This window comes from Shinella sp. GW821-FHT10F02 (assembly GCF_058809275.1).
The window spans coordinates 1-57,252 of the sequence record NZ_JBXASL010000005.1 but is presented as its reverse complement, the minus strand read 5'-3'; the positions used below and the strand labels follow the sequence as shown (position 1 = coordinate 57,252).

Annotated in this window: 52 protein-coding genes (1 of these 52 only partly in view); 26 read left to right on the top strand and 26 right to left on the bottom strand. The window is 64.7% G+C overall.

Features of this window, described 5'->3' with window-relative positions:
• From AC1RWL_RS16480 to AC1RWL_RS16440, 9 genes are all read left to right on the top strand, one after another.
• Positions 1-590, top strand: partial view of an aldo/keto reductase gene (locus tag AC1RWL_RS16480; RefSeq protein ID WP_493095589.1) — the 3' portion only. 430 nt of this gene lie to the left of the window's left edge; the window shows 590 of its 1,020 coding nt (coding positions 431-1,020); the start codon falls outside the window, past its left edge; the stop codon is at positions 588-590.
• Between the two features lie 27 nt (positions 591-617).
• Positions 618-1,064 (top strand): RbsD/FucU family protein, encoded by a 447-nt coding sequence (locus tag AC1RWL_RS16475; RefSeq protein WP_493095590.1) that lies wholly within the window; start codon positions 618-620, stop codon positions 1,062-1,064.
• Between the two features lie 209 nt (positions 1,065-1,273).
• Positions 1,274-2,260 carry an ABC transporter substrate-binding protein gene (locus tag AC1RWL_RS16470; protein ID WP_493095591.1) on the top strand — a complete coding sequence of 329 codons (987 nt, stop codon included), beginning with the start codon at positions 1,274-1,276 and terminating at the stop codon, positions 2,258-2,260.
• A gap of 88 nt (positions 2,261-2,348) precedes the next feature.
• Positions 2,349-3,902 (top strand): sugar ABC transporter ATP-binding protein, encoded by a 1,554-nt coding sequence (locus tag AC1RWL_RS16465; protein ID WP_493095592.1) that lies wholly within the window; start codon positions 2,349-2,351, stop codon positions 3,900-3,902.
• 87 nt (positions 3,903-3,989) lie between these two features.
• Complete coding sequence (locus tag AC1RWL_RS16460) at positions 3,990-4,964, top strand: ABC transporter permease (RefSeq protein WP_256120439.1); 975 nt, start codon at positions 3,990-3,992, stop codon at positions 4,962-4,964.
• 1 nt (position 4,965) lies between these two features.
• Positions 4,966-5,982, top strand: a complete 1,017-nt coding sequence (locus AC1RWL_RS16455; protein ID WP_493095593.1) for a zinc-binding alcohol dehydrogenase family protein — start codon at positions 4,966-4,968, stop codon at positions 5,980-5,982.
• 197 nt (positions 5,983-6,179) lie between these two features.
• Entirely contained in the window at positions 6,180-7,469 is a 1,290-nt protein-coding gene (gene phaZ / locus AC1RWL_RS16450) for a polyhydroxyalkanoate depolymerase (protein ID WP_256120437.1), read from the top strand.
• Positions 7,470-7,597: 128 nt separating this feature from the next.
• Positions 7,598-8,035, top strand: a complete 438-nt coding sequence (locus AC1RWL_RS16445) for a DUF2852 domain-containing protein (protein ID WP_493095594.1) — start codon at positions 7,598-7,600, stop codon at positions 8,033-8,035.
• A gap of 185 nt (positions 8,036-8,220) precedes the next feature.
• The gene (locus AC1RWL_RS16440; RefSeq protein WP_435268946.1) at positions 8,221-8,982 is read left to right on the top strand and encodes a M48 family metallopeptidase; all 762 of its coding nucleotides are present in this window, start codon (positions 8,221-8,223) and stop codon (positions 8,980-8,982) included.
• 13 nt (positions 8,983-8,995) lie between these two features.
• Here the strand turns inward: AC1RWL_RS16440 and AC1RWL_RS16435 are convergent, their stop codons facing one another.
• Positions 8,996-9,190 carry a YqaE/Pmp3 family membrane protein gene (locus AC1RWL_RS16435; RefSeq protein ID WP_256120434.1) on the bottom strand — a complete coding sequence of 65 codons (195 nt, stop codon included), beginning with the start codon at positions 9,188-9,190 and terminating at the stop codon, positions 8,996-8,998.
• 141 nt (positions 9,191-9,331) lie between these two features.
• Here AC1RWL_RS16435 and AC1RWL_RS16430 point away from each other — a divergent pair, with 141 nt between their 5' ends.
• From AC1RWL_RS16430 to AC1RWL_RS16410, 5 genes are read left to right on the top strand one after another with little or no spacing between them, the layout of a single operon-like run.
• A complete protein-coding gene (locus AC1RWL_RS16430) occupies positions 9,332-10,006 on the top strand; it encodes a phosphoribosylanthranilate isomerase (protein WP_256120433.1) in 675 nt (224 codons plus the stop codon).
• Entirely contained in the window at positions 10,003-11,223 is a 1,221-nt protein-coding gene (gene trpB, locus AC1RWL_RS16425) for a tryptophan synthase subunit beta (RefSeq protein ID WP_435268945.1), read from the top strand. The genes AC1RWL_RS16430 and trpB overlap by 4 nt, the downstream gene beginning before the upstream one ends.
• A 1-nt stretch (position 11,224) precedes the next feature.
• Positions 11,225-12,064 carry a tryptophan synthase subunit alpha gene (trpA, locus tag AC1RWL_RS16420; RefSeq protein WP_435268944.1) on the top strand — a complete coding sequence of 280 codons (840 nt, stop codon included), beginning with the start codon at positions 11,225-11,227 and terminating at the stop codon, positions 12,062-12,064.
• A gap of 39 nt (positions 12,065-12,103) precedes the next feature.
• Entirely contained in the window at positions 12,104-13,015 is a 912-nt protein-coding gene (gene accD / locus AC1RWL_RS16415) for an acetyl-CoA carboxylase, carboxyltransferase subunit beta (protein WP_439618628.1), read from the top strand.
• 24 nt (positions 13,016-13,039) lie between these two features.
• Positions 13,040-14,383: a bifunctional folylpolyglutamate synthase/dihydrofolate synthase gene (locus tag AC1RWL_RS16410; RefSeq protein ID WP_493095595.1), complete on the top strand. Its 1,344-nt coding sequence runs from the start codon at positions 13,040-13,042 to the stop codon at positions 14,381-14,383.
• A 70-nt stretch (positions 14,384-14,453) separates the two neighbouring features.
• Here the strand turns inward: AC1RWL_RS16410 and trxA are convergent, their stop codons facing one another.
• From trxA to AC1RWL_RS16350, 12 genes are all read right to left on the bottom strand, one after another.
• A complete protein-coding gene (trxA, locus tag AC1RWL_RS16405) occupies positions 14,454-14,774 on the bottom strand; it encodes a thioredoxin (protein WP_160861395.1) in 321 nt (106 codons plus the stop codon).
• Positions 14,775-14,881: 107 nt separating this feature from the next.
• Positions 14,882-18,433: a double-strand break repair helicase AddA gene (addA, locus tag AC1RWL_RS16400; protein WP_493095596.1), complete on the bottom strand. Its 3,552-nt coding sequence runs from the start codon at positions 18,431-18,433 to the stop codon at positions 14,882-14,884.
• Complete coding sequence (gene addB / locus AC1RWL_RS16395) at positions 18,426-21,611, bottom strand: double-strand break repair protein AddB (RefSeq protein ID WP_493095597.1); 3,186 nt, start codon at positions 21,609-21,611, stop codon at positions 18,426-18,428. The genes addA and addB overlap by 8 nt, the downstream gene beginning before the upstream one ends.
• A complete protein-coding gene (locus AC1RWL_RS16390; RefSeq protein ID WP_493095598.1) occupies positions 21,608-22,342 on the bottom strand; it encodes a nucleotidyltransferase family protein in 735 nt (244 codons plus the stop codon). Before AC1RWL_RS16390 ends, addB begins: the two co-directional genes overlap by 4 nt.
• 13 nt (positions 22,343-22,355) lie before the next feature.
• Positions 22,356-23,852, bottom strand: a complete 1,497-nt coding sequence (gene tsaE / locus AC1RWL_RS16385) for a tRNA (adenosine(37)-N6)-threonylcarbamoyltransferase complex ATPase subunit type 1 TsaE (protein WP_493095599.1) — start codon at positions 23,850-23,852, stop codon at positions 22,356-22,358.
• A 4-nt stretch (positions 23,853-23,856) separates the two neighbouring features.
• On the bottom strand, positions 23,857-26,403 hold the full coding sequence (locus AC1RWL_RS16380; protein WP_493095630.1) for a sensor histidine kinase: 2,547 nt from the start codon (positions 26,401-26,403) through the stop codon (positions 23,857-23,859).
• Between the two features lie 201 nt (positions 26,404-26,604).
• Positions 26,605-28,005 (bottom strand): adenosylhomocysteinase, encoded by a 1,401-nt coding sequence (gene ahcY, locus AC1RWL_RS16375; RefSeq protein ID WP_256120423.1) that lies wholly within the window; start codon positions 28,003-28,005, stop codon positions 26,605-26,607.
• 167 nt (positions 28,006-28,172) lie between these two features.
• Positions 28,173-28,445: an HPr family phosphocarrier protein gene (locus AC1RWL_RS16370; RefSeq protein WP_256120422.1), complete on the bottom strand. Its 273-nt coding sequence runs from the start codon at positions 28,443-28,445 to the stop codon at positions 28,173-28,175.
• Positions 28,446-28,460: 15 nt separating this feature from the next.
• Complete coding sequence (locus tag AC1RWL_RS16365) at positions 28,461-28,862, bottom strand: PTS sugar transporter subunit IIA (protein WP_256120421.1); 402 nt, start codon at positions 28,860-28,862, stop codon at positions 28,461-28,463.
• A 149-nt stretch (positions 28,863-29,011) separates the two neighbouring features.
• Entirely contained in the window at positions 29,012-29,467 is a 456-nt protein-coding gene (locus AC1RWL_RS16360) for an HPr kinase/phosphorylase (protein WP_493095600.1), read from the bottom strand.
• Positions 29,464-31,194, bottom strand: a complete 1,731-nt coding sequence (locus tag AC1RWL_RS16355; protein ID WP_493095631.1) for a stimulus-sensing domain-containing protein — start codon at positions 31,192-31,194, stop codon at positions 29,464-29,466. The genes AC1RWL_RS16360 and AC1RWL_RS16355 overlap by 4 nt, the downstream gene beginning before the upstream one ends.
• Positions 31,195-31,343: 149 nt before the next feature.
• A complete protein-coding gene (locus tag AC1RWL_RS16350; protein WP_256120419.1) occupies positions 31,344-32,075 on the bottom strand; it encodes a response regulator transcription factor in 732 nt (243 codons plus the stop codon).
• A 313-nt stretch (positions 32,076-32,388) separates the two neighbouring features.
• Here AC1RWL_RS16350 and AC1RWL_RS16345 point away from each other — a divergent pair, with 313 nt between their 5' ends.
• The 4 genes from AC1RWL_RS16345 (at position 32,389) to AC1RWL_RS16330 (ending at position 35,810) form a co-directional block, all read left to right on the top strand.
• Positions 32,389-33,999, top strand: a complete 1,611-nt coding sequence (locus tag AC1RWL_RS16345; protein WP_493095601.1) for a phosphoenolpyruvate carboxykinase — start codon at positions 32,389-32,391, stop codon at positions 33,997-33,999.
• 114 nt (positions 34,000-34,113) lie between these two features.
• A complete protein-coding gene (arfB, locus tag AC1RWL_RS16340) occupies positions 34,114-34,548 on the top strand; it encodes an alternative ribosome rescue aminoacyl-tRNA hydrolase ArfB (protein WP_256120417.1) in 435 nt (144 codons plus the stop codon).
• A gap of 107 nt (positions 34,549-34,655) precedes the next feature.
• Positions 34,656-35,168 carry a peptidoglycan-binding protein LysM gene (lysM, locus tag AC1RWL_RS16335; RefSeq protein ID WP_256120416.1) on the top strand — a complete coding sequence of 171 codons (513 nt, stop codon included), beginning with the start codon at positions 34,656-34,658 and terminating at the stop codon, positions 35,166-35,168.
• Between the two features lie 24 nt (positions 35,169-35,192).
• Entirely contained in the window at positions 35,193-35,810 is a 618-nt protein-coding gene (locus AC1RWL_RS16330; RefSeq protein ID WP_493095602.1) for an alpha-ketoglutarate-dependent dioxygenase AlkB family protein, read from the top strand.
• Positions 35,811-35,816: 6 nt separating this feature from the next.
• Here AC1RWL_RS16330 and coaA read toward each other — a convergent pair whose 3' ends face one another.
• The 8 genes from coaA to AC1RWL_RS16290 form a co-directional block, all read right to left on the bottom strand.
• Positions 35,817-36,812: a type I pantothenate kinase gene (coaA, locus tag AC1RWL_RS16325; protein WP_256120414.1), complete on the bottom strand. Its 996-nt coding sequence runs from the start codon at positions 36,810-36,812 to the stop codon at positions 35,817-35,819.
• A complete protein-coding gene (locus AC1RWL_RS16320; RefSeq protein WP_493095603.1) occupies positions 36,812-37,132 on the bottom strand; it encodes a phosphoribosyl-ATP diphosphatase in 321 nt (106 codons plus the stop codon). The genes coaA and AC1RWL_RS16320 overlap by 1 nt, the downstream gene beginning before the upstream one ends.
• A 10-nt stretch (positions 37,133-37,142) precedes the next feature.
• Entirely contained in the window at positions 37,143-37,919 is a 777-nt protein-coding gene (gene hisF, locus AC1RWL_RS16315; RefSeq protein ID WP_493095604.1) for an imidazole glycerol phosphate synthase subunit HisF, read from the bottom strand.
• On the bottom strand, positions 37,916-38,650 hold the full coding sequence (hisA, locus tag AC1RWL_RS16310; protein WP_493095605.1) for a 1-(5-phosphoribosyl)-5-[(5-phosphoribosylamino)methylideneamino]imidazole-4-carboxamide isomerase: 735 nt from the start codon (positions 38,648-38,650) through the stop codon (positions 37,916-37,918). The genes hisF and hisA overlap by 4 nt, the downstream gene beginning before the upstream one ends.
• A gap of 1 nt (position 38,651) precedes the next feature.
• The gene (hisH, locus tag AC1RWL_RS16305; RefSeq protein ID WP_493095606.1) at positions 38,652-39,293 is read right to left on the bottom strand and encodes an imidazole glycerol phosphate synthase subunit HisH; all 642 of its coding nucleotides are present in this window, start codon (positions 39,291-39,293) and stop codon (positions 38,652-38,654) included.
• 1 nt (position 39,294) lies between these two features.
• Positions 39,295-39,765, bottom strand: a complete 471-nt coding sequence (locus AC1RWL_RS16300) for a DUF2628 domain-containing protein (protein ID WP_493095607.1) — start codon at positions 39,763-39,765, stop codon at positions 39,295-39,297.
• 24 nt (positions 39,766-39,789) lie between these two features.
• Complete coding sequence (hisB, locus tag AC1RWL_RS16295) at positions 39,790-40,383, bottom strand: imidazoleglycerol-phosphate dehydratase HisB (protein WP_327505932.1); 594 nt, start codon at positions 40,381-40,383, stop codon at positions 39,790-39,792.
• Positions 40,384-40,540: 157 nt separating this feature from the next.
• Positions 40,541-40,669 (bottom strand): hypothetical protein, encoded by a 129-nt coding sequence (locus AC1RWL_RS16290; protein ID WP_439626212.1) that lies wholly within the window; start codon positions 40,667-40,669, stop codon positions 40,541-40,543.
• A gap of 227 nt (positions 40,670-40,896) precedes the next feature.
• On the opposite strand from AC1RWL_RS16290, the gene hslV reads away from it, so the two are divergent.
• From hslV to AC1RWL_RS16265, 5 genes are all read left to right on the top strand, one after another.
• Positions 40,897-41,454 carry an ATP-dependent protease subunit HslV gene (gene hslV / locus AC1RWL_RS16285; RefSeq protein ID WP_256120406.1) on the top strand — a complete coding sequence of 186 codons (558 nt, stop codon included), beginning with the start codon at positions 40,897-40,899 and terminating at the stop codon, positions 41,452-41,454.
• Positions 41,444-41,986: a GNAT family N-acetyltransferase gene (locus AC1RWL_RS16280; protein WP_493095608.1), complete on the top strand. Its 543-nt coding sequence runs from the start codon at positions 41,444-41,446 to the stop codon at positions 41,984-41,986. The genes hslV and AC1RWL_RS16280 overlap by 11 nt, the downstream gene beginning before the upstream one ends.
• Positions 41,983-43,293, top strand: a complete 1,311-nt coding sequence (gene hslU / locus AC1RWL_RS16275; protein WP_493095609.1) for an ATP-dependent protease ATPase subunit HslU — start codon at positions 41,983-41,985, stop codon at positions 43,291-43,293. The genes AC1RWL_RS16280 and hslU overlap by 4 nt, the downstream gene beginning before the upstream one ends.
• 193 nt (positions 43,294-43,486) lie before the next feature.
• Positions 43,487-44,422 (top strand): DUF1402 family protein, encoded by a 936-nt coding sequence (locus AC1RWL_RS16270; protein WP_493095632.1) that lies wholly within the window; start codon positions 43,487-43,489, stop codon positions 44,420-44,422.
• 56 nt (positions 44,423-44,478) lie between these two features.
• Positions 44,479-45,888, top strand: coding sequence for a cytochrome P450 (locus tag AC1RWL_RS16265; protein ID WP_493095610.1), 1,410 nt, complete (start codon positions 44,479-44,481; stop codon positions 45,886-45,888).
• Here the strand turns inward: AC1RWL_RS16265 and AC1RWL_RS16260 are convergent.
• Positions 45,833-46,390, bottom strand: a complete 558-nt coding sequence (locus tag AC1RWL_RS16260; protein ID WP_493158405.1) for a hypothetical protein — start codon at positions 46,388-46,390, stop codon at positions 45,833-45,835. The two genes, AC1RWL_RS16265 and AC1RWL_RS16260, sit on opposite strands and share 56 nt — an antisense overlap.
• Positions 46,391-46,507: 117 nt before the next feature.
• On the opposite strand from AC1RWL_RS16260, the gene AC1RWL_RS16255 reads away from it, so the two are divergent.
• Entirely contained in the window at positions 46,508-48,511 is a 2,004-nt protein-coding gene (locus AC1RWL_RS16255; protein ID WP_493095611.1) for a hydantoinase/oxoprolinase N-terminal domain-containing protein, read from the top strand.
• A 138-nt stretch (positions 48,512-48,649) separates the two neighbouring features.
• Positions 48,650-50,809: a malate synthase G gene (locus AC1RWL_RS16250; protein WP_493095612.1), complete on the top strand. Its 2,160-nt coding sequence runs from the start codon at positions 48,650-48,652 to the stop codon at positions 50,807-50,809.
• A gap of 76 nt (positions 50,810-50,885) precedes the next feature.
• Here AC1RWL_RS16250 and AC1RWL_RS16245 read toward each other — a convergent pair whose 3' ends face one another.
• Positions 50,886-51,545: a L,D-transpeptidase gene (locus tag AC1RWL_RS16245; RefSeq protein ID WP_256120399.1), complete on the bottom strand. Its 660-nt coding sequence runs from the start codon at positions 51,543-51,545 to the stop codon at positions 50,886-50,888.
• Between the two features lie 386 nt (positions 51,546-51,931).
• Between AC1RWL_RS16245 and AC1RWL_RS16240 the strand changes: the two genes are divergently transcribed.
• Positions 51,932-52,462: an MmcB family DNA repair protein gene (locus AC1RWL_RS16240; RefSeq protein ID WP_493095613.1), complete on the top strand. Its 531-nt coding sequence runs from the start codon at positions 51,932-51,934 to the stop codon at positions 52,460-52,462.
• Between the two features lie 4 nt (positions 52,463-52,466).
• On the opposite strand, the gene AC1RWL_RS16235 is transcribed toward AC1RWL_RS16240, so the two are convergent.
• The 3 genes from AC1RWL_RS16235 to hrpB all read right to left on the bottom strand — a co-directional run bounded on the left by AC1RWL_RS16235 (position 52,467) and on the right by hrpB (position 56,913).
• Complete coding sequence (locus AC1RWL_RS16235; protein ID WP_493095614.1) at positions 52,467-53,039, bottom strand: ActR/PrrA/RegA family redox response regulator transcription factor; 573 nt, start codon at positions 53,037-53,039, stop codon at positions 52,467-52,469.
• A 76-nt stretch (positions 53,040-53,115) separates the two neighbouring features.
• The gene (locus AC1RWL_RS16230) at positions 53,116-54,417 is read right to left on the bottom strand and encodes an ActS/PrrB/RegB family redox-sensitive histidine kinase (RefSeq protein WP_493095615.1); all 1,302 of its coding nucleotides are present in this window, start codon (positions 54,415-54,417) and stop codon (positions 53,116-53,118) included.
• Positions 54,418-54,444: 27 nt separating this feature from the next.
• Positions 54,445-56,913, bottom strand: a complete 2,469-nt coding sequence (gene hrpB, locus AC1RWL_RS16225; RefSeq protein WP_493095616.1) for an ATP-dependent helicase HrpB — start codon at positions 56,911-56,913, stop codon at positions 54,445-54,447.
• Positions 56,914-57,252 lie beyond the last annotated feature (339 nt).

Below are 57,252 nucleotides of genomic sequence, written 5' to 3'. Positions count from 1 at the left end.
ATACCCACGGTGCCGAACGCAACGCCTTTCACCTGCGCCAGCTTCTCGACTCCGGCTTGAAGGCGCTGGGCGAGCTCAAATCCGCCGGCGCCATCAAGGCCTTCGGGCTCGGCGTCAACGAGGTGCCGGTCTGCCTGGACGTGCTGCGGCATGCCGATCTCGACTGCATCCTGCTCGCCGGTCGTTATACGCTGCTCGACCGTTCCGCGTCGGCGGAGCTTCTGCCGCTCTGCGAACAGAAGGGCACGTCGCTGGTGGTGGGTGGCGTGTTCAATTCCGGCATCCTGGCCACGGGTCCGGTCGAAGGCGCGCATTTCGACTATATGCCGGCAACGCCGGAGGTGGCGGGCAAGGTGCGCGCGATGATGGAGATCGCGCGCGGGCAGCATGTGCCGCTCGCCGCACCGGCGCTGAAATTTCCGCTGGAGCATCCCGCCGTCGCTTGCGTGCTTCTGGGCACGGCGAAGCCGGAGAGCCTTCATCGCAATATGGCGCTCGCGCGCATGACGTTCTCGAAAGACATTTATCCGGCTTTCGAGCCGCATATACTCGTTGCGCCGGAACTGGGAGACGACGCCGTCCGGCAATGATTTCGATCTGGGAGGATCGGCAGAACCATGTTGAAGGGTATTCATCCGCTGCTCGGGCCGGACCTGCTGCACGCGATCAGGACCATGGGCCATGGCGACGACATCGTCATTGCGGACGCGAATTTTCCGTCGAGTTTTCTCGGTCCCGAGGTGATCCGGGCGGATGGCGTCGATGCGGTGTCGATCACCGAGGCCATTCTGGCCCACATGCCGCTCGATACCTTCGTGCCCGAGGCCGCCTGGCGCATGGAGGTCGTCGGTGATCCGGCGGCGGTGCCGGAGATCTGCGTCACCTTCCAGGATCTCGTTCGTCGATTGGCCGGCGACTTCACGGTGCATGCCGTCGAGCGCTTCGCCTTCTACGAGATGGCGAAGAAGGCCGCCTATATTGTCGCCACGACGGAGTTCCGGCTTTATGGCAATATCATTCTGAAGAAGGGTGTCGTGCACCCGCATGAGGTCTACCGGGTCTGAACACCTGCGGCCACCGTTTGGGAGGACGGATGGCGATGACTGGAATGCCTGAAAGGACACGGTTTTTTGCAAGGTATTGCTTGCTTGCCAAGGAGGGCAGGCGGGTATAGCGTGAAGCAATACTGTTTTTTATCGATAAAAGATCGAGTTGTCCGCTTCCTGCGACGCGATCGCATAAGCAACAGGGAGCACTAGAGAGGAGAAATCTGATGAGCATTGTAAGATCGCTTCTGTCTCGCCGCGCCTTTACGGCGCTGGCGGGTGCCGCAGTCCTCGCCACCATGGCCCCTGCCGCGTCCTTCGCGCAGGAAGTCACCATCCCGATCATCGTCAAGGACACCACGTCCTTCTACTGGCAGATCGTGCTTGCGGGCGCGCGCGCCGCCGGTAAGGATCTCGGCGTCAACGTGCCGGAGCTCGGCGCGCAGTCGGAATCCGACATCAACGGCCAGATCAGCATCCTCGAAAACGCCGTTGCGGGCGGCCCGGCCGCCGTCGTCATCTCGCCGACGGAGTTCAAGGCGCTCGGCAAGCCGGTCGACGAAGCGGCGAAGTCCGTTCCGATCATCGGCATCGATTCCGGCGCGGATTCCAAGGCGTTCACCTCGTTCCTGACGACGGACAACGTGCAGGGCGGCCGCATCGCCGCCGATGGCCTTGCCGCGGCGGTCAAGGCCGCGACCGGCAAGGAAGAGGGCGAGATCGCCATCATCACCAGCCTGCCGGGCGTCGGCTCGCTCGACCAGCGCCGCGAAGGGTTCCTGGATCAGATCAAGACCAAATATCCAGGTCTCACCGTCGTTGCCGATAAATATGCGGATGGCCAGGCGACCACCGGCCTCAACATGATGACCGACCTCATCACCGCCAACCCGAACCTCGTCGGCGTCTTCGCCTCCAACCTCATCATGGCGCAGGGCGTCGGCCAGGCGATCGCGGAAAACAAGCTCGGCGACAAGATCAAGGTCATCGGCTTCGACTCGGATGAAAAGACCGTCGGCTTCCTCAAGGAAGGCGTGCTCGCTGGCCTCGTCGTGCAGGATCCGTACCGCATGGGCTATGACGGCGTGAAGACGGCGCTCGCCGTTTCCAAGGGCGAGAAGGTTGAAACCTTCGTCGATACCGGCGCCAACCTGGTTACCAAGGAAAACATGGCCGATCCGAAGATCGATGCCCTGCTGAACCCGAAGATCTGATCGGTTTCACGCATCGCGTTTGACGATCTCCCGCCCGGGCCGCATGATCCGGGCGGGACGCTTTCCACGCAGTCGGGAGGAGACAGCGATGAGCAGCCTTGAAGAGCTTAGCCATCGGCACGAAGACGAGGCGAAACTCGCCGAATCCGAAACGGTGCCGCGCGGCGCGCCGATCCTCGAACTGCGCGGGCTTCAAAAGAAATACGGCCTCGTCGAAGCGCTGAAGCCGGCGACGGTGACGTTCCTGGCGGGCGAAATCCACGCCATCGTCGGCGAGAACGGTGCCGGCAAATCGACGCTGATAAAGCTTCTGACCGGGGTTATCCGGCGCACGGCCGGTGAGGTGTTCTGGTGCGGCAAGCCCGTGCAGCTCGCGACACCGACCGAAGCCATCAAGCGCGGCATCAACGCGGTGCATCAGGAGGTCGTGCTCTGCGCGCACCTCTCCGTCGCGGCCAACATGTTTCTCGGCGACGAGATGGATCGCTACGGCCTGATGCGCAAGGGCGCCATGGAGCGCGCGGCGCAGGCCGTGCTCGACGATCTCGGCTTCCTGCTGCCGGCAGGCGCCCAACTCGGCAGCCTCACCATCGGCCAGCAGCAGCTCGTCGCCACCGCCAAGGCGGCCATGCGTGGCATCCGCTTCCTCATCTTCGACGAGCCGACCGCCTATCTGACGCGCCAGGAATCCGCCCAGCTCTTCCGGCTCATTCGCCGGCTACGCGATCAGGGCGTGACGATCGTCTATATCAGTCACCGCATGGAGGAAGTCTTCGAGCTCGCCGACCGCGTCTCGGTCCTGCGCGACGGCACCCATGTCGGCACGCGCCTTATCAGCGAGACCAACGACAACGAGCTGATCGCGCTGATGATCAACCGCACGATCGAGCAGATCTACCACAAGGAAAAAGTGCCGATCGGCAAGGCCATCGTCGAGACGAAGGGGCTTTCGGGACCCGGCTTCGAGGATGTGTCTCTGACGGTGCGTTCCGGCGAAATCGTCGGTCTTTATGGGTTGATTGGTGCCGGGCGCAGCGAATTCGCGCTCGGCCTCTATGGTCGCCAGCCGCTTTCCGCCGGCGAAGTTTTCTGGGATGGCAAGAAGGTCGACATCCGCAATGAACGCGACGCCATGGAGCTCGGCATTGCGCTGGCGCCGGAAAGCCGGCGCGACCAGGGCCTCTGCCTCAACCTGCCGATCGGCCTCAACATCAACCTGCCGATCTTCAAGCGGTTGAGCTCGGGTCTCGTGATCCGCAAGGGCGACGAGGCGGCGAATGCCGACCAGCAGATCCGCAACCTCAGCATCAAGACGCCGTCACGCCGCGTGCTCGCCTCCGCCATGTCCGGCGGCAACCAGCAGAAAATCGTCATCGGTAAATGGCTGAGCCATGGCGCCCGGCTGTTCATCTTCGATGAGCCGACGGTCGGCGTCGATGTCGGCACCAAGGCGGAAATCTACCGCCTGTTCGGCGAGCTCCTGAAAAAGGGCGCCGGCATCATCCTGATCTCGTCCTACCTGCCGGAGGTCTATGAACTTTCCGACCGGCTGCATGTCTTCCGCGGCGGCCGGCTCGTCGCCAGCCATGACCACCGGGCGGCCTCGCACGAGGACGTCCTGACCCAGGCCATCGGCATTTAGAGCAATACCAGCAAAAGTGCGAAGCGGTTTTGCGTCCGGGATTGCGTGAAAACATGCAGTGCCGCCGCGCCATAAAGGAGAAGAAACATGAGCGTGGAGACGACGACGGAAAGCGCACCGGCACCGAAGAAGGGCACGAACATCCTGCTCGGCCTGACGCTGCTCGGCCTGCTTCTTTTCCTCTGGCTGCTGCTAGGCCTGTCGACCAATGCCTTCTGGTCGCCGAACAATATCAGCAACCTGCTGCGCCAGGGCGCCATGACGGCGATCCTCGCGGTCGGCCAGACCTTCGTGATCATCACCGCCGGCATCGACCTCTCGGTCGGCGCCATCGTCGGCTTCACCAGCGTCATCGTCGCCTGGCTGCTCCAGGCGGGCGTGCCGCTCTGGGCGGCCATCATCCTGACGCTGCTGATGGGCGTTGCGATCGGCGCCTTCCATGGTTTCGGCATCGTGCGCATGGGCCTGCCGCCCTTCATCATCACGCTCGCCACGCTCACCTCGCTGCGCGGCATTGGCCTGCTCATCACCAACGGCTCGACGATCTCGATCAACCATGAAGGCTTCACCAACTTCTCGCGCACCGATTTCCTTGGCGTGCCGAGCCTGTTCTGGATGGTCATCCTGGTGGCGATCCCGGCCTTCGTCTTCCTGCACCTCTCGCGCTGGGGCCGTTATCTCTTCGCGGTCGGCTCGAATGCCGAGGCGGCGCGGCTTTCCGGCGTCAATGTCAACCGCACGATCTACCTCGCCTATATCCTGTCTGCCACCTGCGCCGCCTTCGTCGGCCTGTTGCTCGCCTCGCGCATCGGCATCGGCAATGCCACGCAGGCGGAAGGCTGGGAGTTGCAGGCGATCGCCTCCTCGGTCATCGGCGGCACCAGCCTGTTCGGCGCGGTCGGTTCGGTGCACGGTCCGCTGCTCGGCGCCTTCATCCTGGCGACCATCAACAACGGCGCGAACCTCCTGAACGTCAACTCGTTCTGGCAGCGCATCATCACCGGCCTGCTGATCATCGTCATCGTCTATTTCGACCAGCTGCGCCGTCGCGGAAGCCGTTGAGATGAAAGCCATCGTTTGCATCGAGCCCGGCCGCCTGGAGGCGGTCGAGCGTCAGAATCCGGCTACGCTTCCGGAAGGATGGGTGCGTCTCGCGGTCAGCCATGTCGGCATCTGCGGCACCGACTACCATATTTTCGAGGGTAAACACCCGTTCCTCGAATACCCGCGGGTGATGGGCCACGAGGTTTCCGCCACCGTCGTCGATCCCGGCACGAGCGCGTTTGCCGTGGGCGCCCCCGTCGTCGTCAACCCGTATTTGTCCTGCGGCACCTGTGTGGCCTGCCGGCAGGGCAAGCCGAACTGCTGCATGGCGATCCGCGTCCTCGGTGTGCACACGGATGGCGCCTTCTGCGAGGAGATCGTGCTGCCGGCGGACAATCTTTATCCGGCTGACGGCCTTTCCCTGGAAGCGGCCGCGACAGTCGAATTCCTGGCGATTGGCGCCCACGCGGTCCGTCGTTCGCAGGCGCCGGCCGGGTCTCGGGCGCTGGTCATCGGCGCCGGCCCGATCGGCCTCGGCACCGCGCTTTTTTCGCGTATCGCCGGCCACGCGGTGACGCTGATGGACACATCCGCCGAACGCCTCGCCATCGCGGCCGAGCGTTTTGGTTTTATCAGCGGCATTCTGGCGGGAGAGACAGCCACCGAGGCGGTATCCACGGCGACCGGTGGCGACGGCTTCGATGTCGTCTTCGATGCGACGGGGTATGCAAAGTCGATGGAGGCGGCGTTCGCCTATGTCGCCCATGGCGGCGCCCTGGTGCTGGTCAGCGTGGTCAAGGACGAGATCCGTTTTTCCGATCCGGAATTCCACAAGCGGGAGATGACGCTGGTCGGCAGCCGCAATGCCACGCGCGCCGATTTCGAGCATGTCATGGCAAATATCCGCGCCGGTGAGGTGCCGGTCGAAGCGCTCGTCACGCACCGCACCACGCTCGACCGTGTGCCCGTGGACCTCGCCCGCTGGGCGACGGAAAAGTCGGGTCTCATCAAGGCCGTTGTGCGCGTTGCAGCATAGGGCGGCGTGATCTCGTACCCGCTGGATTTGTTCATGTCCGCGAAAGGTCTGCGGCCTACCATGCTTTTGGACCGGTCGGTTCCGGTCTGTTGCTCCGCAGCGAAAACGTGTTAGTCTTTCGCACCTGCGGAAACCGGGATGATCCGGACGAGGCGGCCATTCCGGCCTGCACTGTCCAAGACGGGGTGTCGCGTTCAATGTATTATCAGCTCTATGAAATGAACCATGCGATGATGGCGCCCTGGCGCGCCGTCGCGGACCAGATGCGGATGGCCTTCCGCAACCCGCTCAATCCGGTCTCGCACACCTATTTCGGCCGCACCATGGCCGCGGGCTTCGAGGTCCTCGAACGCTCCACCCGGCGCTACGGCAAGCCTGAGTTCGACCTCCCGACCACGCTCATCGACGGCAAGACCATTTCTGTGCATGAGAAGGTCGTCTGGAAGCAGCCCTTCTGCAATCTTGTGCATTTCGAGCGCTGTTTGCCGGCCGGCCACCGCCGCGATCCGAAAGTGTTGATCGTCGCGCCGATGTCCGGCCACTATGCGACGCTGCTACGCGGCACCGTCGAAGCGCTGCTGCCGCATGCGGAAGTGCACATCACCGATTGGATCGACGCGCGCATGGTGCCGCTCTCCGATGGCACCTTCGATCTCGACGATTATATCGACTACGTCATCCAGATGCTGCATGCGCTAGGGCCGGATACCCATGTCATCGCCGTCTGCCAGCCGGCCGTGCCGGTGCTGGCCGCCGTCGCGGTCATGGAAGCCGATGACGATCCGCTGTCGCCCTCGACCATGACGCTGATGGGCGGGCCGATCGACACGCGCATCAACCCGACCGCCGTCAACAAGCTCGCGGAAGAAAAGCCGATCGACTGGTTCCGCGACAATGTCATCATGCCGGTGCCGTGGCCGCAGCCGGGCTTCATGCGCATGGTCTATCCGGGCTTCCTGCAATTGTCCGGTTTCATGTCGATGAACCTCGACCGCCACGTCGTCGCCCACAAGGAGTTCTTCGCCCATCTCGTGAAGAACGACGGCGATGCGGCCGAAAAGCACCGCGATTTCTACGACGAGTACCTGGCAGTCATGGACCTGACGGCGGAATTCTATCTCCAGACGGTCGAGACCGTGTTCATGAAACACGCTCTGCCGAAGGGCGAGATGATGCACCGCACGCGTCCCGTCGATACGACGGCGATCCGCAAGGTGGCGCTGCTCACCGTCGAAGGCGAGAACGACGACATTTCCGGCGTCGGCCAGACCCAGGCGGCGCAGACCATCTGCACCAACATCCCGGACGACATGCGCATGCACTACATGCAGCCGGATGTCGGCCATTACGGTGTCTTCAACGGCTCGCGTTTCCGCAAGGAAATCGCCCCGCGCATCCTGTCCTTCATCGCCGAGCATGCCCGCAGCGAGAAGGCAAAGCAGGTGCCGCGCGTCATCAAGGGTGGAAAATCGGGCGCTGCCGCCTGATTTTCTGGGCCGCTTTCAGGCACTTGCCAGAATTTGCCGGGCATTGTCTTGAACGCGATCCGTGCTCTGCCCACATCGGAATCATCGGAAACCAGGGTGGTTTCCGCCGATCGTGAGGAAGATTGCACATGAACCAGTCAGCGCTTATCCGTCCGGACTGGACGCCTGCGACCATCGCCCTGATGGTGCTCGGCTTCGTGGTGTTCTGGCCCCTCGGCCTAGCCATGCTTGCCTACATCATCTTCGGCGATCGCCTGAAATCCTTCAAGAAAGACGCCAACGAAACGGTTGACGGCCTGTTCGCCTCCTGCCGCAGCAAATGGGGTGGCCGCCGCGGCAGTTCCTCGTTCCGCAGTGCCACCGGCAACGTCGCCTTCGACGACTGGCGCGATGCCGAACTGTCGCGCCTCGATGAAGAGCGCCGCAAGCTCGACGAAATGCGCGAAGAGTTCGATTCCTATGTCCGCGAGCTTCGCCGCGCCAAGGACCAGGAAGAGTTCGACCGCTTCATGCGCGAACGCCGCGCCTCCGGCCACGGCGACGTCCCGGGCTTCCCGGCGACGTGAGGTGCTGCCTCACCCTTCGTCATCCTCGGGCTTGACCCGAGGATCCACGCGGCACCCACGGCATGGATGGTCGGGTCAAGCCCGACCATGACGAAAGAGGGGGAGTGGATTCCCGACCGGCGCCTTGTGCGCCGGTTTTTCGTTGAGGCGTTTCAGTCAGGCCCGAATCGGCTATGAAAGGTGCCATGTTCTCCTCGCTTCGCAAGCCCCGCAAGGCCCTGAAGACGCCGCCTCCGCCGGAGACGCGCGAACTCGACGTCAATGGCCGGCGCCTGCCGCTGACCATCCGGCGCGACCTGCGCGCGACCCGGCTGACGCTGCGCATCGAGCCCGGCGGCCGCGCGCTGCGCATGACGGTGCCGAATGGTGTGCCGGAGCGCGATATCCGCGATTTCCTCGATCGTCATCAGGGCTGGCTGATGACGAAGCTCGCCAAGTTCCGCTCGACCAACGAACTGGCTGACGGCGGCTATGTCATGATCCGCGGCGTCTCGCACCGCATCGAGGCGACGGGCCGGCTGCGCGGCCTGACGGAGGCCCTGATAATCGAGGACGAGGCCGTGCTGCGCGTCGGTGGCATGGAAGAAAGCATTCCACGCCGCATCAGCGATTTTCTGAAGAAGGAAGCGCGGCTGGAGTTGGACCGTTTGGTCGCCGTTCACGCCGGCCGCGTCGGCAAGCGGGTCAAGTCGCTGACGCTGCGCGACACGCGCAGCCGCTGGGGCTCCTGCTCGGTGGATGGCGCGCTCAGTTTTTCCTGGCGCATCGCCATGGCGCCGCCGCATGTGATCGATTATCTCGCCGCCCACGAAGTGGCGCATCTGCGCGAGATGAACCACAGCCCGGCCTTCTGGACGCTCTGCGAGCAGCTCTGCCCCGGCATGGAAGACGCCAAGCGCTGGCTGAAGCGCAATGGCAGCCTGCTGCACGCGGTGGACTTCGGCTGACGCTATTCAAAAGTCAGCGGCGGTCAGCGAGCGCGTCGCGGATTTTCTTGTCGGTATTGTACTGCCCGAGCGCATAGACGGCCCAGATGGCGGCCGGCAGCCAGCCGATCAGCGTGATCTGCAAAATGAGGCAGATAATGCCCGCGATCGGCCGCCCGATGGTGAAAAACACGAGGAAGGGCAGAAGGATGGCGATGATGAGCCGCATGGAGGTCTCCGGTCGATGTCTTTTGTGAATATGGGTCCGCCTGGCGCCCATGCAAGGGTGCCGGTTCGGTTGCCGGTTTCGGGCGATCCACCGCCGTCTTTCGGCTCGACTCTTCTGGAAAATCGTGCGACTTCCCTCCCCATGAAACTCGACATTAAAATCTGCGGACTGAAGACCGAGGAGGCCGTCGACAAGGCCGTTTCGCTCGGTGCCAGCCATATCGGCTTCATCTTCTTTCCCAAGAGCCCGCGCAACATCGAGCCGTCGGATGCCGGGCGTCTGGCAGACCGCGTGCGCGGCCGCGTGAAAATCGTCGCCGTCACGGTCAATGCCGACAATGACACGCTCGACGAGATCGTCGACCAGCTGTCGCCGGACATTCTCCAGCTGCACGGCAGCGAAACCCCGGAACGCGTGCTGAACGTCAAGGCGGTCTATGGACTGCCGGTGATGAAGGCCTTGTCGGTGCGCGATGCGGACGATCTGAAGAAGGTCGAGCCCTATATCGGCATTGCCGATCGCTTCCTGTTCGACGCCAAGCCGCCGGCGGGCTCCGAGCTTCCGGGCGGCAATGGCGTGTCCTTCGACTGGACGCTGATGCATTTGCTTGACGGAAGCGTCGATTACATGCTTTCCGGTGGGTTGAACAAGGATAACCTCGCCGAGGCCATCGAGCTCACCGGCGCGCCGGGCATCGATGCCAGTTCCGGGCTCGAAAGCGCCCCGGGCGTCAAGGATCTCGGCCTGATCGAAGCGTTTTTTGAAGCGGCACGAAAAGCGGAACGCGAGACCGCCGTCGCAGGGAGAGGCAAGTGAACCAGTCACCCAACCTGAATTCGTACCGGGAAGGTCCGGACGAGGACGGCCGTTTCGGCATTTTCGGCGGTCGTTTCGTTGCCGAAACCCTGATGCCGCTGATCCTCGAGCTTCAGGAGGAATGGGACAAGGCGAAGACCGATCCCGCCTTCCAGGCCGAACTCAAGCATCTCGGCACGCATTATATCGGCCGCCCGAGCCCGCTTTATTTCGCCGAACGGCTGACGGAGCATCTCGGCGGCGCGAAGATCTATTTCAAGCGCGAGGAGCTGAACCACACCGGCTCGCACAAGATCAACAATTGCATCGGCCAGATCCTGCTCGCCAAGCGCATGGGCAAGACGCGCATCATCGCGGAAACCGGTGCCGGCCAGCACGGCGTGGCCTCCGCCACCGTCGCCGCGCGCTTCGGCTTCCCCTGCGTCGTTTACATGGGCGCGACGGACGTCGAGCGTCAGGCGCCGAACGTTTTCCGCATGAAGCTGCTCGGTGCGGAGGTTCGCCCCGTCACCGCCGGCAGCGGCACGCTGAAGGACGCCATGAACGAGGCGCTGCGTGACTGGGTCACCAATGTCGAGGACACCTATTACCTGATCGGCACCGCCGCCGGCCCGCATCCCTATCCGGAGCTGGTGCGCGATTTCCAGGCGGTGATCGGCACGGAAGCCCGCGAGCAGATTCTCGAAGCCGAAGGTCGCCTGCCGGACATGGTGATCGCGGCCGTCGGCGGCGGTTCCAACGCCATCGGCATCTTCCATCCCTTCCTCGACGACAAGAGCGTCCAGATCGTCGGCGTCGAAGCCGGCGGCAAGGGCCTCGATGGTGACCTGCACTGTGCCTCGCTCACCGCCGGTTCGCCGGGCGTGCTGCACGGCAACCGCACCTATCTGCTGCAGGATGCCGACGGTCAGATCAAGGAAGGCCACTCCATCTCCGCCGGCCTCGACTATCCGGGCATCGGCCCCGAACATGCCTGGCTGCACGAGATCGGCCGCGCCGAATACGTGCCGATCATGGACGACGAGGCACTGGAAGCCTTCCAGCTTCTGACCAGGCTCGAAGGCATCATTCCCGCACTGGAGCCGAGCCACGCCATTGCCGAAGTCATCAAGCGTGCGCCGAAAATGGGCAAGGACCAGATCATCCTGATGAACCTCTCCGGCCGCGGCGACAAGGATATCTTCACCGTCGGCAAGATCCTCGGCATGGAGCTCTAAGATGACCGCACGCATGGACAAACGTTTTGCGGATCTCGCGGCCGTCGGCCGTCCGGCCCTCGTCACCTATTTCATGGGCGGCGATCCGGACTATGCGAGCTCGCTGGAGATCATGAAGGCGCTGCCCAAGGCCGGCTCCGATGTCATCGAGCTCGGCATGGCCTTTTCCGACCCCATGGCCGATGGCCCCGCCATCCAGCTCGCCGGCCAGCGCGCGCTGAAGGCCGGCCAGACGCTCGCCAAGACGCTGCAGATGGCCCGCGACTTCCGCCGGGAAGACGATGCGACGCCGATCGTGCTGATGGGCTACTACAACCCGATCTATATCTACGGCGTCGACCGTTTTCTCGACGACGCGCTCGATGCCGGCATCGACGGCCTGATTGTCGTCGACCTGCCGCCGGAAATGGACGACGAGCTCTGCATTCCCGCCGTTGCCAAGGGCGTCAACTTCATCCGCCTCGCAACGCCGACGACGGATGAAAAGCGCCTGCCGACCGTGCTGAAGAACACCTCCGGCTTCGTCTACTACGTCTCGATGAACGGCATTACGGGGTCGGCCCTGCCGGATCCGTCGCTGATCGGCGGTGCCGTCGGCCGCATCAAGGCGCATACGGCGCTGCCGGTCTGCGTCGGCTTCGGCGTGAAGACGGCGGAACATGCGCGCGCCATCGGTGCCGCCGCGGATGGCGTCGTCGTCGGCACGGCCATCGTCAACCAGATCGCCTCCAGCCTCACCGCGGATGGCAAGGCCAGCGCCGCCACCGTTGCCGGTGTCGAGACGCTGGTGATGAGCCTCGCCTCGGGCGTGCGTGCATCGCGCCTTGCGGCGGCGGAATAAAGTCCCCACATGGGACGGGATAAAACGGGAGTCTAGACCGTGAACTGGATCACGAACTACGTTCGGCCGAAGATCAACTCGATGCTTGGCCGCCCCAACCGGGATGTTCCGGAAAATCTCTGGATCAAGTGCCCGGAAACCGGCGAGATGGTGTTTCACCGCGATCTCGAGGAAAACAAGTGGGTTATCCCGGCTTCGGGCTACCACATGAAGATGCCGGCGAAGGCGCGCCTGAAGGATCTCTTCGACGACGGCGTCTACGAGTCCCTGCAGCAGCCGAAGGTGGCGCAGGACCCGCTGAAATTCCGTGATTCGAAGAAATACACGGACCGCCTGCGCGACAGCCGCACCAAGACCGACCTGGAGGACACGATCCTCGCCGGCGTCGGAAAGATGCGCGGCGTCAAGCTCGTCGCTGTCGTGCACGAATTCGCCTTCATGGGCGGCTCGCTCGGCATTGCCGCCGGCGAGGCCATCATCAAGGCCTTCGAGCGTGCCATCGCCGAAAAGTGCCCGCTTGTCATGTTCCCCGCCTCCGGCGGCGCGCGCATGCAGGAAGGCATCCTCTCGCTGATGCAGCTTCCGCGCACCACGGTCGCGGTCGAGATGCTCAAGGAGGCAGGCCTTCCCTATATCGTTGTGCTCACCAACCCGACGACCGGCGGCGTCACGGCCTCCTATGCCATGCTGGGTGATATCCACCTTGCTGAGCCGGGTGCGGAAATCTGCTTTGCCGGCAAACGCGTCATCGAGCAGACGATCCGCGAAAAGCTGCCGGAAGGCTTCCAGACGTCGGAATACCTGCTGGAACACGGCATGGTCGACCTCGTCGTCAAGCGCCACGACATTCCCGACACGCTGGCCCGCCTTCTGAAGATCCTGATGAAGAAGCCCGCAACGGTGTCCTCGCCCGTCGTGGCGAACGGCGCCGTCGCCATCGCGGCGCAGTAAAAAGCCGCACCGCGCGAGGGCAGCATGTCGATGGTCACGGTCAGCGAAGCGGCAGCGGAGATCGAAAAACTTCTCGGTCTCCATCCCAAGGGGTTCGATCTTTCGCTGGACCGGATCACACGGCTCCTGTCCGCGCTCGGCGATCCACATCTGAAGCTGCCGCCGGTCATCCATGTGGCCGGCACCAACGGCAAGGGCTCCGTCACCGCCTTCTGCCGCTCGATCCTGGAGGCGCAGGGCCTCAGCGTCCACGTCCACACCTCCCCGCACCTCGTCAACTGGCACGAGCGCTACCGCCTCGGCGTCAAGGGCGGCCGGGGCCAGCTGGTGGAAGACGCCGTGCTGGCCGATGCCGTGCGCCGCGTGGCGGAGGCCAATGGCGAGCAGAAGATCACCGTCTTCGAAATCCTGACGGCCGTCACCTTCGTGCTGTTTTCCGAGCACCCGGCGGATGTGGCGATCATCGAGGTGGGTCTCGGCGGCCGCTTCGACGCGACCAATGTCATGCCGCGCCCCGCGGTTTGCGTCATCATGCCGATCTCGCTCGACCACCAGGCCTATCTCGGCGACCGCGTCGAGCTGATCGCCGCGGAAAAAGCCGGCATCATGAAGCGCGGCGTGCCCGTCGTCATCGGCTACCAGTCGGAAGAGGCCGCGCGCGACGTGCTGATCGAGACGGCCGAACGGCTTGGCTGCCCGCATGCCGTCTATGGCCAGGATTTCATGGCGCATGAGGAATATGGCCGCCTCGTCTATCAGGACGAGTTCGGCCTTGCCGACCTGCCGCTGCCGCGCCTGCCGGGCCGCCATCAATATGGCAATTCCGCCGCCGCGATCCGCGCCGTCAAGGCCGCCGGTTTCACCATCTCCGAGCACGCGCTGGAACTGGGCCTTGCCCGCGTCGAATGGCCGGGCCGCCTGCAACGCCTGACGGATGGGGCGCTGATGCGGCTTGCGCCGCGCGGCAGCGAAATCTGGGTCGATGGCGGGCACAATCCCGGTGCCGGGCAGGTCATCGCCGAGACGATGGCGAATTTCGAGGAACGCGATCCGCGCCCGCTCTTCCTCGTCACGGGCATGATCAACACGAAGGATCCGGTCGGCTATTTCGAGCCGTTCCGCGGCCTTGCCGAGCGCGTCTTCACCGTGCCGATCCGCGGCTCGGATGCCGGCCTCGACCCGGTGTCGCTCGCCGATGACGCGGCGCGCGCCGGCCTGGAGGTCGAGCCCCTCTCGACGGTCGCCGACGCCATTGCCGAAATCGGCCGCATCACCGAGGAAGATTCGGTGCCGCCGCGCATTCTGGTCGGCGGCTCGCTTTACCTGGTCGGCGATGTGCTCGCCGACAACGGCACGCCCCCCACCTGAAACAGAAAGCGGCCTGAAACGAAAAAGCCCGACGCGAGGCCGGGCTTGAAGGGTAGTCCGTCGCTGCCGATCAGGCGGCGCTGGAAATCCAGGAAGAAAGCGCCGTCTTCGGAGCGGCACCGACCTTGATGTCGGCCACTTCACCGCCCTTGAACATGGCGAGCGTCGGGATCGAGCGTACGCCGAACTGGGCGGCCAGTTCCGGGTTCTCATCGATGTTGAGCTTGGCGACCTTCACCTTGCCGGCGAGTTCGGTGGCGATTTCTTCGAGCGCCGGGGCGATCATCTTGCACGGACCGCACCATTCAGCCCAGAAATCGACGACGACCGGCTCTGCGGAATTCAGAACTTCGGCCTGGAAATTGGACTGGTCGACTTTAACGGTAGCCATGAGGCTCTCCTTGAACGGTGATTGTTGTACAAGATGTGATGCCGCCGGCCTCCCGTTTCAAGGGCCGGCATCGCCCTTGCGGGCAATGGATTGTCCCGCCCGGTATCTCACTTTGAGCGCAGTTCGGCAAGGCTCGCTTCCATCAGGCCGGCATCCAGCCAGTAGGTTTTCGCCGCTTCCGTATAGATCAGCCCGCAGCGGATCTCGCGCCCGGGATAGAGCGGGCCAAGGATCGCACGATAGATCGCAAGCTGCGCCCGGTGCTCGAACGGAATGTCCTTCAGAGACCCCGGCGGCACGCGGTTCGTCTTGAAATCGACGATCTCGACTGCCGTTTCGGTGACCGCCATGCGGTCGATCCGCCCCGAGACGGCAAAATCGCGGCTGCCAAGCGTCAGCGTGCCCATGATCGAGACTTCCGCCCGGGCTGCCGGGGAAAAGATCGTCGCCAGGCTCTCGTCATCGATCACCGCCAGCGCGGCATCCACCAGAGCATCGCGCGCACGCTCCGGCCAGGTGGCGGCCGCACGCTCAAGATAACGCCGCGCCGCCGCCGGCCGGTCAGCAGGCTCGAAGGCCGGCAGGACTTGCAGGAAACGGTGCAGGATGCGCCCGCGCTCCAGCGCAAGGCCAGCCCCCGGAACGCCACCCTTCCGCCCGAACAGCGCCGAGGGCACCAGCAGGTCCGCCGCATCCGTCTCGATCACCGCCGCCGCACCCGAGGGGCTCAGCGGCCGCGGCAGCGACTTCTGCGGCGGTAGGGGTTGCCCGAGCGCCTCCGGCAACACCGCCTTCGCCTTTTCCTCGACACCCGCCGTCGCGACCTCGCCGACATCAGCCGCACCGGCCTCGCGCCAGGCAAACCCCTGCCAGTTTTCCCCGGCCGTCGAAAAAGTCGTTTCCACACAGCGATGGCCATCGGCGGAAAGCGCGCCGGCGATCATCGGGTGCCAGGTGTCCTTGTTCTCCTGCCGGCCGCGATAGCCGCAGACGACCAGCCGATCGGCCGCACGCGTCATCGCGACGTAGAGCAGGCGGCGATATTCCTCCTCGGCGCTCTCGCGGATGCGGTTCGCATCGACCTCGGTCAGCGCATTGCCAAGGTCTTTTAGCGGCAGCCATGCCGGCAGGCCGCCGGCAGGCGTCGAGAGGAAGCGCAGCTGCGGCATATGACTGGGGCTGAAGGGTTTTGCCCCGCCATCGACGAGAAAGACCACCGGCGCCTCCAGGCCCTTGGCGGCATGCACGGTCATGATGCGGATTTCGCCGCGCGCCTTGTCCTGCTCGCGCTTCACCGTCGGCGCTTCCAGCTCCAGCGTCGAGACGAAGGCCTGGAGGCCGGGCAGGCCGTTCTCCTCCTGCTCCAGCGCGAAGGTCAGGAATTCGTCGATGATCTCGCCGGCCTCCGCGCCGAGCCGCGCGAGAAAAGCTCGCCGCCCGCCGCCGGCACCGAGAATGCGGGCATAAAAATCGTGCACCGCCTGGCTGCGCGCATCGCGAATCACGCCGTCGAGCCGCTGGACGATGCGCCCAAGGGCCTCGTCCGCATCCGCCGCCTCGCTGAGCCGCGCCCAGAGGGTCTGTGTCTCGCCGCGGCGTGCGGCAAGCGCAAACAGCGCTTCCTCGCTGAGGCCGAACAGTGGGCTTTTCAAAAGGGCCGCCAGCGAAAGATCGTCCTCCGGGAGCACGGCGAAGCGACCGAGTGCCATCAGGTCCTGCACGGCGATATGTTTCGTCAACACGAGCCGGTCGGCGCCTGCTACGGGCAGGCCATGCCGCTGCTTCAGCGTGCGGGTCAGCGCATTGACGAAGGCGTCGCGCTTGCGCACCAGCACGATCACGTCGCCAGCCGCCATCGGCCGCGCCTTGCCCTTCTCCGTCACCGTCTCGCGGCCGATCCAAGATGCCAGCGTATCGGCAATGCGCCGTGCCAGCACATTGATCGGCGCCTCCTCGGCCACCGCGTCGAAGGGCGCCGTCCAGTCTTCTTCGTCGAGGCCCGGCGGCGCGGCGATCACCTCCCAGATATCGACGGCACCGGGCTCGCGCCCGCGGTTGGAGGCGTGCACGATATCGCTGCCATCCGGCGTCAGCCCGCGCGCATTGGCGGCATCGAGAAAGACCCGGTCGACCGCCGATAGCACGTCGCGGGTCGAGCGGAAGGAGAGCAGCAGACGGATCGGACTGAACGCCGTGTCGGCAGCCAGCGTGCGCCGCGACACCTCCCGGCCTTCCTCGGCAAACCGTTCCGGTCGCGCGCCTTGGAAGGAATAGATCGACTGTTTTTCGTCGCCCACGGCGAAGATCGTGCGACCGGTCCCGCGCGCTGTTTCGCCGGCAAAGAAATCGTCCGTCAGCGCCTTGACGATCTGCCATTGCCGCGGGCTGGTATCCTGCGCCTCGTCGACGAGGATATGGTCGATGCCCTGATCGAGCTTGTAGTGCACCCAGGCGCTCACCTTGTCGCGGGTGAGAAGTGTCGCGGTGCGGTCGATCAGGTCGTCGAAATCGAGCAGGCTGCGCGCCCGCTTCAGGTCCTCGTAATCGCCGATCAGCCGCTCGGCGATGGTGAGCGCCGCAAGCGTCGCCTCATACATGCGAAACCGTCGCAGCCGGTCGTCGCAGGCGATCACATGGGCCTGCGCGGCTTGCAGCGGGTCCTCAAACTGCGGGAATTGTTTCTTCAACGCTGCGGAAAAGAAGGCCGTGCCTAGCTTCTTGGGCTGCCCTTCCTTCGTAAAGAATAAAGAATGGAGCGAGGCGCGGCGTGTTTCTGCTTCGGTGAGCCGACTTGTGGAACGCAAACCAGCGGCCGATGTTTTTACCGTGTCGCTGCCCAGCGTTTCGGCCGCTGAAAGATAGGCTTCAAGCGTCGCCCCCTGCAAACCATCCAGCGGCCAGAAGGCGGCGAGAACGTCCTCGGCCGTCTCGTGCGGCGCAAGCCCGATCTCGCGGCGCAGCACCGCCTCCACGCCGCCCGCACGCTCTGCCATGTCGAGAAATATCCGGATCGGCCCGCGGCTCGCCACGATATCGGAAATCAGCCGTTCGAGGCCGGTATCGTCGGCGATGTCGAGCACCGTGGCGAAAGCCCCGGCAAGGCCCTGGTCGTCCTCGCTGGTCGTCGCCGTCAGCAGCGTGCGGCGCGCATCGGCGAGCAGCACGGCAGCAGCCCGGTCGTCGAGCACGGAAAAATGACCGGCGACATTGGCTTCCAGCGGGAACTGGTGCAGCAACGCCTCGCAGAAGGCATGGATCGTCTGGATTTTCAGGCCGCCCGGCGTTTCGAGCGCACGGGCGAAGAGGCGTCTTGCTTCCGCAAGCTTGAAGAGATCGGGCCGCTCGCCCTCGATCGCCGCGACCCGGTCGGACAGCTCGGCGTCCGACAGCGTCGCCCAATCGGCAAGCCGCTCGAAGACGCGGTTCGACATTTCCGAGGCCGCCGCCTTGGTATAGGTGAGGCAGAGGATGGCGGAGGGCCGGCAGCCGGCCAGCAGCAGTCGGATGACCCGCTGGGTCAGCACATGTGTTTTGCCCGAGCCGGCATTGGCGGACACCCAGGCCGAACGGCCGGGATCGGATGCCGTCGCCTGTTTCAGCGATGTCCAGCTCCGCCAGGCCGCGGGATCGGCGGAGGCGGGTCTGTCCTCGTCAAGCATCGTCTCCCTCCTCGCCGCTTTCGGCCGACGACCATTCGGCGACGCGCGCCAGATGGTCGTATTCCCCGCCATAGTCGCGTTCCTGCTCCGGAATGAGCCGGGAGGCGAAGCCGTAGCGCCCTTCGATCAGGCCGGTCAGCAGTTTTTCCAGCTCCGCCAGCGATTCCTCGGCCAGGTCGCCCGCGGATTTCGGCGTCGCGTTGGCGGATTTGGCGTGTTCGTTGTTGACCTGTTCGGCCTTGAAGCGTTCGCCGGGTTTGAGGCGCACATAGAGAAGGTTCGCCGGCTCACGCAGGCCCGGCCCGCGGAAGGCGCCGCGCCGGATCGCCGCCGCTTCCAGCGCGAGCTGCGGATCGAGCAAGGCGCGGGCGACCTTCAGCGAGGGCGTGCTGCCCGTCTTGTAGTCGAGAATATCGGCGCTGCCATCCGGCAGGATGTCGATCCGGTCGGCGATGCCGGTGAGCCGGATACCGGCCACCGAAAGGTCGAGCGAGGCCGGAACCTCCGTCAGGCTCTCCCGCACCGCGCCGGCCCGTTCGAGGTGCCATTTGACGAAGGCACGGCCAACGGCGGCAAAACGCGGGCGCCAGACGGCGTCGATATGCGGTGGCAGGGCGACGATGTCGAATTCCTCGTTCAGGATGCGGGTGACGAGGGCGAGCGGCTCGCCGGTCTTTTCCTCGCGCACGAAACGGTCGACGATGCGGTGGTAGACCGAGCCGCGCTCTGCCGGTCCAGGGTCGAGATTGAAGGGCGCGATGGGATCGAGGCGCAGGATATGCCGTGCATAGATCGCGTAGGGATCGCGCCGCAGGCGGCCGATCTGGCTGAAGGAATATTTGCGTGGCTGGAGCTCGGCCGGCGGGCGGGGCGCCGGGCGGGCAGCCGTCGGCACGGAGGGGCCTTTGTCGATGGCATTCGCCCAGTCGATGAAGTCCTTACCGCGCCGGCGCAGGTCGGCCGCCAGCGCCGGGCCGCCGACGGCGATGAGGCGTTGCAGCCAGCGCGAGGCGACAGTCGGCGCGGTGCCGTTGCGCAGCGCCCGCGTCAGCACGAGTTTCGGCGCGGCGGCGGCCATTTGTAGGTCGTGGCCGAGTTGGCCGATGCGTCGTTCGGGGGGCTCCAGGCCGATTTCCACCTTCATGATGCGCGAGAGGAAGGCGTCGTTCGCCGCCTGTCCCGGCCAGGTGCCCTCGTTCAGCCCGCCGATCACCACCGTATCGACGCTCTGGAGGCGTGATTCGAGCGCGCCGAAAATAAAGACGCGCGGATGGCGCATGGAGCGCGGCTTGACGCTTTCGCTCGCCGCCAGCGCCTCGATGATGTCGCACCATTGCGGCCCGTCGGCCTCGATCTGCCCGTCCGTCTCGATGACGCTCTTGAGCAGGTTGGCAAGGCTGTCGCCGGCCTCGCCAGACCACAGCGCCGCAAGGTCGCCGCGCTCGTTTACAGCCACAGCCTCCAGCGCGCGGCCGGTCCGCTCCGACCAGTCGGACAGCGCCAGCCTGGAGGAAAAGCGCCGCCCCGTTCGGCTTTCGTGAAAGAGCACGCCGGCCAGCGGCTCGACGGCGGCTGCGACGCGCTGGGCCAGATCGCGGGCAAGAGGGATCGCCTGCTCCGGCAGGGCGGTGCGCCAGACGGGCGGATGACGATCCGTTGTCTGCCGCTCCAGCGCGGCGTCGAGCAGCGGTTCGAGCGTCGAAATATCGATCTCGGCGGTGCCGCCGCGCAATGCCGTCAGCTCCAGCGCGGTCACGGCGTCGCGCAGATCCGCGGCGGAAAGCCCGAAGCGGGTGAGGGGGTGTTTCAGGAGGGCGACGAGTGGCACCGGATCGCCGGGCCGAAGTGCGGCCTCGACCAGCAGCCGCAGAAGCGTGCCTTGCGGCGTGGAGAGCAGCGGCGTGCCGGCCGAATCGTCCGCCTCGATGCCGAAGCGGGCAAGTTCCGCCGCCACGCGCCGGCCGAGCTTGCGGTCGGGCGTGATCAGCGCCGCCTGCGCGTCTTCGCCATCCTCCAATGCGAGGCGCAGCGCGATGGTGATCGCCAGCGCTTCCTCCCGCTCATTGGCCGCCTCGACGAGCGAAACGTCGTGAAACGCCTCCGCCATGCGGCCGGCGTCGATCGTGCCGCGGATATCGCCCCAGCCCGATGTCGCCTGCGTCGGCAGGAAGGCGCTGGAGAGGATTTGCGTGCGGTATTCGAGGGCAGCGGGCGGGGTTCCGAGCGGCTCGACATCGCTTCGCGTACAGCCCATGCGGGCGAGCAGGCGGTGGAGGCCGTATTGCGGATGGCTGCGGGCGGCCGCGTCGGGTTTCTGCGCGCCTGCCGCACCTGCCTGATGGCCGACAAGCAGCCATTCCGTATCCGACATGAAACGATCAAGCCCCGGCAGGATGACGACGCCGTTCGGCAGGTTTGCCACGGCGGCGATCAGCCCGGCCGTTGCGGGAATGGAGCCTGTCGAGCCGGCGATGATGACGGGGCCGGCGGGCGGCATGGTGCGGTAGCGCTCCGTCTCGGCATGCAGCGTCGCATTGCGCCGCAGCGAGGACGAGGACCGGTTGAGTTCGGTCAGACGCGCCGGCCAGTATTCGCTGGCGATTTTCAGGAACTCGGCGGTGAGCTGCCACCAGAGCGCATGGTTGGAGACGTCGAGATTGTCGAGCGCCGACCAGTCGAGCTCTTCCGTCTCCATCGCGTCGATGATCTCGGCGAGGTTGCGGGCGAGCCAGACGGCATCGGCCGGACTTGCGGGCGCGACCAGCGGGCTTTCGGCATGCACGGAGGTGACGGCGGCCGGCAGGCGGTTGCGCCAGGCCAGCACGAGGCGGGCAAGCTCGATGAGGCGCGTCGGGCCGGAGAGCGGCTCGGCCATGTCGAGCAGTGCCGGCGCCACCTCGTCGAAGAAGCCGCTGTCGTCATCGGTCTCGCCGAGCGCGCGGATGACCGGCAGGATGGCGGAGCGTCCGCCGAGCAGGTCGACGAATTCCGAGCGCAGCACGCGGGCGGAACGGCGCGTCGGCACGTAGACCGTCACGTCAGCCAGCGCCAGCGGATCGGCCGGATCATAGGTGAAGCCGGGCACGAGCCGGCCGTCGAGGAGGGTCGCGGCCACCGTTTTCAGGAAGGGCAGGCTCGCCGGGATGGAATAGACGCGGCCGCCCCGGGCGCCCGTCACGCCGCCGCCTCGCGGTAGGCGCCGATCACGGCCTCCGCCTGGCCGATCGCCTCCGGCGTGCCGACGGTGATCCAGTGGCCTTCGAGCACGATGCCGTGGAGCCGGCCCTTCTCGATCGCCCGGTCGAAATAGATGTTGAGGTTGAAGGCGTCGTCGGGCGCATCATCGAGCAGCGCGGGCATCATGGCGATGGCGCCGGCATAGACGAACGGCGTGCCGTCGCCCTCCCTGTAGCGCGCAAGCCGCCCCGCCGCGTCCATGGAGAAGTCCTTCTTGCCGTTGTGGCCGGTCGTGTCCTCCAGCTTCACGCAGAGCATCAGCATGTCCATGCGCTGCGGGTCGAAGGCGTCCACCAGCCGGTCGAGATTGCTCGGCCCGCCGGGCGCCTCGCCTATCCAGAACAGGTCGGCATTCATCACGAGCACGGGGGCGCGGCCGAGCAGTTTCAGGCCCTTGGCGAGGCCGCCACCGGAATTCATCAGCTGGTCTGTCTCGTCGGAGAGGATGATTTCCGGCGCCTTGCGCGTCGCGAGGTGTGCGATCATCTGGTCCGCAAAGTGGTGCACGTTGACGACGGCGCGCTTGACGCCGGCCTGCGCCAGCGCGTCGAGCCCGTAGTCGATCATCGGCTTTCCGGCGATCGGCACCAGCGGCTTCGGCATTGTGTCGGTGATGGGGCGCAGGCGCGTTCCGAGGCCGGCGGCCAGCACCATGGCGTCTTCGATCTTCATCTGGTTTCCGCGCTTATGATTCGGTCGCGAGGATTCCAGCCTTTCTGCACCAGTCGCGCAAGGGGGCGAGATCGGGATGGCTGAGCGCGCGCTCCAGATTGCGGAATGTTCGCGGCATGTGGCGCATATAGGCGGGCTTGCCGTCGCGCTGCATGAGCCGCACCCAGAGGCCAATGAGCTTGCAGTTGCGCTGCGCCGCCATGACATGCCAGTCGCGCAGGAAGCGCGCGCGGTCGAAGCCGGCGTCTTTTTCGCGCAGCTTCAGATAGTGGTCGAGCACGTCGTCCGCCACGCCCTCCTGCATGTCGACGCGGGCATCCTGCACCAGCGAGGCGACGTCATAGGCCGAGGGGCCGATCATCGCATCCTGGAAGTCGATGATGCCGACCCGGTCGGTGCCGGTCGCCTCGGGCCGCCAGATGATGTTCGGCGAATGGAAGTCGCGCAGCAGCAGATTGTGCTCGGCGGCGGAAAGGCTTTCGATCAGGGCGTCCCAGATGGCGATATAGTCGCGGCGTTCGTCGTCGCTTGCCGGCGTGCCGCGCTTCCAGGGCAGATACCAGTCGGTGAGCAGACTCACCTCGATCTGCATGGCATCACGGTCGAAATCCGGCACGGTATGGACGATGCCGTCCGCCACCGGAAGATCGTGTTCGAATGCCTGCCCATGCATATGCGCCAGGCAGGCGGCACTTTCACGGTAGCGTTCCGCGATCGGCACGCCATCGTCATCCAGCACGCTGGCGCTGCCGAGATCCTCGATCAGCAGGATGCCCTGTTCGATATCCGTCTCGTAGATCGCCGGCGCGCGAAGACCTTTTTCGACGAGGGAACGCGCAATCGCGATGAAGGGCCGTACGTCTTCGGCAATATGGGCGATCTGCTGGTAATATTTGCCATGGGCGAGGATCGGGCCGGGCGTATGCCGCGGCGAATCCATCAGCACGAAGCGCTTGTCGCCAGTATAGATGTGCTCATAGGCGCGAATGGAGGCGTCGCCCGTCAAGTGGCGCCGAATCGCATTCCGGTAGCCGGCTTCGTCAAGAAAGCTGCGGATCGCCAGCGACCGTCGAATCCGGGCAAGCGCCGGTGCCGGCCCGTCGATCGCCACCCGCCGGCCGTCGCTCTCGTGCAGGAAGTGTAGCATGATGCCTTCCGCCGGCAATGCGCCAGACCCTTTTTCGGGCCATTCCACCAGGCAGATGCCGTCGGACAGTGCCTCGTCGAAGCCGAGTTCGTCGATCTCGGCGGCGTCCGCGATGCGGTAGAGGTCGAAATGCGCGACGGGAATGCGCAGGTCGTAGCTCTGGACCAGCGTGAAGGTCGGGCTCGGCACCTCCAGCATCGCGTCGTCGGCGATGGCGCGGATTATCGCGCGGGCAAGCGTCGACTTGCCGGCGCCGAGATCGCCGTGCAGCGCGACATAGTCGCCGCGCTTCAGCGCCAGGGCAAGGTCCTCGCCGAAGCGGATGGTGGCGGCTTCGTCGGCGAGAAAGAGGTCGAGCGCCATGGACCTATTCCGCGGCGGCGAACGACGTCATCGTCGCGGAAGGCAGGCGGCAGGTGACGACCGTGCCGCGGCCCTCATGGCTGTCGATCGTGACGCTGCCATGGTGCAGGCTGACGAAGCTCTCGACGATGGAGAGGCCGAGACCGGCACCGCCATGGCGGCCGTGGCTTTCGAAGCGGTTGAAAACCGTCTTCAACACGTCCTGCGGAATGCCCGGCCCGCGATCGGAGACGGTGAAGACGAGGTCGCTGCCATCGCGCCAGCATTTCAGGCCGATGGCGCTGCCGGCGGGTGCGAAATTCGCGGCATTGCTGAGCAGCTTGATGAGGATCTGCTTCAGGCGCTGCTGGTCGGCGACGATCGTGCCGAGATTGTCCGGTGCGGTGATTTCCAGCGTCACCTGCGCCTCGTGCAGGCGGTCGGCGAACTGCATCGACACGTCGTCGAGCAGGTCCGTCAGGTTGATCTCGCTATAGTCGAGTTCCATGATGCCGGCATCGACGGTGGCGAGGTCGAGAATGTCGTTGACGATGGTGAGCAGCACCGCCGAGGACGTGGCGATGTGATCGACATATTCGGACTGCCGGTCGCTGAGTTCGCCCATGCTCGGCGTCTTCAGGAGGTCGGCGAAGCCGATGATGTTCGTGAGCGGCGAGCGCAGCTCGTAGGAGACGTGCTGGACGAAATCGTTCTTCAGCGCGTCGGCCTTGCGCAGCGCGTCGTTCTTTTCCGTAAGCGCCCGGCTGACGCGCACGCTGTCGGTGATGTTGACGAAGGTCAGCATCGTCTGGGCGTTGGAGAGCGGGATCACCGCGAAATCGAGCACCAGGCCGGTGCGCAGCTCCAGCACGCCCTGGCAGGAGGGGCGCTCGTCATCGAAGCTCGTAATGATATGCGCAAAGCGCTTCCAGCCGTCCGGCTTGTCGTAGGAGGGCGCGCAGGCCTGCTCGATGGCGCGGATATGCGTGCCGGATTTCGCTTCCGCCTCGCTGATGCCCCAGAGCGCCCGGAAGGCCGGGTTGGAGAGGCGGATGCGGCCATCGGGGCTGAACACCGCGACACCCTCGGCGAGGTGGTCGATCGTCTCGTCCTGCACCTGCACCAGCGTGTTGTAGCGGGTTTCGAGGTCGACCTTCTCCGTCAGGTTCTCGAAGACCCAGGTGGCACCGCCTTGCGGACGCGCCGTCGCGAAGACGCGCAGCGTCTGGCCGTTCGGCAGGTGCCAGAGGTCGGTCTGGGTGTCGATCGCGCGGTAGACGGCGAGTGCCGTGTCCTTCCACTGTTTCCAGTTGAGCTGTTCCGGCAGTTTGCCGGCGGCGCGCAGCCGGTCGAGCAGCTCGCCATTGCCGGGCTTGCGCTCCAGGAAGGCGGTCTCGATGTCCCACATGCGCTGGAAGGCCTGGTTGTAGAATTGCAGGCGCTGTTCGCCGTCGAAGATCGCGACGGGGGTGGCGAGATGGTCGAGCGTCTCGGCATGGCTCTTCAGCGTGCGCACAAGCTCCTCGCGCACGGCCTCGACGTCGGAGACGTTGATGGCGATGCCGGCGGAGCCGCTGGAGCTGCGTGCATCGACGACGTCGAAGAAGCTGCGGTTGCCGCTGACGACGGTCGAGACCTTGTCGTGGAAGGGCGTGTCGTAGGTGCTGGAGGCGCGGATCTTTTCGCGCGCGATGGTCGGCAGCAGCTCGCGTCCCTCGCGCACGGCGCTTGCCGCGTCCTTCGCCTCGACGGCCTCGGCGTAAGCCTCGTTCACCCAGGCGAGCGAGCCATCGGCGGCGCGCTGCCAGACGGGAAGATCGATCTGGTCGAGCAGGCCCTGCAGCGTGGTCAGCGCCTGCACCAGCCGGTCGCGCTCGAGCTTCAGCTCGGCGGCTTCGGCGCGCAGGTTGTTGAGGGCGACGAAACGCACGAAGGCCTGTCCGCCGGACACGCGGCCCTGCGCCTCGATGACCTCCTCGCGGCTGGTCTCGATGATGAGGTCGAAACTCTGCGCCTGCGAACGCAGCCGCTCGATGGCGCGCTCGATCTCGACGGCGGAATTGGATTTCAGCCAGCGGCCGAAGGCGAGGAAATCACGGTCGGCCTGCGGCGCGCCGGTTTCGGCCGGCAGCTGGCCGAGGAATTCCGGCTTGTCGGAAAGGCCGTCCCACACGACGATGCGCCGGTTCTTGTCGCCGATCAGCGCCTGGAGGCGGGAAACGTTGTGCCGCGAATCGGCAAGATGCGCCTTCAGCTCACGGTTTTCCGCTTCCATGCGGCCGCGCTGGCGGATCATCCAGATGGCGGAGACCATCGCCGCCGACATCACGCCGAGCAGCATGGAAACGGTGACGATTTCCGTCGTGGCGAGATAGGGGCCGGCGGCATAAGCCGGGCCGGCAAACGCGCTCAGCGCCGAGCCGGCAGCCAGCACGCCTGCAAGACGGCGCGCGCCGCGAGCCGTTAACCATGTTTCGATTTTGTTCGTTCCGGCAGGTGCGAGGGAACGCACCATGCCCCGTTCCGGTACGGCAAAAGCCTGCCCGGAACGGCCTCGTTTCATTTCCGACATCATCCCCGGTATGTCTCCGTCCGTTTGCCGCCTGATCGACAAGACATCCCATCCGGCGCGTAAGGTCCGCATCTTCACGCCGAATCAATTGCTTAAGGATACTTGTTTCCCGAATCGTCGGGAAGGGACGCGCCCAAAAAAGAGGCGGCGCGCCTTGTCAAGCGCGCCGCCTCTAGATGTTGTGGATAATCCGGGTAAGGATCAGTACCTGTAGTGCTCAGCCTTGAACGGACCCGTCGTCGTCACGCCGATGTAACCGGCCTGCTCGTCGGAGAGTTCCGTGAGCTTGGCGCCGAGCTTGGCGAGGTGAAGGCGCGCGACCTTCTCGTCGAGCTGCTTCGGCAGCACGTAGACTTCGTTCTGGTACGCGTTGCCCTTGGTGAAGAGCTCGATCTGGGCCAGAACCTGGTTGGAGAACGAGGCGGACATCACGAAGGACGGGTGGCCGGTGGCGTTGCCGAGGTTCAAGAGGCGGCCTTCCGACAGCAGGATCATGCGGTTGCCCTTCGGGAACTCGATCATGTCGACCTGCGGCTTGATGTTCGTCCACTTGAAATTGCGCAGCGACGCGACCTGGATCTCGTTGTCGAAGTGGCCGATATTGCCGACGATCGCCATGTCCTTCATCTCGCGCATATGCTCGACGCGGATGACGTCCTTGTTGCCTGTGGTCGTGATGAAGATGTCGGCCGAGGACACGACGTCTTCGAGCTGCACGACTTCAAAACCGTCCATGGCGGCCTGCAGCGCGCAGATCGGGTCGATTTCCGTGACCTTGACGCGGGCGCCGGCGCCCTTCAGCGAGGCAGCCGAGCCCTTGCCGACGTCGCCATAGCCGCAGACGACGGCGACCTTGCCGGCCATCATCACGTCGGTGCCGCGGCGGATGCCGTCGACCAGCGATTCCTTGCAGCCGTACTTGTTGTCGAACTTCGACTTGGTGACCGAGTCGTTGACGTTGATTGCCGGGAAGGGCAGTAGGCCTTTCTGCTGGAGCTGGTAGAGACGGTTGACGCCGGTCGTGGTCTCTTCCGTGACGCCCTGGATGGCATCGCGCTGCTTGGTAAACCAGCCGGGCGTTGCGGCAAGGCGCTTCTTGATCTGCGCGAAGAGGATTTCTTCTTCTTCCGAGCCCGGATTGACCAGGATGTTCTCGCCGGCTTCCGCGCGCGCGCCGAGCAGGATGTACATGGTGGCGTCGCCGCCGTCGTCCAGGATCATGTTGGTGAGGCCGCCATCGGCCCACTGGAAGATCTTGTCGGTATATTCCCAGTACTCGGTAAGGGTTTCACCCTTCACGGCATAGACCGGGATGCCGGCAGCGGCGATCGCGGCGGCGGCGTGGTCCTGCGTAGAGAAGATGTTGCACGACGCCCAGCGCACGTCGGCGCCGAGTTCGACCAGCGTCTCGATGAGAACGGCGGTCTGGATGGTCATGTGCAGCGAGCCGGTGATGCGCGCGCCCTTGAGCGGCTTGGCGGCGCCGAACTCTTCGCGGCAGGCCATCAGGCCCGGCATTTCGGTTTCGGCGATCTGAATTTCCTTGCGGCCGAAATCGGCAAGCGCGATGTCGGCGACGTGATAGTCCTGCGTGGTGGTCATGGAGGTCTCCAGCCTTCTGAGCAATTCCAGCAAAGCGTGAGCGGCTTTGCGTTCGCAATTGCGGAAAAAGAAAATGTTCTTCGCGTGGTGGCGCTTTCCCTATCAGGAAATGGCCGCTGGAGCAACATGATATAAAGAAGTCTTTATATCCTTATATCGACGCGAATTTACATTTCCTCGCCGAAGCGGTCGGCGATCAGCGCGTCGAGCGCATCGAGCACCTGCTGGGCCTCGGCGCCTGTTGCCGTCACCTGCACGCAGCAGCCGGGGCTGGCCGCCAGCATCATCAGGCCCATGATCGAGGTGCCGCCGACGGTCATGCCGTCCTTGGAGACCGTCACCTCCGCGTCGAAGCCGTCGACCGTCTGGACGAATTTTGCCGAGGCGCGGGCGTGCAGGCCGCGCTTGTTGATGATGAGAAGCTCTTTCGAGACGGTCATGGACGGCAGGAAACCTTATTTGCCGCTCAGCACGCGGCTGGCCACGTTGATATATTTGCGGCCGGCCTCCGACGCGTCGATCAGCGCCTTTTCCATGTTGTTCTCGCCGCGAATACCGGCAAGCTTGATCAGCATGGGCAGGTTGACGCCGGCGATCACCTCGATGCCCTCGCCGGTCATCACGGAGATCGCAAGGTTCGAGGGCGTGCCGCCGAACATGTCGGTGAGGATGATGACGCCATGGCCCTGGTCGGCCTTCATGACCGCTTCCAGGATGTCCTGGCGACGCTGGTCCATGTCGTCCTCGGGGCCGATACAGACGGTCTCGATCGCCTTTTGCGGACCAACGACATGTTCAAGGGCGTGCCGGAATTCCTCCGCCAGCTTGCCATGGGTGACAAGCACCAGTCCGATCATCAGCAGTCGCTCCAGTTTCCCAACTCAAACGGACGGCGAATACCGCAACGCAACAATTCCGTCCACCGTTGGGGTGGCCATCATGTCAATGAAAAGGCCAAGTGCAAGCCCAAAATGCCTGATTTCGGTTTTTGACGGGGCTTTTGCGGTCAACTTTTGAGGATTTCCGGATGCAGTGCGGTCAATGTCGCGAAGGCGGTGCAACCGGGAAAGAGCGGCAGCCGCGTCAGAGGCAGGAAGACGGACGGCAGGACCTCGGCGGTTTCCCCCTCCGGCGGCAGGCGCTCGGCAAATGGCGGCTCCAGCGGGCGGATCGCCCGGGAAAGCACGGCCGCCTCGATCGTCGCCACCTTGGCGATGCCGGCGCCCCGCACTTCCGCAAGCCCGGCAATGCTGGCCGGCGCCCGGGCGACGATACGCCCGCCCGCCTGGTGGATCAGGACCTGGTCGTCGCTGACGAGCGCGGAAAAGAGGCCGCGCCCGCGCGCCTCTTCGATGCAGTGCAGCGCGACGGCGCTTTTGCCGGCCCCGGAAGGGCCGAGAAAGAGAAGTCCCGTCGTGCCGATGACGATGGCCGTACCGTGCACGTTGGCCGGCGGCGTCATTTCTGGTTGCCGGTCGGCAGCGACAGCGTGAAGCGCGCACCGCCGATGGTGCCGGTCGCCTTGTCGAGGATGTTTTCGGCCTTCAGCGTGCCGCCATGCGCCTCGGCGATCTGCCGCGAGATGGAGAGGCCGAGGCCGGAATTCTGGCCGAAACCTTCGCTGGCCGGGCGGTCGGTGTAGAAGCGCTCGAAGATGCGGTCGATGTCTTCCGCCTGGATGCCGGGGCCGTTGTCCTCGACCTGGATGAGGCAGCGGTCGTTTCGGCCGCGCGACAGGCGCACGACGATGCGCCCGCCGGGATCCGGCACGAAGGAGCGCGCGTTCTCGATGAGGTTGGTGACGATCTGGCCGATGCGCAGCTCGTAGCCGCTGACATTGAACTTCGCCTTCGGATTGTCCTTGCGGTCGACGACGAAATCGAGCGAGACCGGCTTCTTGCGCGTGTAGACCTGGCGCGAAATGTCGATGAGGTCGCCGAGCAGCTTTTCGAGGTCGACGGTGCGCGCATCGCTGCGGGCAAGCTCCGCATCGAGCCGTGAGGCGTCGGAAATGTCGCTGATCAGCCGGTCGAGGCGGCGCACGTCATGCTGGATGATGTCGAGCAGGCGCTTCTTCGATTCGTCGGTGCGGGCGAGCGGCAGGGTTTCCACGGCGCTGCGCAGCGAGGTGAGGGGGTTTTTCAGCTCGTGGCTGACATCGGCCGCAAAGCTCTCGATCGCGTCGATGCGGTCGTAGAGCGCCGTCGTCATCTGGCGCAGCGCGATGGAAAGGTTGCCGATCTCGTCCTGGCGCACGGAGAAATCCGGAATTTCCTCACGCTCCTTGGCGCCGCGGCGCACGCGGATGGCGGCCGCCGAGAGCCGGCGCAGCGGATTGGCGATGGTGCTGGAAAGCAGCAGCGACAGCGCGATGTTGACGAGGCCGGCGACGCCCGCGACGCGCATGATGGCGAGGCGCTCGGCATGCACGATCTTGTCGATGTCACCCGCCTGCGTGGAGAGCAGCAGCACGCCGAGCACCGCGCGAAAACGCTGCACCGGCACGGCAACCGAGACGATCAGCTCGCCCTTGTCGTTGACGCGCACGACGGCACCGCGAACGCCCGTCAGCGCGTTCATCACTTCCGGATAGATCGATCCGTCGCCGCCCGGCGCTTCCTTGTATTGCGGCAGGTTGCTCGGCTGGAGGATGCGGTTGAACCAGACGTTCATGCGCTCGATGAGGCTGGTGCTCTCCGGCTCCACCGGCGGCAGATCGAAGCGCAGCACCTGGCCCTGGGTATAGAGGTGGCGCGAATCGAGCAGCAGGTTGGCGTCGGTATCGTAGATGCGGGCGCGGGTGCGCGTCGGCGAGATCAGCCGCCGCAGAACAGGTGCCACGCGCTCCGGATTGATCGGGAATTCCAGGTCCTCGTCGTTCGGCAGCGGCGTGATGCTCTGGCCGGCCTGCAGTTCCAGCAGCTTTTCCGGGTCAATGGTGATCGAGTTGGTATCGACCGAAGCGGAGGCGGAGATGGCGCCCGCGATGATCTCGCCCTGGGTCAAAAGGCTTTCGACACGCGCGTCGATCAGGCCCTCGCGGAACTGGTTGAGATAGAGGATGCCGGCGACCAGCACGACGAGTGCGACGAGGTTGAAGAACAGGATGCGGCGTGTGAGGCTGGAAAAGACCGCATTGCCGAAGATCCGGCGTGCCAGCGTGAAGGGATGCGTCCAGCGGCGGCGCAGCGAGCGCGGCGCGGGCCGGCCCTCGACGTCTTCCCCATCCCTTTCCGGCGTTGTCTGCAACAAGCGGGTCTACCTTCCATGCGCACGGCACGAGGCCGCCGACCGCGGCATGCCATTGCCGCCGCGGTTCATGCAAGCGAAATCGCGCCTCAGGCGGTCTCGCGAAAACGGTAGCCGACGCCGTAGAGCGTTTCGATCATATCGAAGTCGGTATCGACCATCTTGAACTTCTTGCGCAGCCGCTTGATGTGGCTGTCGATGGTGCGGTCGTCGACATAGACCTGCTCGTCATAGGCCGCATCCATCAGCGAATCGCGGCTCTTTACGACGCCCGGGCGCTGGGCCAGCGAATGCAGGATGAGGAATTCCGTGACGGTCAGCGTCACCGGCTCGCCCTTCCAGGTGCAGGTGTGGCGCTCCTGGTCCATGACGAGCTGGCCGCGCTCCAGCGAGCGGGCCGCGATTTCGCCGGCCTTGGCCGCATTGCCGGTGCCACCGGAGGCGGCGGCCGCCTCGCGGCTGGATGCCCGGCGCAGGATCGCCTTGACGCGCTCGACGAGCAGGCGCTGCGAGAAGGGCTTGGTGATGAAGTCGTCGGCGCCCATCTTGAGGCCGAATAGCTCGTCGATCTCCTCGTCCTTCGAGGTGAGGAAGATCACCGGAATATCCGACTTCTGGCGCAACCGCCGCAACAGCTCCATGCCGTCCATGCGCGGCATCTTGATGTCGAAGATGGCAAGATGCGGCGGGCGGGCGAGAAGCCCGTCGAGCGCCGAGGCGCCGTCCGTATAGGTCTCGACCTTGTAGCCCTCTGCCTCCAGAGCGATCGACACGGATGTCAGAATATTCCGGTCGTCGTCAACGAGTGCGATCGTCTGCATCCTGCTAGTCTCCATATTCATCGGCGCCTTTCCCGACCTCGGATCGTCTTCCTGTCCTGGATGTGATGCGCCTCCTTGGGGGTAAAGGTGGAACAAATTGTGGCAAAGATAAAGGGAGACGTTTCAGCCGCGCCGGGCGAGTCATTTTTAAATCGATTATTCAAACGATTAAAAAAGTAACATAATTCTTTAAATCGATTAAATAATTGATATCATTGCCAAATTTGCATTTTCCTCTTGTCTTTGTGACAGTCCCGAATTAGCTTCCCGGAAAATCCACACCATTCTTGTCGCCTTGGAGGAAAACTGGACCATGCAGGAACTTGGCGTTCGCAACCCCGCTCAGGGGCTCACCGCGATGGGTATCCATACTAACGGCACGGTCCGGTACAACTTTGCAGCAGAGGCTCTTTACGAAGAGGCGCTCGGCCGTGGCGAAGCTGTGAAGACCGCGCATGGGGCGCTGCGTGCGCTCACCGGCCAGCACACCGGCCGTTCGCCGAAGGACAAGTTCGTCGTGCGCGACGAAAACACCGAAGGCGCCATCTGGTGGGACAACAACAAGGCCGTGTCGCGCGCGCATTTCGACGCGCTGCATGCCGACATGCTGGCGCACGCCGCCGACCGCGACCTCTTCGTGCAGGACCTGATCGGCGGCGCCGATGCCGACTATGCGCTGCCGACCCGCGTCGTCACGGAACTCGCCTGGCATTCGCTGTTCATCCGCAACCTGCTCATCCGTCCGGCGGAGTCCGATCTTGCGGGTTTCGCGCCAAAATTGACGATCATCGACCTGCCGACCTTCAAGGCCAATCCGGAGCGCCACGGTGCGCGCACGGAAACCATGATCGCCTGCGACCTGACCCGCGGCATCGTGCTGATCGCCGGCACCTTCTATGCCGGCGAGATGAAGAAGTCGGTCTTCACCGTTCTGAACTGGCTGCTGCCGTCGGAAAAGGTCATGCCGATGCACTGCTCGGCCAATGTCGGCCCGGATGGCGATGCGGCCGTGTTCTTCGGCCTGTCCGGCACCGGCAAGACGACGCTGTCGGCCGACCCGAACCGCACGCTGGTCGGCGACGACGAGCATGGCTGGGGCGAAAACGGCATCTTCAACTTCGAAGGCGGCTGCTACGCCAAGACGATCCGCCTTTCGGCCGAAGCCGAGCCGGAAATCTACGCGACGACGCAGCGTTTCGGCACCGTGCTCGAAAACGTCGTGCTCGACGCGAACGGCGTGCCGGACTTCAATGACGGCTCGCTGACGGAAAACACGCGCTGCGCCTATCCGCTGGATTTCATCCCGAATGCCAGCGACACCGGCCGCGCGCCGCACCCGAAGACCATCATCATGCTGACGGCCGATGCCTTCGGCGTGATGCCGCCGATCGCCAAGCTGACGCCCGACCAGGCCATGTACCACTTCCTCTCCGGCTACACCGCCAAGGTCGCCGGCACGGAGCGTGGCGTGACCGAGCCGGAAGCCACCTTCTCGACCTGCTTCGGCGCTCCCTTCATGCCGCGTCACCCGACGGTCTACGGGAACCTGCTGAAGGAACTGATCGCCGAACACGGCGTCGATTGCTGGCTGGTCAACACCGGCTGGACCGGCGGCGCTTACGGTGAAGGCCGCCGCATGCCGATCAAGGCAACCCGCACGCTGCTGGCGAGCGCGCTCGACGGCTCGCTGAAGGACGCGCTGTTCCGTCGTGATGACAATTTCGGCTTCCAGGTGCCCGTCTCGGTGCCGGGCGTGGACACGAAGATCCTCGACCCGCGCTCGACCTGGGCAAACGGTGCCGCCTATGACAAGCAGGCCCAGAAACTCATCGACATGTTCATCGCGAACTTCGAAAAGTTCGAAAACCATGTGGACGGCGGCGTGCGCGATGCGGCGCCCGGCCTGAAGATCGCGGCCGAATAAGGTTTTTAGCGATGATTCACGTGAAACCCGGTCCTCGCGGCCGGGTTTTTCGTTGCGCGCGCCGGCTTCCCGTTTCGCCGATCGCCCGCTAAAACGGCGTGGAAAGGAACATCCATGGCCAGCGACCCCCTCTACATCAAAAGCTCCATCACGATTGCCGGTTGGGAGCTGACCGAACAGTTCGTGCTGGCCGGCGGTCCGGGCGGCCAGAACGTCAACAAGGTCTCGACGGCGGTGCAGCTTTTCTTCGACTTGCGCAACTCGCCGTCGCTGGACGACCGGGTGAAGGCAAATGCCGAAAAGCTCGCCGGTCGCCGGCTTTCCAAGGAGGGCGTGCTGCTGATCGAGGCGAACCGCTTTCGCAGCCAGGAGCGCAATCGCGAGGACGCGCGCGAGCGGCTGAAGGAGCTGATCCTGAAAGCCGCCGAACCGCCGCCGCCGGTGCGCAGGAAGACCAAGCCGACGAAGGGTTCGGTGGAACGCCGGCTCAAGGAAAAATCCGGCCGTTCCGACGTAAAACGCAATCGGGCGAAGCCTGGCGGCGAATGATTGCCGCAACTTGGCCGTTTATGAATGAGAGTGAAACGAAACCTTTCCTTCGCGGAAAGGCTCTGCTTTAGTTCAAAAAAACAGACCAAAAAAATCGGGAGGTAGTCATGGGTCTCTTCAGCTTTATCAAGAACGCCGGCAAGAAGCTCGGCATCGGCGACGACGAAGCGCCGGAAGCGAGTGCGGTCAAGAAGGAGCTCGATTCCTTCGATCTCGGCACGCAGAAGGTCGAAGTCTCCGTCGAGGGCGACAAATGTGTGCTGAAGGGCGTGGTTGCCGACCAGACGGCCTTCGAAAAGGCGGTCATCGCCGTCGGCAACACGCTGGGCATTTCCAAGGTCGAAGCCGCTGATCTCAAGGTCGTGCCCGCCGATTCCGGCCTAAAGCTCGAGAAAATCGACCTGGCGGAACTCCTGAAGGTCTCCGCGCCCGCCAATGACCCGACCCTGCACACGGTAAAGAAGGGCGACAACCTGTGGAAGATCGCCGAGGCCTATTACGGCAAGGGCAAGGGCGCCAAGCACACCCTGATCTTCGACGCCAACCGCCCGATGCTCTCCCACCCGGATAAGATCTATCCCGGCCAGGTGCTGCGCATTCCGGACCTGGCGGAAGCGTGAGCCGCATTCGGCACGAGATGCGCCATGGCTGAGCGTGGCCTCGCCCCGGGGCTGCGCTATTTCCCCGACCATTTCGATCGCCCGGCGCAGGAGGCGCTTGTCGCGGCCATAAGAGAGGTCGTGGCCGAGGCGCCGCTCTTCGTGCCGCGCATGCCAAAAACCGGCAAGCCGATGTCGGTGCGCATGACCAATTGCGGGCCGCTCGGCTGGGTGACGGACAAGGACAACGGCTACCGCTACCAACCGACCCATCCCGAGACCGGCCGCCCCTGGCCCGCCATCCCAGATGCGCTTCTCGCCTTGTGGGAGGCGGTTGCCGGCTTTGAAAAGCCGCCGGAAGCCTGCCTCGTCAATTTCTACGATCCCGATGCCAAGATGGGGCTGCACCAGGACCGCGACGAAAGCGAATTCGGCGCGCCCGTCGTGTCCGTATCGCTGGGGGACCAGTGCCTGTTTCGCGTCGGCGGCGTTTCACGCAGCGATGCGACGCGGTCCTTCCGGCTATCGAGCGGCGACGTCTTCGTCTTCGGCGGCGAGAATCGGCTGATTTTCCATGGGGTGGATCGCATCTATCCGGGCACGTCGACGCTGTTGAAGAATGCCGGGCGCATCAACCTGACGCTTCGCCGGGTCAATTCTTAAGCCGGCTCACAATTTGCGCAATGCCACCGTCTCGATCAGGTGGTTCTCGCCCTTCTGCAAGATCAGGTCGGCGCGCGGGCGCGTCGGCAGGATATTCTGGTGCAGGTTTTTCAGGTTGATATTGTGCCAGAGGCCTTCCGCGATCGCCAGCGCGGCCGTCTCGCTGATCGTCGCGTAGCGGTGGAAGTAGGAATCCGGGTTCTTGAAGGCCGTGTCGCGCAGCCGCATGAAACGGTCTACGTACCAGGTGTGGATCAAGCTCTCTTCCGCATCGATATAGATCGAGAAATCGAAGAAGTCGGAGACCATCGGCACGATCTTGCCGTCGGCCGGCAGGTTGCGCGACTGGAGGACGTTGATGCCCTCGAAGATCAGGATATCCGGCCGGTCGATGGTGCGGAAGGCGTTGGGCAGCACGTCATAGGTCAGGTGCGAATAGGTCGGCGCCTTGACGTTCGGCTTGCCGGCCTTGATCGCCGAGAGGAAGCGCAGAAGCGCGCCGATGTCGTAGCTCTCCGGAAAGCCCTTGCGGTCCATCATGTCTTCGCGCTGGAGCACGGCGTTCGGATAGAGGAAACCGTCGGTCGTCACGAGGTCGACCTTCGGGCTCGACGGCCAGCGGGCGAGCAGTTCCATCAGGATACGCGCCGTGGTCGATTTTCCGACCGCGACGGAGCCCGCAATGCCGATGACATAGGGCGTCTTCGCCTCGTCGGAGAGGCTGAGGAAGCGCTTGCGCTGCTCGAACAGCATCTGCGAGGATTCGACATGGGCCGAGAGCAGGCGCGACAGCGAGAGATAGATGCGCCGCACCTCGTCGAGGTCGATCGGGTCGTTCAGCGAGCGCAGCCGCTGCACCTCGTCGCCCGTGAGCGTCAAAGGCGTGTCGGCCCGGAAATGCGCCCATTCGTCTGCCGAGAAGAAGCGGTAGGGAGAATAGTCGCGGTTGCCGAAATCGTCCGGAATATCCGCCTGGTCCTTGTCGCGCGCTGCCTGGATCATCAACTTTTCCGGCTGGCCTTCTCCACTAGGCCGGACTGGCTTGTGCGCCGTTCCAGCTCCCCCATGACATCTTGTAGCGCCACGCCACCGATTTTCAATACGACCATCAGATGATAGAGCAAATCGGCCGTTTCGCTCGTCAAGGCGGCCTTTTCGCCCTCGATTGCCGCGATAACGGTCTCGACGGCTTCTTCACCGAGCTTTTTTGCCGCTTTTGCCTGTCCGGCCGCAACGAGCTTGGCGGTCCAGGATGCGCTCGGATCGGCCTGCGAGCGGGCCTCCACGATACGCTCCAGATCGGCAAGGGAAAAATCGGTCATCGCTCTCTCCTCAGTCGAGCCGCATGGCAATGCCATGCTCCGCCATGTAGCGCTTGGCCTCGCCGACGGTATAGGTGCCGAAGTGGAAGATGGAGGCGGCCAGCACGGCCGTCGCGTGGCCGTCGCGCACGCCCTCGACGAGATGGTCGAGAATGCCGACGCCGCCCGACGCGATGACCGGCACCGAAACCCGGTCGGCAATGGTGCGGGTCAGCGCGATGTCATAACCGCCCTTCTGGCCGTCGCGGTCCATCGAGGTCAGCAACAATTCGCCGGCCCCGCGCTCCACCATCTTTTCGGCAAAGGCGACGGCATCGATGCCGGTCGGCTTGCGGCCGCCATGGGTAAAGATTTCCCAACGGTCCTCTTCGCCCTCGGCCGAAACCTTCTTCGAATCGATCGACACGACGATGCACTGGTTGCCGAACTTGTCGGCGGCTTCCGCGACGAAATCAGGATTGGCGACGGCGGCCGAATTGATCGAGACCTTGTCGGCGCCCGCGAGCAGCAGCTTGCGGATGTCGGCGACCGCACGCACGCCGCCACCGACGGTGAGGGGCATGAAGCAGTGCTCCGCCGTGCGCGCGACCACGTCGAAAATCGTGTCGCGGTTGTCGGCGGAGGCGGTGATGTCGAGGAAGCAGAGTTCGTCGGCACCGGCCGCATCATAGGCCTTGGCCGATTCGACGGGATCGCCGGCATCGACCAGGTTGACGAAGCTGACGCCCTTGACGACGCGGCCGTCCTTGACGTCGAGGCAGGGGATGACGCGGGCTTTGAGGGTCATGCGGCACCTCCCCGGATTACGGCGAGCGCCTCTGTGGGATCGATCCGACCATCATAGAGCGCCCGGCCGGAAATGGCGCCTTCGAGCTTGCGGGCATCTGGTGCTACGAGGCGTCGGATGTCGTCCATCGAGGCAAGGCCGCCGGAGGCGATGACGGGAATGGAGACGGCATCGGCGAGTTCCAGCGTGGACGCCCAGTTGATGCCGGCGAGAATGCCGTCGCGGTCGATATCCGTGTAGATGATCGCGGCGACGCCGGCGCCCTCGAATTTCTTCGCAAGCTCGATCACGCCGAGTTCGGAGGCTTCCGCCCAGCCCTCGACGGCGACCTTGCCGCCTTTGGCATCGATGCCGACGGCGACCTTACCGGGAAACTGCTTGCAAGCCTCGATGACGAGCGCCGGATCGCGCACCGCGACGGTGCCGAGGATGACGCGGGAGAGCCCACGCGCCAGCCAGCTCTCGATATGATCGAGCGTGCGAATGCCGCCGCCGAGCTGCACCGGGTTCTTCGTTGCCTTGAGGATCGCATCGACGGCGGCGCCGTTGACGCTTTCCCCGGCGAAGGCGCCGTTGAGATCGACGACGTGCAGCCACTCAAAACCCTGGTCCTCGAAAGCTTTCGCCTGGGCGGCCGGGTCGGGATTGTAGACGGTGGCCTGGTCCATGTCGCCGAGCTTGAGGCGCACGCACTGGCCGTCTTTCAGGTCGATGGCGGGAAAGAGGATCATTTTACGGCTTCCAGCGCAGGAAATTGGTGATGAGGGCGAGGCCGAGCGTCTGGCTCTTTTCCGGATGGAACTGCGCGCCGGCCTTGTTGCCGTTGGCGACGAAGGCGGTCATCGGGCCGCCGTAGTCGACGGTCGCGACCACGTCGTCCGGGTTTTCCGCGGCGAGATGGTAGGAATGCACGAAATAGGCGTGCAGCGTTTCCGGTATGCCGTCGAACAGCGGGTGCGCATCTTTGCGGTCCAGCGTGTTCCAGCCGATCTGCGGGATCTTCAGGGCCGGATCGTCCGGTGTCATCAGCACGACGTCGCCCTTGATCCAGCCGAGGCCCTCGGTGGTGGTCTTTTCGAGGCCGCGCGAGGACATGAGCTGCATGCCGACGCAGACACCGAGGAAGGGGCGGGCTTTGGCTTCGACCGTCTCGCGCAGCGCCTCCACCATGCCTGGCACGGCATCGAGGCCACGGCGGCAATCGGCATAGGCGCCCACGCCGGGCAGCACGATGCGGTCGGCGCTGGCGACGCGCTCCGCTTTGTCGGTCAGGTCGATTTCGGCGTCGATGCCGGCCTCGCGGGCCGCGCGTTCGAAGGCCTTGGTGGCCGAGCGCAGGTTGCCCGAGCCGTAGTCGATGATTGCAACGCGCATGTCAGCGTCCTTCCCCGAAACCTGTGAGGCCGAGCATGGGAGCGTGCCGGCGCGCAGAGGTTTCCGATGCCGGCAGGGAAACGGTGTGACGTGTCTCCGGTTCGCCTGCCTTGATGTCCATGTAGTAGATCTCTTCCGCCGTTGCACGGTCGTCGGCCGATATGACGGCATCGACCGTCCAGCCCGCCCGCCTGAGACCGGCGACGATCATCGTGGGGCCTTCAAGCGCCACGAGAAGACTGGTCGCAAGGCAAATCCCGACGCCGGCAAAGCCGAAGACGGGATGCTCAGAGAGGACCGAACCCAGCGACTGTATGGCGAAGACAAGGGCTGCGGCCAGCCAAGCACGATGCCACAGCAGCCAGATGTACGGTAAAAAGAACGCGATCCACGAAAAATGATCACGGATGATCCGGGCGTTTTCGTCCTGGGATTTCGCACCCGGCGGTATCAGAAAGAGGAACGTGGCCATCGACGGCCTCCAGATAAGCCGTGGTTAGGCCAGCGAACCCTTCGTCGAGGGAACGCGGCCCGCCTGGCGGGGATCTATCTCGGTCGCGGTGCGCAACACGCGCGCGACGGCTTTGAAGCACGTCTCCGAGATATGATGGTTGTTGGCGCCGTAAATGTTCTGGATATGCAGCGTGATGCCGGCATGCTGGGCGAGCGCGTTGAAGAATTCGCGCACCAGCTCGGTGTCGAAGGTGCCGATTTTTGGCGCGGAGAAATTGACGTTCCAGACCAGGAAGGGACGGCCGGAAACATCGACGGCTGCGCGCGTCATCGTCTCGTCCATGGCGAGATCCAGCGAAGCGTAGCGGGTGATGCCGCGACGGTCGCCGAGCGCTTTCGCAATGGCCTGGCCGATGGCGATGCCGGTGTCTTCCACCGTGTGGTGGTCGTCGACATGCAGGTCGCCTTCGGTCTTTATCTCCATGTCGATCAGCGAATGGCGCGAGAGCTGGTCCAGCATATGATCGAAGAAGCCGACGCCCGTCGAAATGGTCGATGCGCCGGTGCCGTCGATATTGACGGCGACCGATACGGAGGTCTCGTTCGTCTTGCGCGAAACGCTGGCGGTGCGGCTCATTGCAGTCTCCGGTAATTTTACCGCCGCTCCTTAACAGGGCTCTTCATAAAACGCCAGTCTGCTGAGGCTTTCGGGAGGCAGGCCAAAAGCGCTCTGCCGGTTGCCCGGCAGGCGGTATAGGCCTTGAAAGAACGAAGCCGGCTTTCGCCGGCACCATTCACTTCTTTTTTGTCGAGCTTTCGCTGTTCTTGACCTGCGAACCGAGCGTCGGAGCGGCTTTTTCGACGGCCTTCTCCTTCTTGGGTTTGCGGGTTTCCTTGTTGCCGCGGACCTGACCTTTGGCCATTGCCGTTTTCCTCCAGTTGATGGGAGACCATAACCCACGCATCGTGGAGAGAAATCAAGGCCTTTTTTGAGCCGTACAATCCCTGATCGGCGGCGCGGCGCAAACCGACGCGGCGCCACGTTTGCAATTGCGCAAACGCCGCTTACATAGAGGACAACGAGGCCGCCTCGCTGGCGGCGCCACGCCCGGGATGCCGGGCCTTTGCAGGTCTATCCAAAGGTCTATCGATGAGTGAACACAATCCTTACGCTTCCATGCACGCCACGACGATCATCACCGTCCGGAAGGACGGCAAGGTGGTCATGGCGGGCGATGGCCAGGTGAGCCTTGGCCAGACGGTGATGAAGGGCAATGCGCGCAAGGTGCGCCGCCTTGCCAAGGGCGACGTGATCGCCGGATTTGCCGGCGCCACCGCCGACGCCTTCACGCTGCTCGAGCGGCTCGAGGCCAAGCTCGAACAATATCCCGACCAGCTGATGCGCGCCGCCGTCGAGCTTGCCAAGGACTGGCGGACCGACCGCTACCTGCGCCGCCTGGAAGCCATGATGCTGGTCGCCGACAAGTCCGTCACGCTGGCGCTCACCGGCAACGGCGACGTGCTGGAGCCCGAACACGGCACCATGGCGATCGGCTCCGGCGGCAACTATGCCTATGCCGCCGCCCGTGCGCTGATGGACACGGACAGGTCGGCCGAAGACATTGCGCGCCGCGCCATGCAGATTGCCGGCGACATCTGCGTCTATACCAACCACAATGTCGTGGTGGAGACGCTGGATGCCGCTTGATCCCGCCCGGATCGGCTTTTCTCCCGTGGGAGAGAAGCATTACCCGCTGCTTCTCGCGTGGCTGAACGAGCCGCATGTGCGAGAATGGTGGGGCGATCCCGACGAGGAAATCGGCTTCATCCGCGAGATGGTGGAGGGCAGGGACACGACGCGTCCCTTCGTCATCACCCTCGACGGGGAGCCGGTCGGCTATATTCAAGTCTGGTTTCTCGGCCACCACCAGAACGAGGAATGGACGAAGGACAATCCCTGGCTCCTGGAGCTGCCGCAGGAGGCCGTCGGCGTCGATCTTTCGATCGGACACGCGGACAAGCTTTCGCAGGGCATCGGCTCCGCGGCGCTCACCGCCTTCGTCGCCTATCTGCGCGGCCTCGGCCACGAGACCATCATCATCGACCCCGATCCCGCCAATGCGCGCGCGGTTCGTGCCTATGCCAAGGCCGGTTTCCGGCCGGTTCCGCAACTGGAAGGCCGCACCGGCGCCGAGGCGCTGATCATGCAATTCGACCCGAAAGCGAACGAGATACCATGACCAACTTTTCCCCCCGCGAGATCGTCTCCGAACTCGACCGCTACATCATCGGCCAACACGACGCCAAGCGCGCCGTCGCCATCGCGCTCCGCAACCGCTGGCGCCGCCACCAGCTGGAGCCGGACCTGCGCGACGAGGTGATGCCGAAGAACATCTTGATGATCGGCCCGACCGGCGTCGGCAAGACCGAGATTTCGAGGCGCCTGGCGAAGCTTGCCGGCGCGCCCTTCGTCAAGGTCGAGGCGACCAAGTTCACCGAAGTCGGCTATGTCGGCCGCGATGTCGAGCAGATCGTGCGCGACCTCGTCGAGGTCGGCATCGGCCTGGTGCGCGAGAAGAAGCGCGCCGAGGTGACCGCCAAAGCCCATATGAATGCCGAGGAACGGGTGCTCGATGCCCTCGTCGGCGCCACCGCGTCCCCTGCGACGCGCGATAGTTTCCGCAAGAAGCTGCGCAACAACGAGCTGGACGACAAGGAAATCGAGGTCGACGTCGCAGATAGCACGGGCGGCATGCCCGGCGGTTTCGAAATCCCCGGCATGCCGGGCGCCAATATCGGCGTGCTGAACCTGTCCGAGATGTTCGGCAAGGCGATGGGCGGCCGCACCAAGAAAGTGAAGACGACGGTCAAGGATAGCTACAAGATCCTGGTCGACGACGAATCCGACAAGCTGCTCGACAACGAGCAGATCCAGCGCGAGGCGATCCGCTCCGCCGAAAACGACGGCATCGTCTTCATCGACGAGATCGACAAGATCGCCGCGCGTGACGGCGGCATGGGCGCCGGCGTCTCCCGCGAAGGCGTGCAGCGCGACCTGCTGCCGCTCGTCGAAGGCACGACGGTCGCCACCAAGTATGGGCCGGTGAAGACGGACCATATCCTCTTCATCGCGTCGGGCGCCTTCCACGTCTCGAAGCCCTCGGACCTGCTGCCGGAACTCCAGGGCCGCCTGCCGATCCGCGTCGAGCTCAAGGCGCTGACCAAGGAGGACTTCCGCCGCATCCTGACGGAGACGGAGGCAAGCCTCATCCGCCAGTACAAGGCGCTGATGGAAACGGAAGGCGTCACGCTGGACTTCACCGAGGACGCGCTCGATGCACTGGCCGACGTCGCCGTGAAGCTCAACTCCAGCGTCGAGAATATCGGCGCGCGGCGTCTCCAGACGGTGATGGAGCGGGTGCTCGACGAGATCTCCTTCGAGGCGCCGGACAAGCCGGGCAACAACCTCGTCATCGACGCGGAATATGTGCGCAAGCATGTCGGCGCGCTGGCGGCCAATACGGACCTCTCGCGCTACATTCTGTGACGTTTCGGCACCGGTGGCGGCAGATGCCGTCGCCGGTGCCGGATTTTTGACGGGAAGGGGCCTCGACAGCAACGGTGTCGCGGCCTAGGTCATTGCCACGCCTTGGCATCATTCCGACATCATTGCGTTGCATCGGTCTCGCGCCATTCGCCGATATTGTGATTAGACGGGAACCGGAACCGTGCGACAGCTCATCCCTGTGCTTGCCCTAGCAGCCACCCTTTTTGTCCAGAGCCAGACCGTGGCGCTGGCGATCGACGTGGTGCCGTCCGGCAACCGCAATGCCGAGCAGCCGAACATTCCGGGCGCCTCGGTGCGCCGCACCAAGGCGGGAAAGACCTCCTTCGACGCGAAGTACGAGAAGGTGCGCGATCTTCTCGCCAATGACGGCGAGCTCACCGGCAAGATCAAGTCGGTGGCCGGCAAATATGGCATCGACCCCATTCACATGGTCGGCGCCATCGTCGGCGAGCACACCTACAATGTCGATGCCTATGACCGGCTGCAGAGCTATTATGTGAAGGCGGCGTCCTATACCGGCTCTTTCCGCTTCGCCTATGACGGCGAATCCGTTGCGGACTTTGTCGATCGCCCCGAATTCTCGAAATGCGCGGACAAGAAGGGCTCCTATTCGCTCTGGACCTGCCGCGAAACGGTGTGGAACCGGAGCTTCAAGGGCCGTACGGTCGGCGGCACGTCCTTCCCGAACAACCGCTTCAGCGCGGTGTTCTTCCAGCCCTTCTATGCCGGCCAGACCTTTGGCCTCGGCCAGATCAACCCGCTGACGGCGCTGACCTTGACCGACGACGTCGCGCGCATTTCCGGCTATGAACGGCTCGACGAGGCGGACGCCGCCGGCGTCTACAAGGCCATCATGGATCCGGACATCTCGCTCGCCTATATGGCCGCCTCGATCCGCCGCTCGATCGACGCGTATAAAAAGATCGCCGGCGTCGACATTTCGAAGAATCCGGGCCTGACGGCGACGCTCTACAATATCGGCAACCCGGATGCCCGCGCCGCCACCTTCGCCGCCCGCCGCGCCTCGGGCGAGGCAACCTGGCCGGAAGAGAACTATTACGGCTGGCTGATCAACGACAAGCTGGCGGAGCTGCGCTCGCTGCTCTAACTTTCGCCTACCTGTCGGCCCAGTCTGTGCACGAGCCGAGCCCAAGGAGGCAGATCATGGATATGCGTCCCGAGCCGTTCGAACCGCCGGCGCCCATTCCGCGCACGGTGCCGCCGTCGAAGCTCGAGATCATCCGCACCGTGTTCCGCAATCCGCTGGAACTCTGGGGCGAGCCCTCCTATACGCTGCCCTGGATCATGACGAGTTTCTTCGGCGAGAAGACGCTGATCGTCAACGATCCCGGCCTCATCAAATACCTGCTCGTCGACAATGCCCAGAACTACAAGATGGCCGTGGTACGCCAGCTCGTGCTGCGCCCGATCCTGCGGGATGGCCTGCTGACGGCCGAGGGCGCTGTGTGGCGGCGCTCGCGCAAAGCGGTCGCGCCGATCTTCACGCCGCGCCACGCCAAGGGTTTTGCCAGCCAGATGCTGGCGCAGTCGGAGAAATATGCCGAAAAATACGAGGGCGCGGACGGCAAGGTCTTCGACATCGGCAACGACATGACGGAGCTTGCCTTCGCCATCCTCTCCGAAACCTTGTTTTCCGGCGAGATCGTCACCTCCTCCAACAACTTTGCCGACGACGTGGACGATCTGCTGCACTCCATGGGTCGCGTCGATCCCATGGATCTGTTGCGCGCGCCCGCCTGGGTGCCGCGCATCACGCGGATCGGTGGCGCGAAGGTGCTCGGCAAATTCCGCCGCATCGTGCGCGACACAATGGAGATGCGGCAGAAGCGCATGGAGAGCGGTGCCGACAAGGCGCCGAACGATTTCCTCACCCTGCTCCTGCGCGCGGCGGGGCCGGATGGGCTCAGCATGGAGGAGATCGAGGACAATATCCTCACCTTCATCGGCGCCGGCCATGAGACGACGGCCCGCGCGCTCGCCTGGACGCTCTATTGCGTTTCCAACAGTCCGCATGTCCGCGACGCCATGGAAGCGGAAATCGACCAGGTGCTCGCGACGGGTGCCGATCCGGTGGAATGGCTGGAGCTGATGCCCTGGACGCGTGCCGCCTTCGAGGAGGCGATGCGGCTCTATCCGCCGGCCCCCTCGATCAACCGCGAGGCGATTTCCGACGACGTCTGGACGAGCCCGAAGGGCGAGCGGGTCGAGATCCCCAAGGACGTCACGATCCTCGTCATGCCCTGGACGCTGCACCGTCATTCGCTGCTCTGGCAGAAGCCCCGCGCCTTCATGCCGGAACGCTTCCTGCCGGAGAACCGCGACAGCATCCACCGTTTCCAGTATCTGCCCTTCGGTGCCGGGCCGCGCATCTGCATCGGCGCGACCTTCGCCATGCAGGAGGCGATCATCGCGCTCGGCGTGCTGATGCACCGTTTCCGCTTCGACATGACGGAGGACACGAAACCCTGGCCGGTGCAGCGCCTGACGACGCAGCCTTCTAACGGACTGGCGTTGCGGGTGACGGCTCGTCGGCCCGCTTCTTCCCCTTCTTGATCGTCTTGATCGAGGCGCAGGTCGCGTCCGGGTTCTTGCAGGGCTGGTAGACGACGATCTCGCTGCCGCTGCCGTCGTCCCAGACGGCCTGCACGGCGATCGTCTGCGCCTCGCCGGGCTTCAGGCCGAGATAGAGCCAGTTCTGGCTGTCGTCCGACGGCAGGTTGAAGGGCAGCTCCGGATCGCATTTCGCGAGCGGAAAGCGCTGGTCGAGCGTCTCGGAATTGATCGAATAGCGGATTTCCGAGAGCCGGCAATGCATGGTCTGCAAGGCGGTGAAGTAAATGAGCTGCTGGTCGGCGAAGTTGCGGAACTGCACCCAGCCCGTCTGCTTGTTGGCATCCAGCATCGCCTTGTAGATCGAAACGGCCGGGATCTGCGCCTCGTACTGCTCTTCGTCCTCTTCCTGGGCGAGCGCCGGCAGGCTACCGGCAAGAAGGGCCGCACCGAGAAGAAGCGCCGCGGCAAGCGGCTTTCGGGTGGAGAAATCGATCACTGGCAAGCTCCCCGTTCTTTCACCGCATGTCGCCGGTGGAATGGTGGCAATTGGTTCGGACATGCAATAACACCATTCCAGGCCGCTTTGAAAAGGCCTGGCAGGAAGTCCGGAAGAATTCTCGTGGCAGACCAGTTGTTACTCGGCATCGATACCGGCGGCACCTATACCGATGCCGTGCTCTACAGTGAAACAAGGGGCGTCATCGCCCGCGCCAAGGCGCTCACCACGCGCCACGACCTTTCGGTCGGCATTTCCGGCGCGGTGGAAGCGGTGCTGGCCGAGGCGAAGGCCCCGGTTTCCGCCATCGGCCTCGTCTCGCTGTCCACGACGCTCGCCACCAATGCGCTGGTCGAAGGCCAGGGCGGTCGCGCCGGCCTGGTGATGATCGGCTTCGGCCCGGAAGACCTGAAACGCGACGGGCTTGCCGATGCGCTCGGCAACGATCCGGTGCTGTTTTTGCCCGGCGGCCACAATGTGCATGGCAACGAGACGCCGCTCGACATGACGGCGCTGGACGAGGCCCTGCCGGCCCTCTCGCAGAATGTCTCCTCCTTCGCCGTCGCCGGCTATTTCGCCGTGCGCAACCCGGCGCATGAAGTGCGGGTGCGCGACCGCATCCGCGCCGTGTCGCACCTGCCCGTCACCTGCAGCCACGAACTCTCCTCCAAGCTCGGCGGCCCGCGCCGCGCGCTGACGACCCTGCTCAATGCCCGTCTCGTCTCGATGATCGATCGGCTGATCGGCGCCTGCGAGGATTATCTGGAACGCCGCGGCATTCATGTGCCGATGATGGTGGTGCGTGGCGATGGCGCGCTGATCTCGGCGGCCGAGGCCCGGCTTCGCCCGATCGAAACGATCCTCTCCGGCCCCGCCGCAAGCCTCGTCGGCGCGCGGCACCTGACCGGCCTCGACGACGCCGTCGTCTCCGATATCGGCGGCACGACGACGGATGTCGCCGTGCTCGACAAGGGGCGGCCGAAGCTCGACGCGGAGGGCGCCGTCGTCGGCGGCTACCGCACCATGGTCGAAGCGGTCGCCATGCGGACCTTCGGGCTCGGCGGCGATTCGGAGGTGCGCATCAATGATCGCGGCCTGAAGGCGAAGATCGATCTCGGCCCCCGCCGCTTCCTGCCGCTCAGCCTCGCCTCCGCGCTGCATCCGGATGCCATCATCCCCGTGCTGGAGCGCCAGCTCCGGGCGCCGCATATGGGCCGCCACGATGGGCGTTTTGCCGTGCGCACCGGCGTGCCGGAGCGGCTGGCGAGCGGCCTCCAGCCGCAGGAACAGGCGCTTTACGAAAAGATCGGCGCGGTGCCGCTCCCGCTCGACGGGCTGCTCGTCACCACGCTACAAAAGGCGACGCTCGACCGGCTGGTCGCGCGCGGCCTCGTGCATCTCTGCGGCATCACGCCGTCGGATGCCATGCATGTGCTCGGCGGCCAGGGCCAGTGGGATGCCGCGGCCGCCCGGCTCGGCCTGGAGCTTGCCGCGCGCACCAAGGACGGCACCGGCCGGCCGATCGCCGAAAGCCCGGAGGTTCTGGCGCGCCTGCTGGTCGATCGGCTCACCCGCCAGTCGGCGGATGTCATCCTCTCCGCCTGCCTCGCCGATGACAGGGCGGCGATCGATCCGGCCAATTCCATCTCCATCGACCGCGCGCTGCATCGCGCGCCCGGCATCGTGAAATTCCGCATCGCGCTCGACCGGCCGCTCGTCGGCCTCGGCGCGTCGGCACCGGTCTACTACCCGGATATCGCCGAGATGCTAGGCGCTCAGTCCTCCATTCCGGCCGATGCCGGCGTGGCGAATGCCGTGGGCGCGGTCGTCGGGCAGGTGCGCACGGTCGTCACGGTCTTCGTGACCATGCCGGATGAGGGCATCTTCATCGTCAATGGTGCGGGCGAAAGCGTGCGCCTCATCGACGAGGCCGCCGCCTTTTCGCTCGCCAAGGAACGGGCGATGACGGCGGCGCTGCATGCCGCCCGGGCCAATGGCGCGGACGAGCCGGTGGTGACGCTCGGCGAGGAGATCGATGCGCCGGAGGTGGAGGGCAGCCGCAAGCTCGTCGAGGCGCGTTTTACCGCCACGGCGAGCGGCCGGCCGCGCATCGCGGAAGAGGCGTGAAACGGCCCAAAGGTATGATTTTATCCGATCGGGAATAAATTCTTTATGTCATTGCCGAATTGACTATGAATGAAAGCTCCGGAAAGTGACAGCATTCGGGATACTCCCCCATCGTCCCGTCATTCGGAGCCTTTTCAGATGACTTATACCGACAAAGCCGGTCTTTCGATCGACAGCGCCCTTCACGACTTCATCGTCACGGAGGCCCTTCCCGGCACGGGCGTGGACGCAGAACGCTTCTTTGCCGATTTCTCCGCCATCGTGCACGATCTTGCGCCGGAAAACCGCGCGCTGCTGGCGAAACGCGACGCGCTGCAGGAGAAGATCGACGCCTGGTATCGGGCGAACGGCGCGCCGTCGGACATGGCGGTCTATGAGGCGTTCCTGCGCGAGATCGGCTACCTGCTGCCCGAGGGCGGCGAATTCCAGGTGACGACGGAAAATGTCGATCCGGAAATCGCCAGCCTCGCCGGCCCGCAGCTCGTCGTGCCCGTCATGAATGCGCGCTACGCGCTGAACGCCGCCAATGCACGCTGGGGCTCGCTCTATGATGCGCTCTACGGCACGGATGTGATCCCGGAAACCGATGGCGCGGAAAAGGGCAAGGGCTACAATCCGAAGCGCGGCGAAAAAGTCATCGCCTGGGCCAAGGCCTTCCTCGACGAAGCGGCACCGCTGGCCGACGCCCGCTGGTCCGATATCACCGGCATCGAAGCGGGTGCGGAACTGCGCCTCACAGCGGGCGATCGCGCGGTGTCGCTGAAGCGGCCGGAGCAATATGCCGGCCATGCGGAACACGAGGACTGGCGCCATGTGCTTCTCAGGAACAACGGCCTCGGCATCGAGATCCTCGTCAACCGCGACTGGGAGATCGGCAAGACCGATCCGGCCGGTATAGCCGGCGTCAACATCGAAGCCGCGCTGACGACGATCATGGATTGCGAGGATTCGGTCGCCGCCGTCGATGCCGAGGACAAGGTCCTCGTCTATCGCAACTGGCTCGGCCTGATGAAGGGCGACCTGAAGGAAAACGTCCGAAAGGGCGGCGAGACGATCGAGCGCAAGCTCTACACTGACTTTACCTATACCGCGCCGGACGGCTCGCCCTTCGAGGTCAAGTGCCGCTCGCTGATGCTGGTGCGCAATGTCGGCCACCTGATGACCAATCCGGCGATCCGCGACCGCGAGGGCAACGAGGTGCCGGAAGGCATCATGGACGCGATGGTGACGGCGCTGATCGCGCTGCACGACATCGGCCCGAACGGCCGCCGCAAGAATTCGCGCGAAGGCTCGATGTATGTCGTCAAGCCGAAGATGCACGGGCCGGAAGAGGTCGCCTTTGCATCGAAGCTGTTCGGGCGCGTCGAGGCCGCCGTCGGCATGGCGCCGAACACCATGAAGATGGGCATCATGGACGAGGAGCGCCGCACGACGATCAACCTCAAGGAGGCGATCCGCGCCGCCAAGGAACGCGTCGTCTTCATCAATACCGGCTTCCTCGACCGCACCGGCGACGAGATCCACACCTCGATGGAAGCAGGCCCGATGATCCGCAAGGGCGACATGAAGCAGGCCGCCTGGATCGCTGCCTACGAGAACTGGAACGTCGATATCGGCCTGGAATGCGGCCTCTCCGGCCATGCGCAGATCGGCAAGGGCATGTGGGCCATGCCGGACCTGATGGCCGCCATGCTGGAGCAGAAGATCGCCCACCCGAAGGCCGGCGCCAATACCGCCTGGGTGCCGTCGCCGACGGCGGCGACGCTGCATGCCACGCACTATCACAAGGTCAACGTCGCCGACGTGCAGGCGGCGCTCCGGTCGCGCCCGCGGGCAAAACTCTCGGATATCCTGTCGGTGCCGGTCGCCGTGCGGCCGAACTGGACGCCGGAGGAAATCCAGCGCGAGCTCGACAACAATGCGCAGGGCATCCTCGGTTACGTCGTGCGCTGGGTCGACCAGGGCGTCGGCTGCTCCAAGGTGCCTGACATCAACAATGTCGGCCTGATGGAAGACCGCGCCACGCTGCGCATCTCCGCCCAGCACATGGCGAACTGGCTGCACCACGGCGTGGTGACGGAGGCTCAGATCGTCGAGACGATGCAGCGCATGGCCGCGGTCGTCGACGGGCAGAATGAAGGCGACCCGCTCTACCAGCCGATGGCCGGCAATTTCGACGGCTCGATCGCCTTCCAGGCGGCGCTGGAACTCGTGCTCAAGGGCCGCGAGCAGCCGAACGGCTATACCGAGCCGGTCCTGCACCGCCGCCGCCTCGAACTGAAGGCTGCAAACGCCTGAGAAAATGAGCCTGATAAAATAAAAAGAAGCCGCCGGATCGCTCCGGCGGCTTCTTCCTTAAGCGGATTTTTTCCGCTTACTGCTGGACGACGACGCGGGCGCCCTGGCCGGGCCGCACGCGCTTGTAGAGGTCGATGATGTCCTGGTTCATCAGGCGAATGCAGCCGGACGATGCGGCCGTGCCGATGGAGGCCCATTCCGGCGTGCCGTGCAGGCGGAACAGCGTGTCCTGGCCCTTCTCGTTGAAGAGATAGAGCGCGCGCGCACCGAGCGGGTTCTTGAGACCCGGTCCCATGCCGTCCTTGACGTAGCGTGCGACGTCGGGCTTGCGGTCTGCCATTTCCTGCGGCGGATGCCAGGTCGGCCATTCCTGCTTCCAGGCAATGTAGGCCTCGCCCTTCCAGGCAAAGCCCGACTTGCCGACGCCGATGCCGTAGCGCACGGCCTTGCCGCCGGGCAGCACGTAATAGAGGAAGCGGTTCGGCGTGTTGACGATGATCGTGCCGGGCTTTTCCTTCGTCGCGTAATCGACGATCTGCCGGTGGAACTTGGTGTTCACGCGAGCGATCGGGATCGCCGGCAGAGCATAGCCGTTGTCCTCAACAGGGCCATAATCCGCGGTAAAGATAGCATTGGTTGCCACCTTTTCGCCCGGAAGGGACGTGGAGGAGGAGCATCCGGCGAGCGTGACGGCTGCTGCGAGGCCGCACAGAAGGAGGGCATTGCGGAAGCGCATGTGATTCTCTTGAATAGGGATTAAGAAGTTCCGAGACGCGGAACTTTTATCGACTATGGTTTATTTTCGATTAAACCAGTCAATGCAAGTCTGTGCGCTCCGGTGCGGGCTCCAGGCAAAGCAAAAAGACGGGTGATTGTTTTTTTGCAACAATAATGCCCGCCTATCGACCGCTTTCGCCGCATCCGTGCCATGCCAAGCACGCCTGCGCGGCCCGTTCAATGGTCTTCTCGTCCGCTGGCTCGAAGCCGCACAGGAACTGCCGGGCGCAGTTAACGGAGTCTTCCCGGAGCTGCGAATCAGGAGGCCGCCTTAACTTTTTCTCCGGCCGCAGAACCCGTCGGCCCGATTTCGCGATAAAATGCGATTCGCCGAGGTTGGACCCTATGACGATCGTCTCCATTCACAACGACAATCCGCTGCTCGACGGCCGCCAGTCGGACCGCGCCATGATGGTGCGCCGCGGCGTGCAGCGCATGCTGACGGAGATGCGCCATGCGGTGCTGCCCGAGCTGACGCTTGCCAGCGGCCGGCGCGCCGATCTGATCAGCCTGTCCGACAAGGGCGAGATCTGGATCGTCGAGATCAAGACGTCGATCGAGGATTTCAAGGTGGACCGCAAATGGCCGGATTACCGCCGCCATTGCGACCGGCTGTTCTTCGCCACGCACAAGGACGTGCCGCTCGACATCTTCCCGGAGGATTGCGGCCTGATCCTGTCGGACGGCTACGGCGCGCACATGCTGCGCGAGGCCCCGGAACACCGCCTGCCGCCGCCGACGCGAAAGTCCGTGACCTTCGCCTTCGCCCGCGTCGCCGCCTGCCGCCTTCTGCTGGCGGAGTTTTCCATGGATGCCCGGCGCGACGGTCCGGACATGTCCGCGATCGTCTCGGGACGGCGCGACGAGCCCGCTTGAGGGGTTACTTCGGCGCGCGCTTTGCCAGGATGCGCTGGAGCGTGCGGCGGTGCATGTTGAGGCGGCGCGCCGTCTCCGAAACGTTGCGGTCGCACATTTCATAGACGCGCTGGATATGCTCCCAACGCACGCGATCCGCCGACATCGGGTTTTCCGGCAGTTCCACCCGCTCGCCGGGGCGCTGCGTCAGCGCGGCGAAGATGTCGTCGGCATCCGCAGGCTTGGCGAGATAATCGACCGCGCCGAGCTTCACCGCGTTCACGGCGGTCGCGATATTGCCATAGCCGGTCAGCATGATGATGCGCGTGTCGTCGCGGCGCTGGCGGATGGCGGCGATTACGTCGAGGCCGCTGCCGTCGCCGAGCCTCAGATCGACCACCGCATATTTCGGCGGGTTCGTCTTGGCCTTGGCGATGCCTTCAGCCACCGATTCCGCGGTGTCGACCGTGAAGCCGCGTGCCTCCAAGGCGCGCGCGAGCCGGCGCAGGAACGGGCCGTCATCATCGACGACGAGAAGCGAAGGGTCCGGCCCGATATCGTCGGCTGCCGTGATGGGTGTATCGCTGTTTTCTGCCATTTTCGTCTTCCGGGGCCGATTTTCGTCCATTCTTGATCAGGATCAGCTTATCGCCCGTAAGAGCAGGCGGGTAAAGTCATTTTGCACCCTTGGCCTCCATGCGCGCCCGCGGCCAATCGACCGATACCCGCGCGCCAGGCCGGTCGCCGGTGCGGTTGCCGAAGGTCAATTTGGCGCCGGACCGTTCGAGCAGCGTCTTGGCGATGAACAGGCCGAGGCCCAGCCCGCCCGCCCGCTCGTCGCGCTGGCGCTTCGTGACATAGGGATCGCCGATGCGCTGGAGAATATCCGCCGCATAACCGTCGCCGTCGTCCTCGATGACAATCGTCACCCGCTCCGGCGTGTGGCTGACGGTGACGGTCACCTCCTCGCGCGCATGATCGACGGCGTTTTCGAGAAGGTTGCCGAGGCCGTAGAGGATGCCGGGGTTGCGGTTGCCGACCGGCTCGCTCGCCCGCTCGCCGTTTTCCACCAGGTTGAGCCGGATGCCGAATTCGCGGTGCGGCGCCAGCACCTCTTCCAGAAGCGAGGAGAGCGGCAGCACTCGCATATGCGCCTCGTCCTCGGCCGACAGCGTGGTGAGCCGGCGAAGAATGTCGCGGCAACGTTCGCTCTGGCTGCGCAACAGCTGCACGTCCTCGCGAAACCGGTCGTCCGTGCCGAGCTCGCGCTCCATCTCGCGTGCCACGACGCTGATCGTGGCGAGCGGCGTGCCCAGCTCATGCGCCGCCGCTGCCGCCAAGCCATCGAGCTGCGAGAGGTGCTTTTCGCGCTGGAGGATGAGTTCGGTTGCCGCCAGCGCATCCGAAAGCTCGGCCGCTTCGCGTGATACGCGATAGGAATAGAAGGCGGCAAAGGCCGTCGTCGAGACGATGGCGAACCACAGGCCGGCCGTCAGGATCGGCGGAACGATGAGCACCGTGCCCGGAAACCACGGCAGCGGAAACGGCGTGAAGGCCATGGCCGTGATGCCGAACACCGAGAGCAGGCCGAGCGGCAGGCTGAAACGGATCGGCTGCAGCGACGACGAGATGATGACGGGCACGCAGACGAGCGGCGCAAAGGGATTGGCAAGCCCGCCGGTGATGAAGAGCAACGCCGTCAGCTGGCAGAGATCGAAGGCGAGCAGCAGGAAGGCGGAAAGCGGCGTCAGCCGGTGCGCCGGCGGAAAGCGCACCGCCAGGAAAAAGTTCACCGCCGCCAGCAGCGCGATCAGCACGGAGGCCGGCAACAGCGGCAGCGGAAATTCGAGCCACAGCCCGACGACGATGACGGTGATCGACTGCCCGGCCACAGCAAGCCAGCGCAGCCGGATGATCGTCTCGAGGCGCAGGCGCCGGCCGGAGCCCTCGAAGTCGATATCCTGATAGAATGCCATCCCGCCGTCCTTTCCGCTCTCTTCCTATCACGTACCGCGCGGCTTGACGCGCGTCGTCGGCATGGCCTCGGCTGGGTCCTCCGGCCAGGGATGCCTCGGATAGCGTCCGCGCATGTCCGCACGCACGTCCCGCCACGATCCCGCCCAGAAACCGGGAAGGTCGCGCGTCGTCTGGATCAGCCGGTGCGCCGGCGATTGCAATTCGAGAAGCAATGGCAGCCGCCCGCCCGCGACGGAAGGATGCTGCTTCAGCCCGAACAGCTCCTGCACCCGGATCGCCAGGACAGGCTCGTCGCCATCGTAGCGGATCGGGTGGCGCTGGCCGGTCGGCGCCTCGAAATGGGTGGGCGCAAGCCGCGCGAGATCGCGCTGCACCTCATAGGGCACCAGCGCCATCAGCCCCTCCTGAAGCAGTGCCGAGGAAATATCGTCGATACCGCGCGCCGTTTCCTGAAAAGGCACGAACCAGGTTTCGAGCGCGGCGAGCAGCGCGTCGTCGCTGGTATCCGGCCACGGCTCGCCGATGGAGCGATGCAGGAAGCCGATCCGGTCGCGCAGTTGCGCCGCCTCGCGGGAAAACGGCAGGACCTGAAGGCCCAGCTGGCGAACACCATCGGCAAGCGCCAGCGCCGCCTTCGGCCCGCTCGGCCGGGGAAGGGGCGTCTCCTCAAGGATCATGGCGCCCAAGCGAACCACTCTTCGCGCCCGCACCTGCCGGCTGGCGCGGTCGAAGACACACTGGTCCTCGCGCACGATCTTTTCCGCAAGCCCCGCTTCCACCTCGGCGCGGTCGATTTCCGCTGCGGCGAGAATGCGCTGGCGCCCGGCCTGCCCGGTGAGGTCGGCCACCACGATCATCTCCGCGCCGGCAAGCCGCTCGGTCTCCGCCAGTTCCGCGCCGCGCCCGTTCGCCATGACAAACCGCCCCCGGCCGCCCCGTTGCAGGGCGACCCGGTCGGGAAAGGCATGCAGCAGCAAGGCGCCCGGCATGCTCGCGGCACTCCCTTTGGCCTTGCCGAAACCGTCCGCCATGCGCTGCGCCAGCCGCCGCGCGGCCTCCGCCCGTTCGCCCCGCTCGTTGGAAAAGCGCCGCAAGCGCTCCTCGATGTCCACGGCCGGGCCGCCAAGCCCCTGTTCGGTGAGCAGCACGGCAAGCCGCGCGGCCGCAGTCTGTTCGCCATCCTGCGCCGCATGCAGGATCATCGCCGCCAGCCGCGGCGGCAGCGCCAGTTCGCGAATGCGCTTGCCGGCCGGCGTAAGCGCGCCGGCGCCATCGAGCGCGCCGAGCAGGCGCAGCAGGTTGCGCGCCTCCTCCACTGCCGCCGCGGGCGGCTGGTCGACGAGGCGAAGCGCGGCGGGATCGCTCACCCCCCAATGGGCAAGATCGAGCATGAAGCCGGAAAGGTCGCTCGACAGGATCTGCGGCGGCGTGAAGACCGGCAGCGCCGCCGTCTGCCCGGCATGCCACAGCCGGATCGCGATGCCCGGCTCCGTTCGCCCGGCGCGCCCGGCGCGCTGGTCGGCGGAGGCGCGCGACACGCGCACCGTCTCCAGCCGCGTGATGCCGGTCGCCGCCTCGAAGACCGGCAGGCGCTGCAAGCCGCTGTCGATGACGATACGCACGCCGTCGATGGTGATCGAGGTTTCGGCAATAGACGTCGCCAGCACGATCTTTCGCATGCCGGCAGAGGTGGGCTGGATCGCGGCGTCCTGTTCCTTCTGGCTGAGGTTGCCGAAAAGCGGCACCACCGTCGTCTCCGCCCCGAACCGGCCGTCGAGCCGTTCCGCGGTGCGGGTGATCTCGGCCTGTCCCGGCAGGAAGGCGAGGATCGAGCCGCTCTCCTGGCGATGCGCCTCTATAATGGCGCGCGCCATGCTATCCTCTATGCGCTCGCCGGCCGGCCGGTCCTGGTAGCGGACGTCCACGGGAAAGGCGCGCCCTTCGCTGACGATCACCGGTGGATGGTCGAGCAGCGTCGAGACGCGCTCCACATCCAGCGTCGCCGACATGACGAGGATGCGCAGGTCTTCGCGCAGCGCCGCCTGCACGTCGAGCGCCAGCGCCAGGCCGAAATCCGCATCGAGCGAGCGCTCGTGGAATTCATCGAAAAGCACGGCCGCGATACCCGGCAATTCCGGATCATCAAGGATCATGCGGGCGAAAACGCCTTCGGTCACCACCTCTATACGCGTCTTCGCGGAAACGCGGTTGTCGAGCCGCATGCGGTAGCCGACCGTGTCGCCGACCCGTTCGCCGAGAAGGGCGGCCATGCGGCCCGCCGCCGCGCGCGCCGCCAGCCGGCGCGGTTCGAGCAGGATGATCCGCCCGTCGCCCCGCCAGGCCTCGCCGAGAAGGAAGAGCGGCACCAGCGTCGTCTTGCCGGCGCCGGGCGGCGCGGAAAGCACCGCGCGCGTCCCCGCGGCAAGGGCTGTACCGAGTGCAGGCAGCACCTCGGTAACGGGCAGGCGCGGCAGCGTATCGATGACCGACGCCATTCCTAGAGAAACCCGTCGTTGAAAGTGGCGCCTATATAGAGGGCGGACATGCGTCTCTCCGGTCTCGTTTCCCTGCCTGAATAGCCCGCCGGCGGTGCCGAGAGAAGAGGCGCATAAAGACCGCGCGGGGAGCCGGGACGTCCGTCATGGTTTTGTCATGCGGTTTTACCGTTTGGACAAGATTTTTGCCGGTGTTTCGATGCCCCCAAGGCGGGCAGGCGTTAACCAAAACAAGAAAGCTATATCATTTCAACACGTTGTCACTTTTTTGATTTTTCTTGTTTTGAGCTGTTGACGATCTCATGTGGGTGGGCTTATAACCCGCTCATCGAACGAGAG

Coding starts and splice junctions, on each gene's coding strand:
- AC1RWL_RS16475 (WP_493095590.1), top strand. CDS start 618: ATGTTGAAGGGTATTCATCCGCTGCTCGGGCCGGACCTGCTGCACGCG.
- AC1RWL_RS16470 (WP_493095591.1), top strand. CDS start 1,274: ATGAGCATTGTAAGATCGCTTCTGTCTCGCCGCGCCTTTACGGCGCTG.
- AC1RWL_RS16465 (WP_493095592.1), top strand. CDS start 2,349: ATGAGCAGCCTTGAAGAGCTTAGCCATCGGCACGAAGACGAGGCGAAA.
- AC1RWL_RS16460 (WP_256120439.1), top strand. CDS start 3,990: ATGAGCGTGGAGACGACGACGGAAAGCGCACCGGCACCGAAGAAGGGC.
- AC1RWL_RS16455 (WP_493095593.1), top strand. CDS start 4,966: ATGAAAGCCATCGTTTGCATCGAGCCCGGCCGCCTGGAGGCGGTCGAG.
- phaZ (WP_256120437.1), top strand. CDS start 6,180: ATGTATTATCAGCTCTATGAAATGAACCATGCGATGATGGCGCCCTGG.
- AC1RWL_RS16445 (WP_493095594.1), top strand. CDS start 7,598: ATGAACCAGTCAGCGCTTATCCGTCCGGACTGGACGCCTGCGACCATC.
- AC1RWL_RS16440 (WP_435268946.1), top strand. CDS start 8,221: ATGTTCTCCTCGCTTCGCAAGCCCCGCAAGGCCCTGAAGACGCCGCCT.
- AC1RWL_RS16435 (WP_256120434.1), bottom strand. CDS start 9,190: ATGCGGCTCATCATCGCCATCCTTCTGCCCTTCCTCGTGTTTTTCACC.
- AC1RWL_RS16430 (WP_256120433.1), top strand. CDS start 9,332: ATGAAACTCGACATTAAAATCTGCGGACTGAAGACCGAGGAGGCCGTC.
- trpA (WP_435268944.1), top strand. CDS start 11,225: ATGACCGCACGCATGGACAAACGTTTTGCGGATCTCGCGGCCGTCGGC.
- AC1RWL_RS16410 (WP_493095595.1), top strand. CDS start 13,040: ATGTCGATGGTCACGGTCAGCGAAGCGGCAGCGGAGATCGAAAAACTT.
- trxA (WP_160861395.1), bottom strand. CDS start 14,774: ATGGCTACCGTTAAAGTCGACCAGTCCAATTTCCAGGCCGAAGTTCTG.
- addA (WP_493095596.1), bottom strand. CDS start 18,433: ATGCTTGACGAGGACAGACCCGCCTCCGCCGATCCCGCGGCCTGGCGG.
- AC1RWL_RS16390 (WP_493095598.1), bottom strand. CDS start 22,342: ATGAAGATCGAAGACGCCATGGTGCTGGCCGCCGGCCTCGGAACGCGC.
- tsaE (WP_493095599.1), bottom strand. CDS start 23,852: ATGGCGCTCGACCTCTTTCTCGCCGACGAAGCCGCCACCATCCGCTTC.
- AC1RWL_RS16380 (WP_493095630.1), bottom strand. CDS start 26,403: ATGTCGGAAATGAAACGAGGCCGTTCCGGGCAGGCTTTTGCCGTACCG.
- ahcY (WP_256120423.1), bottom strand. CDS start 28,005: ATGACCACCACGCAGGACTATCACGTCGCCGACATCGCGCTTGCCGAT.
- AC1RWL_RS16370 (WP_256120422.1), bottom strand. CDS start 28,445: ATGACCGTCTCGAAAGAGCTTCTCATCATCAACAAGCGCGGCCTGCAC.
- AC1RWL_RS16365 (WP_256120421.1), bottom strand. CDS start 28,862: ATGATCGGACTGGTGCTTGTCACCCATGGCAAGCTGGCGGAGGAATTC.
- AC1RWL_RS16360 (WP_493095600.1), bottom strand. CDS start 29,467: ATGACGCCGCCGGCCAACGTGCACGGTACGGCCATCGTCATCGGCACG.
- AC1RWL_RS16350 (WP_256120419.1), bottom strand. CDS start 32,075: ATGCAGACGATCGCACTCGTTGACGACGACCGGAATATTCTGACATCC.
- AC1RWL_RS16345 (WP_493095601.1), top strand. CDS start 32,389: ATGCAGGAACTTGGCGTTCGCAACCCCGCTCAGGGGCTCACCGCGATG.
- arfB (WP_256120417.1), top strand. CDS start 34,114: ATGGCCAGCGACCCCCTCTACATCAAAAGCTCCATCACGATTGCCGGT.
- lysM (WP_256120416.1), top strand. CDS start 34,656: ATGGGTCTCTTCAGCTTTATCAAGAACGCCGGCAAGAAGCTCGGCATC.
- AC1RWL_RS16330 (WP_493095602.1), top strand. CDS start 35,193: ATGGCTGAGCGTGGCCTCGCCCCGGGGCTGCGCTATTTCCCCGACCAT.
- coaA (WP_256120414.1), bottom strand. CDS start 36,812: ATGATCCAGGCAGCGCGCGACAAGGACCAGGCGGATATTCCGGACGAT.
- AC1RWL_RS16320 (WP_493095603.1), bottom strand. CDS start 37,132: ATGACCGATTTTTCCCTTGCCGATCTGGAGCGTATCGTGGAGGCCCGC.
- hisF (WP_493095604.1), bottom strand. CDS start 37,919: ATGACCCTCAAAGCCCGCGTCATCCCCTGCCTCGACGTCAAGGACGGC.
- hisA (WP_493095605.1), bottom strand. CDS start 38,650: ATGATCCTCTTTCCCGCCATCGACCTGAAAGACGGCCAGTGCGTGCGC.
- hisH (WP_493095606.1), bottom strand. CDS start 39,293: ATGCGCGTTGCAATCATCGACTACGGCTCGGGCAACCTGCGCTCGGCC.
- AC1RWL_RS16300 (WP_493095607.1), bottom strand. CDS start 39,765: ATGGCCACGTTCCTCTTTCTGATACCGCCGGGTGCGAAATCCCAGGAC.
- hisB (WP_327505932.1), bottom strand. CDS start 40,383: ATGAGCCGCACCGCCAGCGTTTCGCGCAAGACGAACGAGACCTCCGTA.
- AC1RWL_RS16290 (WP_439626212.1), bottom strand. CDS start 40,669: ATGGCCAAAGGTCAGGTCCGCGGCAACAAGGAAACCCGCAAACCCAAG.
- hslV (WP_256120406.1), top strand. CDS start 40,897: ATGAGTGAACACAATCCTTACGCTTCCATGCACGCCACGACGATCATC.
- AC1RWL_RS16280 (WP_493095608.1), top strand. CDS start 41,444: ATGCCGCTTGATCCCGCCCGGATCGGCTTTTCTCCCGTGGGAGAGAAG.
- hslU (WP_493095609.1), top strand. CDS start 41,983: ATGACCAACTTTTCCCCCCGCGAGATCGTCTCCGAACTCGACCGCTAC.
- AC1RWL_RS16265 (WP_493095610.1), top strand. CDS start 44,479: ATGGATATGCGTCCCGAGCCGTTCGAACCGCCGGCGCCCATTCCGCGC.
- AC1RWL_RS16250 (WP_493095612.1), top strand. CDS start 48,650: ATGACTTATACCGACAAAGCCGGTCTTTCGATCGACAGCGCCCTTCAC.
- AC1RWL_RS16245 (WP_256120399.1), bottom strand. CDS start 51,545: ATGCGCTTCCGCAATGCCCTCCTTCTGTGCGGCCTCGCAGCAGCCGTC.
- AC1RWL_RS16240 (WP_493095613.1), top strand. CDS start 51,932: ATGACGATCGTCTCCATTCACAACGACAATCCGCTGCTCGACGGCCGC.
- AC1RWL_RS16235 (WP_493095614.1), bottom strand. CDS start 53,039: ATGGCAGAAAACAGCGATACACCCATCACGGCAGCCGACGATATCGGG.
- AC1RWL_RS16230 (WP_493095615.1), bottom strand. CDS start 54,417: ATGGCATTCTATCAGGATATCGACTTCGAGGGCTCCGGCCGGCGCCTG.
- hrpB (WP_493095616.1), bottom strand. CDS start 56,913: ATGGCGTCGGTCATCGATACGCTGCCGCGCCTGCCCGTTACCGAGGTG.